The sequence below is a fragment of the Streptomyces sp. NPDC020731 genome (assembly GCF_044334705.1).
Lineage (GTDB): Bacteria > Actinomycetota > Actinomycetes > Streptomycetales > Streptomycetaceae > Streptomyces.
In genome coordinates this window covers 158769-215701 of sequence record NZ_JBIRTN010000010.1, presented here as the reverse complement: position 1 = coordinate 215701, position 56933 = coordinate 158769, and the positions used below count along the sequence as shown (strand labels likewise).

Here is a 56933-nt window from a genome sequence, read left to right as displayed (position 1 = left end):
CTTGGACTCGGTGTACCGCATGGCCGCCGCCGGGTCGTTGCCCGGCGAGCCGAAGTTGCCGTTGGAGTCGACGAGCGGCATCCGCATCGACCAGGGCTGGGCGAGGCGCACCAGGGCGTCGTAGATGGAGCTGTCGCCGTGCGGGTGGTAATTGCCCATGACGTCACCGACGACGCGGGCGCACTTGTAGAAGCCGCGCTCGGGCCGGTAGCCGCCGTCGTACATTGCGTACAGCACGCGGCGGTGCACGGGCTTGAGGCCGTCACGGACGTCCGGCAGCGCACGCGAGACGATGACGGACATCGCGTAGTCGAGATAGGAGCGCTGCATCTCCGTCTCGAGCCCGACGGGCTCGACACGCATGGCCAGGGCGTCACCCTCGGGCGTCGTCACAGGAGTGTTCTCGTCGGTCATTGCTGGTGAAGGTCCTTCCTGATGCGGTCAGCTGAGACCGACTCAGATGTCGAGGAAGCGGACGTCCTTGGCGTTGCGCTGGATGAACGCGCGGCGGGCTTCGACGTCCTCGCCCATGAGGACCGAGAACAGGTCGTCGGCCTGGGCGGCGTCGTCCAGGGTGACCTGTCCGAGGACCCGGTGCTCCTGGTCCATCGTGGTGATGCGCAGCTCCTCGGCGTTCATCTCACCGAGACCCTTGAAGCGCTGGACGGAGTCCTCGCGGATGCGCTTGCCGGCATTGCGGCCCATCTCGATCAGCGCGTCGCGTTCGCGGTCGGAGTACGCGTACTCGAAGTCGTCCCTGCCCCACTTGATCTTGTAGAGCGGCGGACGGGACAGGTAGACGTACCCGTGCTCCACCAGCGGCCGCATGAAGCGGAACAGGAAGGTCAGCAGCAGCGTGTTGATGTGCTGGCCGTCGACATCGGCGTCCGCCATCAGAATGATCTTGTGATAGCGGAGCTTCTCGACGTCGAAGTCCTCGTGCACGCCCGTGCCGAACGCGGAGATCATCGCCTGGATCTCCTGGTTCTGCAGGATCCGGTCGATGCGCGCCTTCTCGACGTTGAGGATCTTGCCGCGGATCGGGAGGATCGCCTGGTACTGCGGGTTCCGGCCGGACTTGGCCGAACCGCCGGCGGAGTCACCCTCGACGATGAAGATCTCGCACTTGGTCGGGTCGTTGGACTGGCAGTCGGACAGCTTGCCCGGCAGCGACGCCGACTCCAGCAGACCCTTGCGGCGGGTCAGGTCGCGCGCCTTGCGGGCCGCCACACGCGCGGTGGCCGCCGCGATGCCCTTGCGGATGATGTCCGCGGCCTCGTTGGGGTTGCGGTCCAGCCAGTCGTTGAGGTGCTCGTAGACGACCTTCTGCACGAAGGTCTTGACCTCGGTGTTGCCCAGCTTGGTCTTCGTCTGACCCTCGAACTGGGGCTCGCTCAGCTTCACCGAGATGATCGCGGTCAGACCCTCGCGGATGTCGTCACCCGTGAGGTTGTCGTCCTTCTCGCGCAGCAACTTCTTGTCACGCGCGTACTTGTTGATCAGCGAGGTCAGCGCGGCCCGGAAGCCCTCTTCGTGCGTACCGCCCTCGTGCGTGTGGATGATGTTGGCGAAGGAGTACACGCCCTCGCTGTAACCACCGTTCCACTGCATCGCGAGTTCGAGGGCCAGGCTCCTGTCCTTGTCCTCCGCCTCGAGGTCGATCACGGTGGGGTGCACCACCTCTCCCTTGCGGGAGTTGAGGTACTTCACGAAGTCGACGATGCCACCCTCGTAGTGGTACGAGACGGCCTTGACCTCGTACTTCTCGTCCTCGCCCGCCTCATCCGCCCCGGCTGTGGCCTTCGCCGACTCGCGCTCGTCGGTGAGGTTGATGCGCAGCCCCTTGTTGAGGAACGCCATCTCCTGGAAGCGCCGCGACAGCGTCTCGAAGGAGTAGTCGGTGGTCTCGAAGATGTCCGGGTCGGCCCAGAAGGTGACCGAGGTGCCGTGCTCGTCCGTGGCCTCGTGCTTGGCAAGCGGGGCCGTCGGGACGCCCAACTTGTAATCCTGCGTCCAGCGGTGGCCGTCGGTCCTGATCTCGACGGACACCTTGGTCGACAGGGCGTTCACGACGGAGACACCCACGCCGTGCAGACCGCCGGAGACCGCGTAGCCGCCGCCACCGAACTTTCCGCCCGCGTGCAGGACCGTCAGCACGACCTCCACGGCCGGCTTGCCCTCGGAGGGGACGATGCCGACCGGGATGCCACGTCCGTTGTCGACGACCCGCACGCCGCCGTCGGCGAGGATCGTGACGTCGATGGTGTCCGCGTGGCCGGCCAGCGCCTCGTCGACCGAGTTGTCGACGACCTCCTGCACCAGGTGGTGCAGTCCCCGCTCACCGGTGGAACCGATGTACATACCGGGTCGCTTGCGGACCGCGTCCAGACCCTCGAGGACGGTGATGGCACTGGCGTCGTACGAGGCGGTGACCTCGGTACCCGAGGTGCTCGCCGCGCTGTTCACGCCGGTGTCGGTGGACGGGATGTTCTCGTTGGGGTTGCCGGAATCGGCCACGAAGCGCCCTTTCTGGCACAGCACGAGCCGGGCTCGTCGGCAGGTTGCCGGAGCGGCTGCGGCATGTTGCGTTGGTAAGCCTTGATCAGCGTTGCTCAGCTTTTCCCGGGCGGTCCCCACGTTCGGGGCGGGATTGTCTTCCATTCTACCGGTAGCACTGACATCGATGGGGGTTTGCGGGCACCTGAGTCCGCATGTGCCGCCCTCAACCGGTCTCGTCCGACTCCCGATATGCGGATGGGGGCTCCAGGAGCCCCACGAGGGCACTCAGCGCTTCGGGCCGTCAACCCTTGGCTACTTAGGAGTCAGGTGACGATTCGCAACCGCGTGCGGTGCCACGAAGAAACGGGCACCGACGGCGGAACAGCACCGTCGAGACCCGCGCTGTGATGTCCATCACGTGTGACCGAAGGGCCCGAAACGGGCACCGGATCACCCGTACGTGTCCCCGGGACCCGTACTTCCGGGAGCGCGCAGAGGCCCGAAACGACGGGCCGGACCGACAGGGCCGACGACCTTGATCAACCGCACGGTGCCGTGCCCGAGGTCCTCGTTCAGGCGCGCGACCAGAGTCGGCGCGAGCAGCCGCAGATTCGTCGCCCACGCCGTGGAGTCGCAGCGCACGACCAGCACCCGCTCGTCCTCGTCGTACCGCTCCGGCTCACAGTGCTTGGCCACGTCCCCGCCGACGATCTCGGGCCAGCGCCCCATCACCCCACCCACCGCGGCCGGAGCCTCCCAGCCGCGCTCGGTGAGCAGCCGGCTGATCGCCGGGCCGAGCGCCATCGGATCGCGCCGGTCGGCGCGCGCACCGGAACGCAGGCCGCCGCGCCGCGCCTGCTTCCGCTGCTGCGCCGCGTCCCCACGCGCGCGTGCCGCCTCCTTGGCCGCACGCAACGCCACGCGCGCGAGGTCGACACCGGACGGCTCGGGGGCCTTCCCACCGTCACCCGAGGGCGTGTCCGGCCCGCTCATACGCGCTCCACCGTCCCCTCGGCCACGGCGAACCTCGCACCCGCCAGCACATGGGGCACGTCGTCGTCGACCGCCGCGGTCACCAGGACCTGCTCACCGGGCGCCACCAGCTCCGCCAGACGCTCGCGCCGCCGCGCGTCCAGCTCGGCGAAGACGTCGTCGAGCACCAGCACCGGCTCGTTGCCCTCCACCCGCAGCAGGTCGTAGGAGGCCAGACGCAACGCCAGCGCGTACGACCAGGACTCGCCGTGGGAGGCATAACCCTTGGCGGGCAACTGACCCAGCCTGAGCAGCAGGTCGTCGCGGTGTGGACCGACCAGGGTGACGCCCCGCTCGATCTCCGGCTTGCGCGCCTCCGCGAGGGCCGCCATCAGCTGCTCGAACAGGTCCTCGCGCGTATGGGCCTCACCGGGCGCGGACGGCTTGTACTCCAGGGCGACCGGCCCACCACCGGGCGCGAGCTGCTCGTACGCCTTGTCGGCCAGCGGCTGGAGCGCACCGATCAGATCCAGCCGCTGCGCCAGGAGCTCGGCGCCCGCACGCGCGAGGTGCTGGTCCCAGACGTCGAGCGTGGACAGGTCCAGGGTGCGGCCGCCGTGCCGGCGCGCCAGCGCGGCCGACTTCAGCAGGGTGTTGCGCTGCTTGAGCACCCGGTCGTAGTCCGAGCGGACACCGGCCATGCGCGGGGAGCGCGCGGTGATCAGCTCGTCCAGGAACCGGCGCCGTTCACCGGGGTCGCCCTTGACCAGGGCGAGGTCCTCGGGCGCGAACAGCACCGTGCGGACGATCCCCAGCACGTCCCGGGGCCTGACCTGCGAGGACCTGTTGATGCGGGCGCGGTTGGCACGGCCCGGGTTCAGCTCCAGCTCGACCAGCTGCTGCCGCTCGCCCTGACGCACCTGAGCCCGGATGATCGCGCGGTCGGCCCCCATGCGGACCAGTGGGGCGTCGGAGGAGACCCGGTGGCTGCCGAGGGTGGCCAGGTAGCCGACCGCCTCGACCAGGTTCGTCTTGCCCTGCCCGTTGGGCCCGACGAAGGCCGTCACCCCCGGGTCGAGCGGGACCTCGACCCGGGGATAGGACCGGAAGTCGGCCAGCGACAGATGCGTGACGTGCATGGTCGTTCCGCCGACCTCCCCCGACGTTGCGAACCGCGGAAACGGTCCTGTGGATACGGGACGTGCCCTGTGGACTACTTCTTCTCGACCGCGTGACCGCCGAACTGGTTCCGCAGCGCCGCGATCATCTTCATCTGCGGCGAGTCCTCCTGACGCGAGGCGAACCGCGCGAACAGCGAGGCGGTGATCGCCGGCAGCGGGACCGCGTTGTCGATGGCGGCCTCCACAGTCCAGCGTCCCTCACCGGAGTCCTGTGCAAAACCCCGGAGCTCGTCCAGGTGCTCGTCCTCGTCCAGGGCGTTCACCGCGAGGTCCAGCAGCCAGGAACGGATGACGGTGCCCTCCTGCCAGGAGCGGAACACCTCACGGACGTCGGTCACCGAGTCGACCTTCTCCAGCAGCTCCCAGCCCTCGGCGTAGGCCTGCATCATGGCGTACTCGATGCCGTTGTGGACCATCTTCGCGAAGTGGCCCGCGCCGACCTTGCCCGCGTGCACCGAACCGAAGTCGCCCTCCGGCTTGAGGGCGTCGAACACCGGCTGCACCTTGGCGACGTTCTCCTTGTCGCCCCCGTACATCAGCGCGTAGCCGTTCTCCAGGCCCCAGACGCCGCCCGAGACGCCGCAGTCGACGAAGCCGATGCCCTTGGCCGCCAGCTCCCCCGCGTGCTTCTCGTCGTCCGTCCAGCGGGAGTTTCCACCGTCCACGACGACGTCACCCGGCTCGAGAAGCTCGGCGAGCTCATCGATCGTGGACTGGGTCGGCCCGCCCGCCGGAACCATCACCCACACCACACGGGGGCCGCTGAGCTTGCCCACAAGCTCCTGCAGGCTGTGGACATCGGCGAGGTCCGGGTTGCGGTCGTATCCGAAGACGGTGTGACCCGCGCGGCGAATCCGCTCGCGCATGTTGCCGCCCATCTTGCCGAGGCCGACGAGACCGAGCTCCATCAGTTGTGATCCTTAGGTATGCGACGTGACGTGACGGCACCTACGTGCCGGCGTCCGAGCCTAAACCCGGACGCTCGCGCACATCTGTGGGCATACGCGCTCATACGCAGCCCCCACCTGCGGCTTTGCTCGGGACGGCGGTCAGCCACTGAGCCGCACCGGCATACTGCGATCTTGCGGGGGACAACCCCGCCCCCAGCAGTCGCTGCGGCGGGCACACCTCAGCCGCTGAGCCGCACCGGCATGATCAGGTACTTGTAGGCCTCGTCCGCCTCCGCGTCCACCGCCGGACGGCCGCTGAGCAGCGCCGGCTTGGTGGAGGTGGTGAAGGACAGCTGGGCCACCGGGGAGTCGATGGCGCTCAGGCCGTCCAGCAGGAACGTCGGGTTGAAGGCGATCGAGATGTCGTCGCCCTCCAGCTGGGCGTCGACCCTTTCCACAGCCTGTGCGTCGTCACTGGAACCGGCCTCCAGGATGAGCACGCCCTGCTCGAAGCTCAGCCGCACCGGGGTGTTGCGCTCGGCGACCAGGGCCACGCGCTTGACGGCCTCCACGAAGGGAGCGGTCTCGATCACGGCGACGCTGTTGAACTCGGTCGGGAACAGCGTGCGGTACTTCGGGAGGTCGCCCTCCAGCAGGCGCGTGGTGGTACGGCGGCCGGCGCCCTCGAAGCCGATCAGGCCCTCACCCGCACCCGAGCCGGACAGCGCCAGGATCACCTGGTCACCGCTGGTCAGCGCCTTGGCGGTGTCCTGGAGCGTCTTGGCGGGCACCAGGGCGACCGCGGAGATCTCCGGGTTCTCCGGCTTCCACAGGAACTCGCGGACCGCGAAGCGGTAGCGGTCGGTGGAGGCCAGTGTGACGGTGTCTCCCTCGATCTCGATGCGCACACCGGTGAGCACGGGCAGCGTGTCGTCACGGCCGGCCGCGATGGCGACCTGCTGCACGGCGGAGGCGAAGACCTCGCCGGGGACCGTGCCCGTCGCGTTCGGCATCTGCGGCAGGGCCGGGTACTCCTCCACAGGCAGTGTGTGGAGTGTGAACCGCGAGGAGCCGCACACCACCGTCGCCCGTACACCGTCTGTGGAGATCTCCACCGGCCGGTTGGGGAGGGCGCGGGAGATGTCGGCCAGCAGACGGCCCGAGACGAGGACCGTGCCCTCCTCCTCGACCTCCGCCTCCACCGACACCCGCGCGGAGACCTCGTAGTCGAAGCTGGACAGGCTCAGCTGGCCGTCCTCGGCCTTCAGGAGCAGGCCGGCGAGGACAGGGGCCGGCGGACGGGCCGGGAGGCTGCGCGCAGCCCAGGCCACTGCCTCCGCGAGTACGTCGCGTTCCACCCGGATCTTCACTGTTGCCGCCTCCTGCTGTTGCCGGCGCTTCTCGCCCTGCCTGGCTTTCGTCGTCTGACTCGGTGTCGTCGGTACCGGTGAGGTGAAGGACACCGGGGACCAGTCTGACGCACCGCACTGACAGTAGGTGCCCCTCGGGGTCAAGTCGTGACGAGTGGCAGTCGGGGCCGAGACAGCGAGTTGTGCACAGGGCCTCCTTCGAAACGGATTCCTCACTCTCTCTAGTTGGGAGTAGTAGTAGGGCCTGTGGATACCGTGGATAACCTTGTTTTCCCAGGTCAAGGTGGCAATTTTGTCCACGGGGCCTGTGGGTGGAGCCCGTGGACAACTGGGCCTCTCTGTGGAGAACAGAAAGTTCTGCACATCCCGTACACAGGGAAGGGCGAGTTCTCCCCAGCTCCGTCCCCAGGTTTTCGTGTCTTTCCCACAGGCCCCTGTGGCAGCTTGGTGTGACGCCTTTCACTCGCCCCGGTGAGAGGGCACGTCGTGTTGCCGAACAGTGGACAGTCATGTGGAGAACCGGGCGATCACTGGGGACAACCGCCTCCAGCCTGTGGGTTGCCCGTGGACAACCCGATGCGCAGGATGAGGGCCGCCGAGTTGTCCACAGCCTGTGGAGATCGTTCGTCCACGTATCCACAGGCCATTGACCTGGCCCGATGATCCTCCGACAAGCCTGCCTGTGGACAAGATCGGGACAACTTCCCGATCCCCAGGATGTGGACGGGAAAAAGTCACCGAATCTGTGGAGGAAGGCCGTAACCCGGCAGCGGAATCGAACAACCCCAGATCGCTCGTCACAGAGGTGAGGCGCCCGAGGCATGAGGAAGGGCGCCCCGGATCGTTCCGGGGCGCCCTTGGTGAAGCCGTCCGCCCTGTGGCCGCTCAGCCGGCCTTGATGCGGTTGGTGAGCTCGGTGACCTGGTTGTAGATGGAGCGCCGCTCGGCCATCAGATTGCGGATCTTCCGGTCGGCGTGCATCACCGTGGTGTGGTCGCGGCCGCCGAACAGCGCGCCGATCTTCGGCAGCGACAGGTCCGTCAGCTCACGGCACAGGTACATGGCGATCTGGCGGGCCGTCACCAGCTGGCGGCCCCGGGAGCTGCCGCACAGGTCCTCGACCGTGAGGCCGAAGTAGTCGGCCGTGGCGCCCATGATGGCCGTCGAGGTGATCTCCGGTGTCGAGTCGTCACCGCCGGGCATCAGGTCCTTGAGGACGACCTCCGTCAGGCCCAGGTCCACCGGCTGCCGGTTGAGCGAGGCGAACGCCGTCACCCGGATCAGCGCGCCCTCCAGCTCCCGGATGTTCCGCGAGATCCGGGAGGCGATGAACTCCAGCACCTCCGGCGGGGCGTTGAGCTGCTCCTGCACCGCCTTCTTGCGCAGGATCGCGATGCGCGTCTCCAGCTCCGGCGGCTGGACGTCGGTGATCAGTCCCCACTCGAAACGGTTCCGCAGCCGGTCCTCCAGCGTGACCAGCTGCTTGGGTGGCCGGTCGCTGGAGAGCACGATCTGCTTGTTGGCGTTGTGGAGCGTGTTGAAGGTGTGGAAGAACTCCTCCTGCGTCGACTCCTTGTCCGCCAGGAACTGGATGTCGTCGACGAGCAGGATGTCCATCTCGCGGTACCGCTTGCGGAAGCTGTCGCCCTTGCCGTCGCGGATGGAGTTGATGAACTCGTTGGTGAACTCCTCCGAGCTCACGTACCGCACGCGCGTGCCGGGATACAGGCTCCGTGCGTAGTGTCCGATCGCGTGCAGCAGGTGGGTCTTGCCGAGCCCGGACTCCCCGTAGATGAACAGCGGGTTGTAGGCCTTCGCCGGTGCCTCGGCGACGGCGACCGCGGCCGCGTGCGCGAAGCGGTTGGACGCGCCGATGACGAACGTGTCGAAGAGGTACTTCGGGTTCAGCCGCGCGGTCGGTTCACCGGGGCCGGCCGCCGGTGCCGGCTGTGCCGCCAGCGGGCCGGGCGCGCCGGTGGTGGGCAGGTTCGGGCCCACGGGGCCGCCGCGGTGGACGTGTCCGGAGCCGGAGGGGGGTTCGGGCCGTTCGCGGCGCATGGCGTCGCGCTGGTCGTAGTCACCGCGCGACGTGTCGTAGTCGGAGCGCTGCTGGTCGTAGGACGGCCGGTCCATGGGCTGCGGTCGGTAGTCCTGTACGGGCGGGCCGCCGCCGTAGCCGTCCTGTGAGCCGTACGAGTCCTGTGAGCCGTAGGTGTCCTGCGGGGGTGTGGCGTACGGGTCCCGTTCCGGGAAGCCGAGGCGCTGCTGCTGCCAGCCGTACTCCTCCTGCGCCGGCCGCGACCAGGCTCCGGGCTCCGGGCGCTGGTACTCCGACGGATAGGCGGGGCGGGCGGTGGGCAGCTGGTCGCCGGAGGGGCCCTGCTGCGGGTCGGTGCGCCGGCGGCCGTATCCCTCGTAGCTGTCGTACCCCTCGTACGGCTCGCGTTCCTGCCGTTCCTGCCGTTCCTGCCGGTCGGGGTGGTTGGGGCGGTCCTGGCGGACGGCCGGAAGCTCGGGCTCCTCGTAGCGCGGCTGGGGGCGGGGTGCCGGTGGGGGCGGGGGCTCGCCGACGGTGTCGTCGACGGTGATCGCGATGCGGATCGGGCGTCCGCACTCGCGGCTCAGGCTCTCGCTGACGACGGGGGCGAGGCGGCCCTCGAGCACGCCCTTCGCGAACTCGTTGGGTACGGCGAGCAGCGCGGTGTCGGCGACGAGTGCCAGCGGCTGGCAGCGCCGGATCCAGTGTTCGTCCTTGCCCTCGACTCCCTGTCCGCGGCCCTCCCCGAGGAGTTGCTCCAGTACGCGTGGCCACACTGCGGCAAGATCGGCAGGTACGTCAGCCACAGGGCACGCTCTCTCACAGGTCCTTCGATCGTGTGATGCGAAGGACGGGTCGGGATGTAAATCGGGTGGTGGAGGGTCAAGGGAACGAATAATCGGAGTCCAGCCACGGTAGTCAGCGCGGCCGGTACGGTTCAAGTTGTTGTCCCCAGGCTGTGGACAAGTGTCTCCCAGTCGTCGCCGGTTTGACCGAATGGCGCAGCCGCGCGTACCGTGACCAGGTCGAGTTGTCGATGGCTGCTGCCGCCTGCCTCCGATGGGCACAGATCATGCAAGGTGATCGGTCAGCGGTGCACTCGGGCGTGACGCGAGCTACTCGTGGGCGCACGGTGACAGCCAGGACGGCACCCCGCAAACACCGAGTCTTTCTGGAGCCCCCGAGTGAGCAAGCGCACCTTCCAGCCGAACAACCGTCGTCGCGCCAAGACCCACGGCTTCCGGCTGCGTATGCGTACCCGTGCCGGCCGCGCGATTCTCGCGTCCCGCCGTGGCAAGGGTCGCGCCCGTCTGTCCGCCTGATCCCGGTCAGGTCATGCCGTCGTGCTGCCCACCGAGAACCGGCTGAGGCGGCGCGAGGACTTCGCGACCGCGGTACGACGAGGGCGCCGGGCAGGAAACCGGCATCTCGTCGTCCATCTTCGTAGCGGTGCCACGGACCCGCATGCGCCTGGGGAGAGCGCTCCCCCGTCGCGTGCGGGTTTCGTCGTGAGCAAGGCCGTGGGTGGTGCGGTGGTGCGCAACAAGGTGAAGCGCAGGCTTCGCCATCTGATGCGCGAGCGAGTCGACCAGCTGCCCCCCGGTAGCCTGGTAGTCGTACGAGCGCTGCCCGGTGCGGGTGACGCCGACCATGCACAACTGGCCCGAGACCTGGATGCCGCCCTGCGGCGGCTGCTGGGAGGGGGCGCGCGATGAAGTACCCGCTGCTGGCTCTGATCAAGATCTACCAGTGGACGATCAGTCCGCTGCTGGGGCCGGTGTGCAAGTACTACCCGTCGTGTTCCCACTACGGCTACACGGCCATCGACCGGCACGGTGCCATCAAGGGCACAGCGCTCACGGCCTGGCGCATCCTCCGGTGCAATCCGTGGTCGCTGGGTGGTGTGGACCATGTCCCGCCGCGCAAACGTCCGCGGTGGCACGAAATGCTGCGTGACGCCTGGCGTGCACGCAGGGGCGGGACCTCCGCCGCCGAACCGGCCACCGAGGGGTGGACCTCTCCCACAGGTCCGACGAGTCCTTCGAGCCCGGCCGCAGAGACCTCGTCCCATGCCCAAGGAGCATGATTAGTGGACACGATTGCCAGCCTCTTCAGCTTCATCACGACACCTGTCTCCTGGGTCATCGTCCAGTTCCACAAGGTGTACGGCGCCGTCTTCGGCCCTGACACCGGGTGGGCCTGGGGCCTGTCGATCGTGTCCCTGGTGATTCTGATCCGTATCTGCCTGATCCCGCTCTTTGTGAAGCAGATCAAGGCGACGCGTGCGATGCAGACGCTCCAGCCGGAGATGAAGAAGATCCAGGAGCGTTACAAGAACGACCGGCAGCGCCAGTCCGAAGAGATGATGAAGCTGTACAAGGAGACGGGCACCAACCCGCTCTCCTCGTGCCTTCCCATCCTGGCGCAGTCGCCGTTCTTCTTCGCCCTCTATCACGTGCTCAACAGCATCGCGTCGAACGACACCATCGGTGTGATCAACGATCGTCTGCTGGAGAGTGCGCAGAAGGCCCACATCTTCGGTGCCCCGCTCGCGGCGAAGTTCACGGACAGCGCGGACAAGGTCGAGGCGCTCAACTCCTCGCTGACCGATGTCCGCGTCGTCACGGCCATCATGATCGTCATGATGTCGCTGTCGCAGTTCTACACGCAGCGCCAGCTGATGACGAAGAACGTCGACACCACGGTGAAGACGCCGTTCATGCAGCAGCAGAAGATGCTGATGTACGTCTTCCCCGTCATCTTCGCCGTCTTCGGCATCAACTTCCCGGTCGGTGTCCTCGTCTACTGGCTGACCACCAACGTGTGGACCATGGGCCAGCAGATGTACGTCATCCACAACAACCCCACGCCGGGTTCCAAGGCGCAGGCCTCCTATCTGGAGCGCCTCACCAAGCACGTCACCCGTCACGGCAAGACCCGCAACCGTCGTGAGCGAGCCATCGTCAAGGCCATCGTCGCGAAGGGCCGGGACCGCAACGAGTACGAGCGCAAGTTCGTCAACGGTCTGAACAAGGCGGGCCTCGCGGCTCAGGCCGACGGCACGGTGATCAAGGGCGAGAGCACGGCCGCCGACCAGGCCGAGGACGCGGCAACCCCCAAGCGGCAGCAGCCCAGGCGGCAGACCAAGTCCAAGCGTCAGTCCGGCACTGCCAAGGCGGCCGGTGAGCCCACCTCGCTGACCAAGTCGGAGGGGCCCGAGGACGCCGAGCCCGCCGCCCCTGCCAAGAAGGACACCGCCAAGCCCGCCGGCAGTACCCGCAGCAGGGCCCAGTCCGGGCAGCGCAAGGGTCCGCAGCGGCCCAAGTCCCCGTCCAAGAAGTAAGAAGGAGTCCATCCCGTGACGGAAGGCACCACCTCCGCCGCTGCCGAGGGCGCAGACACCCTGACCCGCCTGGAGCAGGAGGGCGAGATCGCGGCGGACTATCTGGAGGGTCTGCTCGACATCGCCGACCTCGACGGCGACATCGACATGGACGTCGAGGCCGACCGCGCCTCCGTCTCGATCATCAGCGACACGGGCAGTCGTGATCTGCAGAAGTTGGTGGGTCGTGACGGTGAGGTGCTGGAGGCGCTCCAGGAGCTCACGCGTCTGGCCGTGCACCGGGAGACCGGGGACCGCAGTCGTCTCATGCTCGACATCGGCGGCTACCGGGCGAAGAAGAGGACCGAGCTGTCCGAGCTGGGCGCCAAGGCCGCGGCTGAGGCCAGGAGCAGCGGCAAGGCCGTGAAGCTGGACCCGATGACGCCGTTCGAGCGCAAGGTCGTGCACGACGCGGTCAAGGCGGCCGGCCTGCGCAGCGAGTCCGAGGGCGAGGAGCCGCAGCGCTTCGTCGTCGTGCTTCCCGCCTGATCGGCTCTACGTTCCACCGGCCCCGTCTGTTGCGCAGACGGGGCCGAACTTTGTCAGCCTGATAGTTCTGTGGTTCTGGTGTCGGCGTCTGGTGCCGGCACGGTACGGAAGGACGGTCCCCCGTGACGGAGGCAGCGGAGCTTCCCCCCGCGCCCGAGCAGGCACGCGAGGTGTTCGGCGATCGCTTCGAGGATGCGGTCCGGTACGCGGAGCTGCTCGCCGAGGCGGGTGTGCAGCGCGGTTTGATCGGGCCGCGTGAGGTGCCCCGCCTGTGGGAGCGACATCTGCTGAACTGTGCGGTGCTCTCGGAGGTCGTGCCTGAGAGTGTGACGGTGTGCGATGTGGGCTCGGGTGCCGGTCTGCCGGGCATTCCTCTGGCGTTGGTCCGGGAGGATCTCAAGATCACTCTGCTGGAGCCGCTGCTCCGGCGTACCAACTTTCTGACCGAGGTCGTCGAGTTGCTCGGACTGGACCACGTGACGGTCGTGCGTGGCCGGGCCGAGGAGGTCATGGGAAAGCTGCCTCCGGTGCACGTGGTGACCGCTCGCGCCGTGGCTCCGCTCGACCGCCTCGCCACATGGGGCATTCCCCTGCTGCGGCCCTACGGCGAGATGCTGGCACTCAAGGGCGACACCGCCGAGGAGGAGCTGAAGAGCGCGGGGACGGCGCTGAGCAAGCTCGGTGCCGTGGAGACGTCCATCGTGCATGTGGGCGAGGGCGTCGTGGATCCGATGTCCACGGTGGTGCGGGTCGAGGTCGGGGAGAGCCCGGGCGGTGTGCGGTTCGCGGCGAAGCGTGCGAAGGCCGCCCGTACGGGACGGGTCCGGCGCCGACGTTGAGGGCGGGCGGGTCCGAACCGATGGTGACCGGTCCGTCGGGGTGTGGCCCGATGGGGTGTGGTCCGTCCTGAGGGCCGGACGTACTCCACACAAGCTGCCGAACCCATGTATGCCGGAGTGTCGCGGCAGTGCCGCCTCGGCGGCTGTGCATCGTGTTTCACGTGAAACATCGCTCACTGCTGCACGGCATCATCGGTCGGGGCCGCGCTGCGGCCGAACCCCGTGACCGGAAGCCTCTCGGTTCGCTCGGAGAGGCTTCTGTTCCTGACGAGACACCGGCCTCCTCAAGGGGTGTGGAGTTGTCCACAGAGGTGGTTTTCTCCACAGAACGTCAGGGCTCACTGGTTCACGACCCCGAAGGCATGGGAGGCTCTGTTCATAGCGAGCCTGAAGTCGAGGAGAGTGAATCCTTGCGGTCCGACGCCAACATCGCGGGACCGATGACCGATCCGGTCCCCGGTCCCCGTACCGAGTCGACGGGAGCGGATGTTTCACGTGAAACACCGCCTCCGATGGACGACACTCCCATCGGTCGTGCTGCCCAACTGGCGGTGGAGGCTCTGGGGCGAGCCGGTGAGGGCCTGCCACGGCCTGAGCAGACCCGAGTCGTCGTGGTCGCCAACCAGAAGGGTGGTGTCGGCAAGACGACGACCACCGTCAACCTTGCCGCGTCGCTTGCTCTGCACGGCAGCCGTGTCCTGGTGATCGACCTCGACCCCCAGGGCAATGCGTCCACAGCCCTGGGCATCGACCACCATGCCGAGGTCCCCTCCATCTATGACGTCTTGGTGGAGAGCAAGCCGCTCGCGGAGGTCGTCCAGCCGGTCCCCGATGTCGAAGGGCTCTTCTGCGCACCCGCCACGATCGATCTCGCCGGTGCGGAGATCGAGCTGGTGTCGCTGGTGGCGCGGGAAAGCCGGCTGCAGCGGGCGATCCAGGCGTATGAGCAGCCGCTGGACTACATCCTCATCGACTGCCCGCCCTCGCTCGGCCTGCTGACGGTCAATGCGATGGTGGCCGGCCAGGAGGTCCTGATCCCGATCCAGTGCGAGTACTACGCGCTGGAGGGACTGGGGCAACTGCTGCGCAATGTCGACCTGGTGCGGGGGCACCTCAACCCCGCCCTGCACGTATCGACGATCCTGCTCACCATGTACGACGGCCGGACGCGGCTCGCGTCGCAGGTCGCGGACGAGGTGCGCACCCACTTCGGCGACGAGGTACTGCGGACGAGCATTCCCCGCTCCGTCCGTATCTCGGAGGCGCCGAGCTATGGGCAGACGGTGCTGACTTACGATCCTGGATCAAGCGGTGCCCTCTCCTACTTCGAGGCGGCACGAGAGATTGCGTTGAGGGGTGTCGGCGTCAGCTATGACGCGTCGCAGGCTCACCTCGGCGTACAGCAGAACGATCCGAGCATGGTGGAGGGCGTCCAGTGAGCGAGCGACGGAGAGGGCTGGGCCGTGGTCTCGGCGCACTGATCCCTACTGCCCCGACGGAGAAGACGGTGACGCCGTCCGTGGTGGGTGGGGCTGCTTCCCCGTCTTCTGCGGTGTTGCCGATGCTGCCGAACGAGCGGGGGGTGGCTGCCGCGAACTTGGCCACGCTGACGACCGTTTCACGTGAAACGGAAGAGGATTCGGCTCACAGCGCCGCGGCTGTGCCCGCGCCGCCCATGGGTGCGCACTTCGCCGAGATCCCTCTCGACGCCATTACGCCGAACCCGCGGCAACCGCGTGAGGTGTTTGACGAGGACGCTCTGTCCGAGCTCATCACCTCCATCCAGGAGGTTGGTCTCCTCCAGCCGGTTGTCGTACGGCAGGTGGGTCCCGCGCGCTATGAGCTCATCATGGGTGAGCGGCGGTGGCGTGCCTGCCGTGAGGCGGGACTCGAGGTGATCCCTGCGGTCGTGCGGGCGACGGATGACGAGAAGCTCCTCCTGGACGCGCTGCTGGAGAACCTGCACCGCGCTCAGCTGAACCCGTTGGAAGAGGCCGCCGCCTACGACCAGTTGCTGAAGGACTTCAACTGCACGCAGGACCAGCTGGCGGACCGCATCGGCCGGTCCCGGCCGCAGGTGTCCAACACGCTGCGTCTGCTGAAGCTGCCGCCGGCCGTTCAGCGCCGGCTGGCCGCCGGTGTGCTGTCCGCCGGACACGCACGTGCGCTGCTGTCCGTCGAGGACGCCGAGGAGCAGGACCGGCTGGCCCACCGGATCGTGGCCGAAGGACTCTCGGTGCGGGCGGTCGAGGAGATCGTGACCCTGATGGGTTCACATACCCAGAAGGCTCAGCGGTCCAAGGGGCCGCGTGCGGGGGCTCTTGTCTCCCCGGCCCTGACGGACCTGGCGACGCGTCTCTCGGACCGCTTCGAGACGCGGGTGAAGGTCGACCTGGGGCAAAAGAAGGGCAAGATCACCGTGGAGTTCGCCTCCATGGAGGACCTCGAGCGCATCCTCGGCACTCTTGCTCCGGGCGAGGGGCCTGTTCTGCAGAAGAGCCTGGTCGACGACGACTCCGTGGAGACCGAGTCCTGACTCCTCGGTGGGTTCGGCCGACTGGGTGACCAGGGACGGACCGTGTCCGGTGTGTACCGGAACACGGTCCGTCCTTTGCTTTTTGGCGGTATCGATGGAATCGCTTCATGGATACGATGCGTTCGGACAGGGCGCATCCACCCGGCAGTACCTCTGAGAGCAAGGCAGGGGCCATGCGAATGACGAGCCGCACCGCACTGGTGAGCGCGGGGCTGGGGGTGGGCGCCGTCAGCGGCTTCATCGGCAGTCTGCTCAGGGAACGGAGCGCTCTGACAGCCGCCCGCGAGGCAGCGGGCGAAGGAAGCGAGGAACAGCCTTCATGGGCCGTCGGCTCGTACCGCTCACGCTGGACAACCTTCCGGATCTCCCCCAGCGCTGCCGCTCGTGCGTCTTCTGGGAACTCGACCCCGTCAGCGGCGAGGCAGCGGTAAAAGCGGGAACCTCCTCGGTCGAGAAGGAGTCGTGGATCTCGGCCGTCCTCCTGGACTGGGGATCCTGCGGAAGGATCGTCTACGTCGATGACGTTCCCGTGGGCTTCGTCCTCTACGCTCCACCCGCCTATGTGCCACGCTCCACGGCGTTTCCCACCAGCCCCGTGTCGCCCGATGCGGTGCAGCTGATGACCGCGTTCATCATGCCGGGATACCAGGGGCAGGGGCTGGGCCGGGTGATGGTGCAGACGGTGGCCAAGGACCTGCTGCGCCGGGGCTTCAAGGCGATCGAGGCGTTCGGCGACGCCCGCTGGAAGGAGCCGGCCTGTGTCCTGCCCGCCGATCATCTGCTGGCCGTGGGCTTCAAGACGGTCCGGCAGCACCCCACCCACCCTCGGCTGAGACTGGAGCTGAGGACGACGCTCTCCTGGAAGGAAGACGTCGAGATGGCGCTGGACCGGCTGCTCGGGGCGGTGCAGAAGGAACCGGCGCTGCGGCCCCTCTGATGCTCCTCACACGAATGGGCCGACCCGGGTGGGTCGGCCCATTCGTGTTTCACGTGAAACATGTGCCGCCGGCAAGGCGGTCAGCCGTCACTTGGTGACGGTGATGAACTCCTCGAGGTCACGGACGATCGCGGCCTTCGGCTTGGCGCCGACGATGGTCTTGGCGACCTCGCCACCCTGGTAGACGTTCAGGGTCGGGATGGACATGACGCCGTACTTGGCGGCCGTACCCGGGTTCTCGTCGATGTTCAGCTTGACGATCTCGATCTCGTCCCCGTACTCGGCGGCGATCGCCTCGAGGGACGGGGCGATCTGACGGCACGGACCGCACCAGGCGGCCCAGAAGTCCACCAGGACGGGCTTGTCGCTCTTGAGTACGTCCTGCTCGAAGGATTCGTCGGTCACATGCTTCAGGGTGCCGGCCACAGCGGGCTCCTTAACTGGTTGGTGCGTGGGGCGGGTGGGGGTCAGACAGCGGTCTTCTCGGGCTCGGCCTTCTCCTCGTCCGCGAGAGCGGCGAGGAAACGCTCGGCGTCGAGAGCGGCGGAACAGCCCGTACCGGCCGCGGTGATCGCCTGGCGGTAGGTGTGGTCGACCACGTCGCCGGCGCCGAAGACACCGGTGAGGTTCGTACGCGTCGAGGGCGCCTCGACCTTCAGGTAGCCCTCTTCGTCCAGTTCCAGCTGGCCCTTGAAGAGCTCGGTGCGCGGGTCGTGGCCGATCGCGATGAACAGGCCCGTCACCGCCAGGTCCGAGAGCTCGCCGGTCTTGACGTTGCGCAGCTTCAGGCCCGAGAGCTTCTGGTCCCCCTGGACCTCGGCGATCTCGCTGTCCCAGACGAACGAGATCTTCGGGTCGGCGAAGGCCCGCTCCTGCATCGCCTTGGAGGCGCGCAGGGTGTCACGGCGGTGGACGATCGTCACGGACTTGGCGAAGCGGGAGAGGAAGGTGGCCTCCTCCATCGCGGTGTCGCCACCGCCGATGACGGCGATGTCGTGGTCCTTGAAGAAGAACCCGTCACAGGTGGCACACCACGAGACACCGCGGCCGGAGAGGGCGTCCTCGTTGGGCAGTCCGAGCTTGCGGTGCTGTGAGCCGGTGGTGACGATAACGGCTTTCGCCTTGTGAACCGTGCCGGCGGTGTCCGTGACGGTCTTGATCTCACCGGTCAGATCGACGGTGACCACGTCGTCCGGGATGAGCTCGGCACCGAAGCGCTCCGCCTGGGCACGCATGTTGTCCATGAGCTCGGGGCCCATGATGCCGTCCTGGAAGCCAGGGAAGTTCTCGACCTCGGTGGTGTTCATCAGCGCGCCGCCGGCGGTGACAGCGCCCTCGAACACCAGGGGCTTCAGCGACGCACGGGCGGTGTAGAGCGCCGCCGTATAGCCGGCGGGCCCCGAACCGATGATGATCACGTTACGGACGTCGCTCACGGCTTGATTCCTCGTCTCTGGACTGCGTCGGTCGACCGGGGGGAGCTTCTTTCGGAACTCTCACCCCACCCAACGGATCCTAAGGGGCGCGCATTCCCGCCGTGTCCGGGCACACGGGCACGTCCCGCTGTCGGCACGGAGAGGCACACCGTACGGGATACCACGAAGGGCGGAGACCAGGCGCAGGTCGTCAGGGGAGTGTGGGCCGGACGTCAGGAGCGCGTGCGTCGCTCGTCAGGAGCGCGTGTAGGAATGCTTCAGCAGAACCTTCGCCGTGGTGGCCGCGGACGGGTTGTCCACACAGGTCGCCTCGACGATGTACGCGGTCACCCGGGTGTCGTCCGAGACGTCGGGAAGCACGACGAGCACCGCGTCCTTCCCCTTGTAGGTGCCCTTCTCGGTGGCGAGTGCGGCGTCGTTGCGGCCGATGCCGTCGCTGACGCACTTCGGCACCGAGGGCTCCTTGAGGACCCTGGGGTTGGCGGCGTCGGACTCCGACTGCGACCCGAGGGTGTGGACGGTTCCGGAGCCCTGCACCTTCCCTTGGCTCTGTGCGAGGAGATCGGTGACCTGCTTCTCCAGCTTCCCCTCGGAGAAGGTGTCCGAGACGGTTGTGCGGGGACCCTCGTCCTGGCCGGTGCCGTCGTTCATGGAGGACAACACCACCGACCCGAGTCCCAGAGCGGCGACCGTGAACACGGTCCCCAGGACGGCGACCCGGCGGCGCCCACCGCGCAGACGGCCCTTGCGTCCCGGTCCGGTCGTGGTGGAGCGGGGGCGCCCGGCCGGCCGGTCCTGGGACACCGATGTTTCACGTGAAACATGCACAGGCCCGTCGTCGGAGGACGAGGGAGAAGTACCGGCGGGCTCCTCGGCAGTCTCCGGCGCCGTGGCGTGCAGCAGGGCCTCCGCGGCCAGTGCGGCGTCGATGCGACCCGCCACCTCGGCGGGCATGCGGGGCGGGCCCGGCGCCGTGCCGAGCAGGCCCCGGATCTCCTCGAGCGAGGCATGGACGTCCGCGCAGAGCGTGCACTCGTCCAGGTGCCGGCGTACGTCGGTGCTCCGGGCGGACGGGAGGATCCCTTCGGCCAGGTCGGAGATCTCCGCGACGTCCGGGTGCTCCGCCATGTCTGTCGTCGACGTCACGCTCGCCCACCTCCGCCCTTCACTGCAGCCGGGTCGTTCGATCCTGGGTCCGGTGGATCCGCTTGCCGCGGACCCGCTGCGGGTGGGACGGACGTCCCCTGCGTCCGGTTCCGTCCCGCACCTTGTTTCTTGCTCCCACCGGGGCCGTCCGGCCGTAGGTGGGTGAGCAGGGGCAGGAGTCTGGCTCTGCCCCGCGCACAGCGGCTCTTCACCGTGCCGGTGGGCACATCGAGGATGCGGGCGGCTTCGGCGACCGGATAGCCCTGCATGTCCACGAGGACGAGCGCGGCCCGCTGATCGGGCGGGAGGGTGCCCATGGCTTCGATGAGCTGACGGTGCAGATCGTTGCGCTCCGCGGGCGCGGAGGCGGACTCGTGGGGTTCGAGCAGCTGCTCCAGGCGCTCCGTGTCGTCGACCGGAGAGGTCTTGCGGGAGGCCGCCTTGCGGGCACGGTCCAGGCAGGCGTTCACCGTGATCCGGTGCAGCCATGTCGTGACGGCCGACTGGCCGCGGAACGTGTGGGCGGCCCGGTAGGCGGAGACGAGGGCGTCCTGAACGGCGTCAGCGGCCTCCTCGCGGTCGCCGAGTGTCCGCAGGGCCACGGCCCAGAGCCGGTCACGATGCCGACGCACGAGCTCACCGAAGGCCTGGGGGTCGCCCTCCACATGGCGAGTGAGCAGTTCCTGGTCACTCGCCCCGTCATATGCGGAGCCGTCCGCCATCGGCCCTCCTCCCCTTGTCGCAGAAGGCCTAGCTACTCACCTTGACGTCCACGACACGGCCACGGAAATTGCCGTCACTGGTCTGCGGCAGTTCGGTCAGCCACACCAGAAGGTACCGGGACTCGACCGATTTCTTGGGCTTGAGGGTCACAGTGGAACCGGACCCCTCGGCGACCTTGGAGTAACCGTCGAAGGACGTGGGCTGCGTGTCCCCGGAGGCGGCACGCAACTCGACCGATGTGTCCCCCACGAAGGAGACGGTGACCTTTCCGACCTGCTGGACCTTGCCGAGGTCGAGGATCACACCGACGCCGGACTTGAGTCGGCCGAAGTCCGTGCTCAGGTAGTAGGCCGTCTGCCAGTACGTGCCGGGCGTGCTGTCGTACACCTTGCCCACGTCGCCCGGCTTCTCGGAGCCGTCGCTGCCGAACGGGTCGAAGTCCTGTACGCCCTGAATCCTTATCGGCTTGCTGACCGGCTTCTTCGGGCTCTTGTCGTCGCCGTCCGTCGTCTGGGTCTGATTGGTGTCGTCGGACTGTTTGTCCTGCTCCAGGAGCGCGTCCGCGAGCTGCCAGCTGCCCAGGCCGAGCGCGGCGATCAGCAGGGCCGAGACGGCCCACTTCAATGCCTTCCCCGTGCGGCTCTGCAGCGGAGGAGGCGGAGTCGGAACCGGCTGGGTGACGCCCGGGTGCGGCGCCGGGCGGCCGTAGGTTCCCTGCTGGTAAGTCGTGCGCTGGTACTCCGGCGGAGTGGTGAACGCGGGCTCCGGCGGGCGGATGCGGGGCATCTCGCCGATCGCCTTCACCAGCTCCTCGGGTGTGGTGCACGCCGCCTCGTGGCGCGAGGCCGTGGCGCCGTCGTTGGCGAGCGCACGCATGGCCAGCTCGGACAGCCCGCGGTGGACACCGGCGCGCACCTGGTCGGGCGGGATCAGCCCGATGTCCTTCGGCAGTCCGGACAGACCGTAGGCGTCACTCTCGTACGGCCAGCGCTGGGTGAGCGCCGCGTAGAGCAGGGCGCCGATGGACTCGGTGTCGGTACGCTGCGGAGTGTCGGAGCCGACGCCGCGCAGCGCGGCGTTCACCGCGAGGCCGCGGACGCGCCACTGGCCGGTCGAGGTGCGCAGGACCGCGTTGGGGTTCAGACGCAGATGGGCGAGACCCTCGCGGTGGGCCGCGGCCATGGCGGCGGAGATCTGACTGACCATCTGGTAGGCGTCGTACACCTCCAGCGGGCCGGCCGCCAGGAGCGCGGTCAGTTCGGTGGCGTCAGGGAGCCACTCGTGCACGACGTAGACGACGTCGTTCTCCTCGACGGCGTCCAGGACCTGGACGAAGCGAGGGTCGCCCAGCAGGGCGGAGGAACGGGCCGCGGCCAGGACGGACCGGGCGCGCGCGTGATCCGCGGGCAGGATGTGCACGCCGACGGCGCGGCGGAGCTTCTCGTCCACGGCACGCCAACTGCTGAACCCGTCCAGACGGGTGACGCACTCCTCGAGACGGTAGCGTCTGGCGAGTTTGTGACCGCTGTGCAGTTCGGGTGGCGAGGTCATCGCGGAACCGTCGGTCCCGGTGCTCTCCTGTGCCTCGTCGTTGTCCGTGTCCCGCTCCCGGTTCTTGGCCACCCCGTCGGCCGTGGACTGGTCCGCCTGTGCGGTCAGCGGCTGCTCGCCGCTGTTGTCTGCCACGTCGACGGCAGCTGTGCTCCGTTCGGCCACCGTCGTTCCCTGCCTCCCCATCCCATGCGCGTCGGCCGGCGTCCGTCGCGCGCCGTTCGACGCCGAGACCAATTGTGCCCACAGTCCGCCGCTATGCACGACACACAGTGGCTGACGATGGTTGTGCGCCTACCCCCTGCTTCAGCGTCCAAGGCGTCCGCGCACCATACCGACCAGCGAGTTGACTTCCTCGATCCGCATCCGGCGGGCGGCCACGAAGAAGACTCCGAACAGTACGGCCCCACCGGCCAGCAGTGCCGCGAACGATCCCAGGACGCCCTGGCCGAGCGTCTGCACGACCCCGTAGCAGGCCGCGCCGCTGAGCAGCGCGGCGGGAACGGAAGCGATGCACAGCCGGGCGTAGGTCCGCAGCACCCGGGCGCCGTCCAGGTCCCCGCCCAGCCGCTTGCGCAGCCGGCTCCAGGCGACGCCGACACCGATCACGTAGGCCAGGCCGTAGGAGGCGGACATGCCGACCACGGCCCAGCGGGCCGGGAGCACGAAGTAGCAGATGCCCGAGGCGATCGCGTTGCCCGCGGCCACGATGACCGTGTTGTAGAAGGGGGTTCGGGTGTCCTCGTACGCGTAGAAGGCGCGCAGGACGACGTACTGCACGGAGTAGGGGATCAGGCCGAGGCCGAAGGCCATCAGCATGTAGCCCATGTTGGTGGCCGCTCCGGTACCCGAGGAGCCGAACATCAGCGTGCACATCGGGATGCCGAGCGAGACGAAGCCGAAGGCGACCGGCACGATCGCGACGGCCGTGGTGCGCAGGCCCTGGGAGATGTCGTCGCGGACGGCACCGGCGTCGTCGTCGGCTGCCGAGCGTGAGATACGGGGCAGGAGGGCGGCCATCAAGGAGACGGTGATGATGGCCTGGGGCAGACCCCAGATCAGCTGGGCGTTGGAGTAGGCGCTGAAGCCCGTGCCGGCGATGTTCGTGTCCTTGACCGACGCGGTGGCCAACTGGGTGACCACCAGTGCGCCCGCCTGGTTGGCGAGGACGAACAGGATGGTCCACTTGGCGAGCATGGCCGCCTTGCCGAGCCCGTGGCCCTTCCAGTCGAAACGCAGGCGGATACGGAATCCGGTCTCGCGCAGGTACGGAATCATTGCCAGGGCCTGGACGACGAGTCCGAGCAGGACGCCGATGCCGAGCAGCCGCAGACCCTCCGGCGGGATGTTCGTGACCTTCATCTGTGAGTCCGCGGCGGTGCCGTAGACCCAGATGAATGTGCCGAGCGTGACGATGATGACGATGTTGTTCAGGACCGGGGTCCACATCATCGCGCCGAACCGGCCGCGTGCGTTGAGGATCTGACCCATCACCACGTGGACGCCCATGAAGAAGATCGAGGGCAGGAAGTAGCGGGTGAAGGTGACGGCGACGTCGTTGGCCGCGGGGTCGTCGGCGACCGGGACCGACAGGGCGCGCACCAGGAGGGGTGCGGCCAGCCACGCGAGGGCGGTGAGCGCGGCCAGGGCCACCATCACCAGCGTCAGCAGGCGGTTGGCGTACGCCTCGCCTCCGTCCTCGTCGTCCTTCATCGCCCGCACGAGTTGCGGCACGAAGACGGAGTTGAGGCCACCGCCGACGGTGAGGATGTAGATCATCGTCGGCAGCTGGTAGGCGATCTGGAACGACTCGCCCAGCAGGGCGAGGCCGAGCGCCGAGACGATCATCGCGGACCGGACGAACCCTGTGAGGCGGGACACCATCGTGCCCGCCGCCATCACGGCGCTCGACTTCAGCAGTCCCCCGGCCCGGCCGCCCTTCTTCGGGGCGGGAGCGGGAGCGGGAGTCGGTTCCGGTGGGGTGGCCTCCGCGACGGGCGGCGGAGTGGCGCCCGCGTAGTGGCCGGGCGTCGGGGACGCGGGACCCGGGACCGGTGCGGACGTGTAGGGCTGCCGGCCGCTCACCGGCGGGTGGCCCGGGTGTCCGCCACCGTGCTGCTGGGAGTACCCGCCACCCTGCTGCTGGTCGGGGAAGGCCCCGCTCTGCTGCTGATCGCGGAACAGATGGGCGAAGGCGTCCGGTTCGTGGCGCTGGTCCCCGGCCTGGCCGACCAGGTCGTCCACGCCCACGAACTGAGTGGTGCGTGGGTCGTCGCCGTACGGCAGGTACTGCGTCGGCCCGTCCGGCTCCGGCGCGGGGGGCCGGGCCCACACCCGCGGGTCGGGAGCGTACGGAGACTGGGGTGGCTGCCCGTACAGCGGCTGCTGAGGGGGGTGGGCGCCGGGAGGGGGCGGCGGGTGCGCGGCGCGGTCGTAGAGCGCCTCGGCGACCGGGTCCTGGGCGGTGAGGTCCTGCGCCCGGTAGGGATCCTGGTCGTAGGCGTCCTGGAGGTAGGGGTCGGCGGGCGGCTGCGGCACATGGTCGTGCCCGGGCGGCGGACCCTGCGGGGGGTCCGACTCGGGATAGCCCGAGTTGCCCGCGGCATGGCCGCGGTCACCGTCGTACGGCGCGTTCATGGTTACCCCACCTCATCGTCCCGGGCCCACCGGCCACGACATCCTCAACGGTCCACTCTCTCACCCGTGCCGGACGGGTCGGCGTTCTCCGGTGCGGTGTCCGGTGCCGGGTCACTCGGCTGCTCCGGGCCCTCCGCCCGCGCGTCCGCCCCGGACTCCTGGGTGAGACGCTCCCCGGCTGCTTCCGGGTTCTGCGGGTCATCGGTGTCCTCGCCCGCCTCGTGATCCCGCTCCTCCGACTCGCGGGCCGCGGCCCGCTTGCGCTGGGTGTACATCCGGAAACCGGCGAGGACGAGCAGCAGCACGCCGCCGCCGATGACCAGCATCACCGTGGCGGTGATCTCGGTGACCTTCACGTCGAACGTGACGGGCTCGCCGTACTTCTGACCGTCCTGCGTGTACAGCTGGGCGATCACCGTCGCCCGGCCGTTGGCGTTGGCGGACGTGGTGAACTTCACCGACTGGCTGTGGCCGCCGGAGACCGCGACGGGCTGCTCCTCGTAGGCGTCCCCGTCGATCTCGAGACGGGTCGGGTTGGTCGAGGTGAGCCGCAGCACCAGATGATCGACGCCCTGCACCAGGTTGTTCTGGACCGTCACGGGGATGGTGGCACTACGGCCGGAGAGTTTCGTCTCCGACTTGTCGATCAGTCTGACCTGGCTGATGAGCGTGTCGAGGTACGACTCGATGCCGCTCCGGTAGATCGCCGCCTCCGACTGCCGGCCCCTCCACGAGACGGACATCGCCCGGTTCAGGGCACGTCCGAACGGGGTCACCACCCGGGACTGGTCGGAGAGGACCACCTTGAACTTGTCGAGCTTGGCCTGTGTCCTCCCGATCTGCTCGAACGTCGCCCGCGGCAGCTCCTGCTTGCGCAACGAGGAGGGGTACGCGGACGCCGAGGGGACCTTGGTGGTGGCGGCGGTGTCCGGTTCGGCCTTGGCGGCCGCCTTGAGGTCCTGCGACTGGGACCAGGTTCCGTCCTGGAGAGCCGTGAGCGCCTCGGCCATCGTCTGGGCCTGGCTCGCCGACGGGGTGCGCTGCGGCGCGACGACGACGCTGCGCTGCTTACTCGTCTGCAGACCGAGGGTCAGGCTCTGGGCCAGGAACCGCTGCACCGCGAGGGTGGAGGTGGAGGCCTTGGTCATGTCGCCCTGGAACGCCGTGGACAGCCGCGCGTCCGCGACGACGGCGGTGGTGCCGCCGCCGATGGGCCGGGCCGCGGAGGGTGTGTACGACAGGCCGCCGGTCTCCTCGAAGGTGTCACTGCGGGCGATCACCTTGTCGGCTCCGGCGGATGTGGCGACCTTGATGATGGACGGGTCGACGGCGCCGTTGACGGGCCAGACGAAGTCCGTGGTGGGCTTGACGTGGAGGATCGCCTCCACGGTCCTGGAGGCGACGTCGGTGGCTTCCTTGAGGTGGCTCAGCGAGCCGGTGACGGACGTGCCGTTGTGTGCGAGGGAGGCCAGGTCGGGGTCGCCGAACGGCAGCGTGACGACCTCCTTGTCCGCCACGGCCCGCTGCACCTCGGTGAGCCATCGCTTGGCGACCGACTGGTGGCCGCCGACGACAGTGTCGTCACCCTCGCCGGTGACCTCGTAACGGTCGGTCATCGCCTCGACGGACGCCAGCAGGTCCGGATCGATCACCCAGGTGACGTCGAGATCCTTGCCGAGCGCCACCATCCGGTCCAGCCGTCCGCCCGGGGAGATCTCCTTGGCGAGGTCGTCGTCGTGGAAGAGCGGCGTCTGCTGCTCGTCCGAACCGGTCTCCGCCGTCATGTGGGCGGTGGAGACCAGGGGCCACATGAACGTCGTCCTGGTCTTCGTGGATGCCTCGTCGGGCTGCCAGGGCAGGAACGTCTGCTGGACGCCGAGGGTCTGCTCCCACGGTTGGGCGGAGGTCTGCCCGGAGAGCGCCACGGTCAGCTGGTAGACGCCGTCCTGCCCGAGGTCCAGCTTGTTCACCGGTACCGAGATGGTGAAGGGCTGTGAGACGCCGGGAGTGAGCTTGTCGAACTCCTCGGCGTACTTGTCGCCGACCTCCGGGCCGATGGCGCTCTGCACGTCGGTGCTGTTCTTGGCGACGCTGTCGATACCCGAGCGGGTGTTCAGCAGCGGACCCACACGCAGCCCCACATGGGCGTCGGTGACGTTCTGCTTGCCCTTGTTGGTCACCGTTCCGGACACGGTGACGGTGTCGCTGTCGGAGGGGGCGCCGGGGGTGAGAGTGTCGACCGAGACGGAGACCGAGCCCGCGCCGGAGGCGGCCTGCGACGCGTCCGCTCCGGCGGCGTCCGCGGGGGGCGCGGCGGGCAGCTGGACGAGCCCGGCCAGCAGGGGCACTCCGGTGAGCAGGGCTCCGGTGCGCCGCAGCCAGCGGCGGGCAGGTGAGGGACTCGTCCCCTGGAAGTCTGCCGCCTCGGCCACGCGCTCGCCCGTCCCTCGTCTTCGTCAGTGGTCGTCGGAATGTGCGTCCACGCATGGTAACGATGTGCGCTGGGAGGAAGTGCCGCGGACCGGTCCACAAGATCGGGGGCGCGGGCCTTGTCCGTGTATCGGCGGGGGTGTCCGCACGCACGTAATGAGGGCGCTCACGGCCGTTCGGGCCACGTACCCTCTTCTGTTGTGCCGAACGCCAACGAAGAAACCAGTGCCCTGAGCCAGGCGCAGGACCGCGCCGTGAGTGAACTGCTGCGGGTCGCCCCTGTCGCCGACGACCTCGCCCGCCGCTTCCAGGAGGCCGGGTTCTCACTCGCCCTGGTGGGCGGCTCGGTGCGGGACGCGCTGCTCGGCCGCCTCGGCAACGATCTGGACTTCACGACCGACGCCCGTCCGCAGGACGTACTGAAGATCATGCGTCCCTGGGCGGACGCCGTCTGGGACGTCGGGATCGCCTTCGGTACGGTCGGTGCGCAGAAGGAGGCCCGTGTCGGAGAAGCCGACCGAAGCTTTCAGATCGAGGTGACCACCTATCGCTCGGAAGCGTACGACCGCACCTCGCGCAAGCCGGAAGTGTCGTACGGCGACTCGATCGAGGAGGATCTGGTCCGCCGTGACTTCACGGTGAACGCGATGGCCGTCGCGCTCCCGGAGAAGCGGTTCATCGATCCGCACGGTGGTCGCGCCGACCTGGCCGCGCGGGTGCTGCGTACCCCGGGCACGCCCGAGGAGTCCTTCTCGGACGACCCGTTGCGGATGATGCGGGCCGCCCGTTTCGCCGCCCAGCTCGACTTCGAGGTGGAACCCGAGGTCGTCACGGCGATGAAGGAGATGGCCGGACGCATCGAGATCGTCTCCGCCGAGCGCGTACGGGACGAGCTGAACAAGCTGATCCTCTCCATGCACCCGCGCAAGGGCCTGTCCCTGCTCGTGGACACCGGGATCGCCGAGTACGTACTGCCCGAGCTGCCGGCCCTGCACCTGGAGCGGGACGAGCACCATCGGCACAAGGACGTCTACGACCACACGCTGATCGTCCTGGAGCAGGCGATGGCCCTGGAGGAGGACGGCCCCGATCTGACCCTTCGCCTGGCGGCCCTGCTGCACGACATCGGCAAGCCGCGCACACGGCGCTTCGAGAGCGACGGCCGCGTCTCGTTCCACCACCACGAAGTGGTCGGGGCGAAGATGACGAAGAAGCGCATGATGGCGCTCAAGTACTCCAACGAGCTGGTGAAGGACGTCTCACGTCTCGTCGAGCTCCATCTGCGCTTCCACGGTTACGGCATGGGAGAGTGGACGGACTCCGCTGTGCGTCGCTATGTCCGTGACGCCGGACCGCTTCTCGGCCGGCTTCACAAGCTGACCCGTTCGGACTGCACCACGCGTAACAGGCGCAAGGCCGCCACGCTCTCCCGTGCGTACGACGGCCTGGAGGCGCGCATCGCCCAGCTACAGGAGCAGGAGGAGCTGGATGCCATCCGCCCGGACCTCGACGGTAACCAGATCATGGAGATCCTCGGCGTCAAGCCGGGCCCGGCCGTCGGTCAGGCGTACAAGCACCTGCTGGAGCTCCGACTGGAGAACGGTCCGATGACGCATGACGCGGCGGTGGCGGCACTCAAGGAGTGGTGGGCCGGGCAGCAGGGCTGAGAGCGCGAAACGGGGCCATGTTTCACGTGAAACATGGCCCCGCGGATGCGCGTGAGGGGCGGCGTTTCACGTGAAACGCCGCCCCTCACCGTCTGTCCTACTTGTCCTTCAGGCAGAGGAGGAAGCTCTTGCTGCCGTTGGTCTCCGTGTACACGTACTCGAAGTCCTTGGCTGCCGCCTCGCACTTGTTCTGAGCCGTGAGGCCGGAGAAGTCGCCCTCGAGCTTGGCGAGCACCGTGTACTGCGCCTTCGCGTCACCGCAGTCGACGACCTCGAGGTCCGGGTTGCTGTCGTCCGTGCTGCCACGGTGCATGCAGTCCCCGACAGCAGCGGTGTTGGCGTCGTCCTGGCTGGTGATCCAGCCGCCGATGGCCACACCGGCGACGATCAGAACGATGACGATGTTCTTGATCGTCTTGAAGCTGAGCTTGCGACCCTGCTGCGGGGGAACCGGAGCACCCGGCGGAGGGAAGCCGGGCTGGCCCGCCTGCTGCGGGAAGGGGGCCTGGCCCTGGGGCTGGCCGTAGGGCTGCTGCTGGCCCTGTGCGAACGGGTTGCCCTGGGGCGGCGGAGTGGTCACTTGGGGTCCCCCTGGAACATGGGTGCGTGGCGCGAAAGACGCGTTGATAAGACGCACGTAAGCTACCGGCCCGCACTGACAACTCTGTAGTCCAATAAGGCTCTGTGGCTCTGATGTGACACTTACTGGCGTTCAAAACGGGCCATAGTCACAGCTACTGCCCCGTAGATAACGGCGATTGTTACCACCAGCGGGACCGATCGACCATCCGGCGGGAGCATCAGGGAGGCCACCCCCGCGGCGCCGACAAAGGCCACGTTGAACAGGACGTCGTACACGGAGAAGATCCGGCCGCGGAAGTCGTCGTCGACGCAGGCCTGGATGATGGTGTCCGTGGCGATCTTCGCACCCTGAGTGGTCAGACCCAGGACGAACGCCCCGGCCAGCAAAGGGCCGGTAGCGAAGGGCAGACCGAGCGCCGGCTCCAGCACGGCCGCCGCCGCGGCGCACACCACGATCCAGCGGCCGGGACCGAACCGTCCCGCGGCCCAGGGCGTGAGGACGGCAGCGGCGAAGAAGCCGGCGCCGGACACGGCCAACGCCAGCCCCAGCAAAGCGAGTCCCTCGTTGGTGGTCGACGTCAGGGCGTACCGGCAGAGCATCAGCAGCATGACGAGCATCGCGCCGTAGCAGAACCGCATGAGCGACATCGCCGTGAGCGCCCAGGCGGCCTCCCTGCGTCGGGGCGCCGCGAGGTGCCGTACGCCCGCCATCAGGTCACGAGCGGTTCCGGTGAGTGCCGTGGCCATTCGGGGGTGTACCAATGCCCGGTCCGGACCGAGCAGTTCCTTCGCCATCCGGAGCGATGCCACGGCCGCGCACAAGTACAGCGCGGCGCCCACGAGCACCACGGCGGCGTCGGAGTCGGCGATGACCAGACGGACGACGAAGGCGAGACCACCGCCCGCGGTCGCGGCGAGCGTTCCGGCGGTCGGGGAGAGGGAGTTGGCGACGACCAGTCGCCCGCCGTCCACCACGCGTGGCAGCGCGGCGGACAGCCCGGCGAGGACGAAGCGGTTGACGCCCGTGACGCACAGGGCGGCGACGAAGAGGAGCCAGTCGGGCACCCGGCCGAGGATCAGGAGGGCGGTCACCGAGGCCATCAGGGCGCGCAGCAGGTTGCCGTACAGGAAGACCTGGCGGCGGCGCCAGCGGTCCAGGAGGACTCCCGCGAAGGGGCCGACCACGGAGTACGGGAGGAGCAGAATCGCCATCGCGGAGGCGATCGCCGCGGCCGATGTCTGCTTCTCGGGGGAGAAGACCACGTAGGCGGCGAGCGCGACCTGGAAGACGCCGTCGGCGCCCTGGGAGAGCAGCCGGACGGCGAGCAGACGTCTGAAGCCCTGGAGGCGCAGCAGAACGCGCAGGTCACGGACGACGGCCATGGGGCACAGCCTCACATACGAAGGGGGTCCCCGGGCCATACGACCCGGAGACCCTCAACTGCCCACAACGGGGAGGTCCTAGCGCTCGACCTCGCCCTGGATGAACTTCTCGACGTTCACGCGGGCCTCGTCGTCGAAGTACTGCACCGGCGGGGACTTCATGAAGTACGAGGACGCCGAGAGGATCGGGCCGCCGATGCCCCGGTCCTTGGCGATCTTCGCGGCGCGCAGGGCGTCGATGATGACACCGGCGGAGTTCGGGGAGTCCCAGACCTCGAGCTTGTACTCCAGGTTCAGCGGGACGTCACCGAACGCGCGGCCCTCCAGGCGGACGTAGGCCCACTTGCGGTCGTCCAGCCAGGCCACGTAGTCGGACGGGCCGATGTGGACGTTCTTCTCGCCGAGGTCCCGGTCGGGGATCTGGGAGGTGACGGCCTGCGTCTTGGAGATCTTCTTGGACTCGAGGCGGTCACGCTCGAGCATGTTCTTGAAGTCCATGTTGCCGCCGACGTTCAGCTGCATCGTGCGGTCCAGGACGACGCCGCGGTCCTCGAACAGCTTCGCCATGACGCGGTGCGTGATGGTGGCGCCGACCTGGGACTTGATGTCGTCACCGACGATCGGGACGCCCGCCTCGGTGAACTTGTCCGCCCACTCCTTGGTGCCGGCGATGAAGACCGGGAGGGCGTTGACGAAGGCGACCTTGGCGTCGATGGCGCACTGGGCGTAGAACTTCGCCGCGTCCTCGGAGCCGACGGGCAGGTAGCAGACGAGGACGTCGACCTGCTTGTCCTTGAGGATCTGGACGATGTCGACCGGAGCCTCGGCGGACTCCTCGATGGTCTCCCGGTAGTACTTGCCGAGACCGTCGAGGGTGTGGCCGCGCTGGACCTGGACGCCGCTGTTCGGCACGTCGCAGATCTTGATGGTGTTGTTCTCGGAGGCGCCGATGGCGTCCGCGAGGTCCAGGCCGACCTTCTTGGCGTCCACGTCGAAGGCGGCGACGAACTCGATGTCACGGACGTGGTAGTCGCCGAACTGGACGTGCATCAGGCCCGGGACCTTGGACGCCGGGTCGGCGTCCTTGTAGTACTCGACGCCCTGCACCAGCGATGCGGCGCAGTTGCCCACGCCGACGATGGCTACGCGAACCGAACCCATTCCGGTTGCTCCCTGTGTGTACGAGTGAGGCCCTTCAACGGGTCTCACGTGGCGGTGTCGTCGGGCGTATCCGGCCGGGGGTCGTCCCCGGTCCGGGGCAGGCCGCCCGTCGCTCCAGATGTGGTGTCCTGCTGAGCGGGCCCCCCGGTGGCGGATCCCTTCAGGTCCCGCCCTGCCCGCTCGCTCTCGATGAGCTCGTTCAGCCAGCGCACTTCGCGCTCCACGGACTCCATTCCGTGGCGCTGGAGCTCGAGCGTGTAGTCGTCGAGGCGCTCCCGGGTCCGGGCCAGGGAGACGCGCATCTTCTCGAGGCGCTCCTCCAGCCGGCTGCGGCGGCCCTCGAGCACGCGCATGCGTACGTCGCGCGACGTCTGCCCGAAGAAGGCGAACCGTGCGGCGAAGGTCTCGTCCTCGTACGCGTCCGGCCCCGTCTGCGAGAGCAGCTGCTCGAAGTGCTCCTTACCCTCCGCCGTCAACCGGTAGACGATCTTGGCGCGGCGCCCCGCGAGCGGAGCGGCGAGGGCGTCCTCGCTGGTGTTCCCCGGTTCCTCGATCAACCAGCCGTTGGCCAGCAGCGTCTTGAGGCAGGGGTAGAGCGTCCCGTAGCTGAACGCACGGAACACACCCAGTGACGTATTGAGTCGTTTGCGCAGCTCGTAGCCGTGCATCGGAGATTCGCGGAGCAGGCCGAGTACGGCGAACTCGAGTATCCCGGAACGCCGGCTCATCGTCGCCTCCTCCCCTGCCGCGGTCATGCCGTGACGGTCTCGTGTGCGGCACTTCGCCGCCCTTATGCCGAGCTGATGTATCGACTCGATACATCACGACGATAGAACGGCCTTCCGGATGCGACAAGGGGGAAAAAAGTGAACGGGATCACATCACCGGTTCATGGTGAGCAAGTTGCCTGATTTGAGGTGAACTTCTGTGCTCAGCGGGTTTTGACGGTGCGTAGTCTGTGCGCCATGCACACCACCGGGAACCGAGTGACGCCCGGGGACGTCTTGGTCCCCGGTGCAGTACGGGTGAATGCGCGAAGCGCCGCATCCGTACTTCGGGGGGACCGGAAACCAGCCGCCGTTTCCAGGCGCGCAAGGGTGCGCCTGCCCGAGGAGTAGTCGTTCGATGAGCGAGCACCGTCGCAAACCGCCGCAGCCGCAGGGAGGCGGACGTGCCGCGGCCCGACGCGGCCAGTCCGGCTCGTCCTCCGGCCGCCGCGCGGCACCGCGAGGCGCCACCGGGTCTCCGTCCGATTCCTATGGGTCGGGCTCGGGGGATGAGGAACGCACGTACGGCAGCCGCGCCGAGGCGCGGCGTGCGACACAGAGGGGCGGGGGCCGCCGTGCCGGTGCCGCCGGTCCCGGTCGGGGCGGGGGGCGTGCGGCCCCCCCCGGAAAGAAGCGGATCATCGACTATCCGCGCTACGACAAGGACGGCTGGCACCGCTGGACGCCGTCCTGGAAGCTCGTGTCCGGGCTGTGCCTCGCGTTCTTCGGCAGCCTGGTCGCCGTGGCGGGGATCGGGTACGCCATGGTGAGCGTGCCCAGCGAGGAGAACGCCGCGGCGTTGTCCGAGAACAACGTCTACTACTGGGCCGACGGGGCACAGATGGTCGCCACCGGCAGCGGCCAGAACCGGCAGAACGTCACGATCGACCGCATTCCCGAGGCCATGCAGTGGGCGGTGATCTCGGCCGAGAACAAGAGCTTCTACGACGACTCGGGAATCGACCCCATGGGTATCGCCCGGGCGCTCGGCAACATGGCCACGGGTGGTGACACCCAGGGTGGCTCGACGATCACCCAGCAGTTCGTGAAGAACACCTACCTGAGCCAGGACCAGACGGTCTCCCGGAAGTTCAAGGAGATGTTCATCTCGATCAAGGTGGGCACGAAGCTCACCAAGCGCGAGATCCTCCAGGGGTACCTGAACACCTCGTACTACGGGCGCGGCGCCTACGGCATCCAGGCCGCCGCCCAGACCTATTACGGCAAGGACGCGGTCAAGCTCACGCCCAGCGAGTGCGCCTTCCTCGCCGCTCTGCTCAAGGGTCCGACGTACTACGACCCCGCGGGCAACCAGAACCTCGACCCCTCCGCCACTGAGAGCGCGAACCGTGAGCGTTCCGAGGATCGCTGGGGTTGGATCCTCGAGCAGATGCACGGCGACGATCACCTCTCGGACGCCGAGTACCAGGAGGCGACCAAGGAGTACCCCATGCCCCAGGGCCGCAAGGCGACCAAGGGCATGACCGGGCAGGTCAGCTATCTCGTCGACACGGCGAAGCGCTACGTGCTGAAGAACTCCGACATCACGGAGGCGCAGTTCGACCAGGGTGGCTACCAGATCTACACGACCTTCGAGAAGGACAAGGTCGACGCGCTGGCCAAGGCCGTGAAGAAGGTCGAGAAGGAGAAGATCGACCCGAAGAAGCGCGATGAGGACAATCACGTCCAGTTCGGCGCGGCGTCGGTGAAGCCCAACGACGGTGCGATCGTCGCGCTCTACGGCGGTGCCGGCTTCGAGAACGGCCACTTCAACAACAACGCGGACACCTCGGGTGTCCCCGTCGGTTCGACGTGGAAGCCGTTCGTGCTGGCCGCCGCGATGCAGCACGGCACGTACAAGACCAATGGCGAGGGTGTCTCACCGCTCAGCAAGTACAACGGCGACGACCACCTGAAGATCAGGAACAACGACGGCTCCTACGTCCTCAAGAAGGACAACACGCCCTTCTTCCAGGAGAACGAGAGCAACCACCCGTGGGGTTACATCACCCTGCGCAAGGCGATGGAGCAGTCCGTCAACACGCCCTTCGTGCAGCTCGGCATGGACGTGGGGATGAAGAACGTGGCGGATCTCGCCGAGAAGTCCGGCATCCTCGAGGACAGCTTCGCCGGACTGAACGCGTCGTTCGCCCTGGGTACGTCGACCCCCAGCGCGATCCGCATGGCCGACGCCTACGCGACCTTCGCGGCGTCCGGCAAGCAGGCCGACCCGTATTCGGTGACCGCCGTCAAGCACAAGGGATCGGAGCTCCCCGGTTTCGAGAAGCCGCGGGTCAAGCTGGCGATGCCCGAGAACGTGGCCAACAACGTCACCGACACCCTCGAGAACGTGATCGAGAACGGTACCGGTTACCACGCGCAGAAGCTGGGGCGTGCGGCCGCCGGCAAGACGGGTACGACGGACGAGAACAAGTCCGCCTGGTGGGTCGGCTACACCCAGCAGCTGTCGACCTCGATCGCGATGTTCCGCGAGGACCCCAAGAACCACAAACTGCTCTCCATGAACGGCACGGCGGGTGAGGACTCCATCCACGGTGGTGACGTTCCCACGCAGATCTGGACCGAGTACATGAAGGCCGCGCTGAAGGGCGAGGACGACCCCGGATTCCCCGAGGCCGAGAAGATCGGTGAGATCGCGGACGGGATCGGAGCGCCGTCGCCGACTCCGACCGTCACCGAGACGGAGGAGGCGGAAGAGGAGACCCCGTCGGCGCCTCCGTCGCCCACGCAGACCGAGACCACGCCGACACCGACGGACACCGCCACGTGCGGGCCCTTCGACTTCAACTGCGAGGACGAAGAGGAAACGGGCGGCACGGATACGGGTGGCACGGACAACGGTGGCACGGACGGAGGGGCGACCGGTTCGCCGGATCCCACGACCAGCAGTGACACCGGAAACAGCAGAGGCAACGGCAACGGAAGCGATGGCGGTCTCTTCGGAGGCCCGGCCGGTTAGTCGGCCTATCGCCCGGCTTGGGTGTTTCACGTGAAACATGGGCCGCCGTACCTCCGGGTACGGCGGCCCTCGGCGTATTCCCAGTCATGTACGGCAGGATGTGCGGCATGCCCAGTGGAGAATCGACGCAAGCGAGCGTCCACGAGCCGGAGCCGGTGCGGCCGACCGCGGAGGACCGGGTCGCCGCGGCCGGCAGCGAGCTGATCGGCGGTCCGCTCGGGCGGCGCGCTCTGACCGGGACCTCCTGGTGGTCCCCGGTGCGGGTGATCGCACTCGTGGCGATCGGCATGTTCACCCTCGGCCTGGTGCAGAAGGCACCCTGCTACAACGGCGCCTGGTTCTTCGGTGCCAGCTCCCAGTACACGCACGCGTGCTACTCGGACATCCCGCACCTCTACCAGGGGCGCGGTTTCGCCGACGGGCTGGTGCCGTACTTCGATCAGCTCCCCGGGGACATGCAGTACCTCGAGTACCCGGTGCTGACCGGCTTGTTCATGGAGGTCACCGCCTGGCTCACCCCCGGCAGCGGCAGCATCCAGGACCAGGAGCAGTGGTACTGGATGGTCAACGCCGGGATGCTCATGGCGTGCGCGGCCGTCATCGTCGTCTGCGTGACCCGTACGCACGCGAGGCGGCCCTGGGACGGCCTGCTGGTCGCGCTGGCACCGGCTTTGGCGCTGACCGCGACCATCAACTGGGACCTGCTGGCGGTCGCTCTGACGGCCGCCGCGATGCTGATGTGGTCGCGGGGACGCTCCCTCGCCTTCGGCGTCCTCCTCGGGCTCGCCACGGCCGCCAAGTTCTATCCCGTGCTGTTGCTCGGGCCGCTGCTGGTGCTGTGCTGGCGCGCGGGACGGTGGCGGGAGTACGGCACGGCCCTCGGCGGCACGGCCGTCGCCTGGCTCGTCGTGAACGGGCCCGTGATGCTCTTCGCCTTCGACGGCTGGTCGAAGTTCTACTCGTTCAGCCGGGAGCGACCCGTCGACTTCGGCTCCTTCTGGCTGATCCTGGCGCAGAACTCGGACGACCCGCTGAGCACCGACACGGTCAACACGCTCGCCATGGTGCTGGTGCTGCTGTGCTGCGTGGGCGTCGCTGCACTCGCGCTCACGGCTCCCCGCCGGCCGCGCTTCGCCCAGCTCGCCTTCCTGATCGTCGCGGCGTTCATCCTCACCAACAAGGTCTACTCGCCGCAGTACGTCCTGTGGCTGGTGCCGCTGGCGGCCCTGGCCCGGCCGAAGTGGCGGGACTTCCTCGTCTGGCAGGCCTGCGAGGTGGCGTACTTCCTGGGCATCTGGATGTACCTCGCCTACACGACCAGCGGTGACGCCCACAAGGGACTGCCCACCGACGGCTACCACTGGGCGATCGGCGTGCATCTGCTGGGGACGCTCTACCTGTGTGCCATGGTCCTGCGCGACATCCTGATGCCGGAGCGGGACCCGGTGCGCCGGTCCGGTGACGACGACCCCTCGGGCGGGGTGCTGGACGGGGCGGAGGACGTGTTCGTGCTCGGCCCCGCGGCTCGCCCGGCGCGACACGCGGCCCACTTCGAGGGGCCCCCGGTCGAATGGGGCAGAACGGAAGCCACCAGCGGTTCGCTCTGAGCGAACCGCCCGGAGGGTGACGTCCGCCCAGGGCACAGGAAAGGCCGTACACGGGAGAACCGTGTACGGCCTTCTCGCTCTCAGCGGTCGAGGAGCCGGTCGAACTGCGTGGTGGTGTGCCGGAGATGGGCCACCAGTTCCTCGCCCACCTGCGGTTCCGGCGCGTCCGCGGGCACGAACAGGATCGACACCTGCATGTGCGGCGGCTCGGCGAACCAGCGCTGCTTGCCGCCCCAGACGAACGGCGAAAGGTTCCGGTTGACCGTGGCGAGGCCGGCGCGGGCGACGCCCTTGGCACGCGGCATGACCCCGTGCAGGGCCTTGGGGGCCTCCAGGCCCACCCCGTGCGACGTACCGCCCGCCACGACCACCAGATAACCGTCGGAGGCGGCCTTCTGCTGCCGGTAGCCGAACCGGTCCCCCTTGGCGACGCGCGTGACGTCCAGGACCGCGCCCCGGTACTCGGTGGCCTCGTGGTCCCCCAGCCAGAGCCGGGTGCCGATCCGGGCGCGGAAGCGGGTCTGCGGGAACTGCTGCTGCAGCCGGGCGAGGTCGTCGGCCTTGAGATGGCTCACGAACATCGTGTGCAGCGGGAGACGGGCCGCCCGCAGGCGGTCCATCCAGCCGATGACCTCCTCGACGGCGTCCGAGCCGTCGGTGCGGTCCAGCGGCAGGTGGATGGCGAAGCCCTCCAGCCGGACGTTCTCTATCGCGGAGTGCAGCTGAGGCAGGTCCTGCTCACTGATGCCGTGCCGCTTCATCGAGGACATCACCTCGATGACCACCCGGGCGCCCACCAGTCCGTACACGCCGTCGATGGACGACACCGAGCGGATGACCCGGTCGGGCAGCGGCACCGGCTCCTCGCCGCGCCGGTACGGCGTCAGCACCAGCAGGTCACCGCCGAACCAGTCCTTGATCCGGGCGGCCTCGTACGTCGTGCCGACCGCGAGGACGTCCGAGCCCAGTCGGGTGGCCTCCTCGGCCAGCCGTTCGTGGCCGAAGCCGTAGCCGTTGCCCTTGCAGACCGGGACCAGCCCCGGGAACTGCTCCTGCACGTGCTTGTGATGCGCCCGCCAGCGCGCGGTGTCGACGTAGAGCGTGAGCGCCATGGCCGGACCTGGAACCTTTCTCGTGGCTGCGGTGTATCAGAGGTGGGGGAACGAATGGAGCCGTCGGAGCGGCGAAACGGAGGTCAGCGGCGCGACATGTAGATGTCGAGCGCCTTGTGGAGCAGCTTGTTCAGCGGGAAGTCCCACTCGCCGAGGTACTCGGCGGCCTGACCGCCGGTGCCGACCTTGAACTGGATCAGACCGAAGAGGTGGTCGGTCTCGTCCAGTGAGTCGGAGATGCCGCGCAGGTCGTAGACGGTCGCGCCGAGCGCGTAGGCGTCGCGCAGCATCCGCCATTGCATCGCGTTCGAGGGCCGGACCTCACGGCCGATGTTGTCGGAGGCGCCGTAGGAGTACCAGACGTGCCCGCCGACGATCAGCATCGTCGCCGCGGAGAGGTTCACGCCGTTGTGCCGGGCGAAATACAGCCGCATGCGGTTGGGGTCCTCGGTGTTGAGGGCCGACCACATGCGCTGGAAGTACGACAGCGGGCGGGGCCGGAAGTGGTCGCGCACGGCCGTGATCTCGTACAGCCGCTGCCACTCGGGCAGATCGTTGTAACCGCCCTGGACGACCTCGACACCGGCCTTCTCCGCCTTCTTGATGTTGCGGCGCCACAGCTGGTTGAAGTTCTTGTGGACATCTTCCAGGGCGCGGTTGGCCAGCGGCACCTGGTAGACGTAGCGGGGCTGGACGTCCCCGAAGCCGGCGCCGCCGTCCTCACCCTGCTGCCAGCCCATGCGGCGCAGCTTGTCGGCGACCTCGAAGGCGCGGGGCTCGATGAAATCGGCCTCCAGGTCGCGCAGGCGCTTCACGTCCTGGTCCTGGATGCCCTTCTTGATGGTCGGGGCCTCCCAGCGCCGGATGATCACCGGCGGGCCCATCTTCACCGAGAACGCGCCCTGCTGCTTCAGATGGGCGAGCATCGGCTCGATCCACTCCTGAAGATTCGGCGCGAACCAGTTGATGACCGGACCCTCGGGCAGATAGGCGAGGTAACGCTTGATCTTGGGCAGCTGCCGATAGAGGACGAGACCGGCACCGACCAGTTCACCGGTCCGGTCGTCGAACCAGCCGAGGCTCTCCGAGCGCCATTCCGCCTTGACATCAGCCCAGGCCGGGACCTGCATGTGACTCGCCGACGGCAGGCTCTGGATGTAGGCCAGATGCTGCTCTCGGCTGATGGTCCTCAGGGTCAGGCTCATTCGGGGCGCTCCTCGGGCTGGTGTGTCCCCATGGGTTCAGGGGCTCCGGCTCTCGCGCGAAGCCTACTGCGCCTCGGGGGCGCCCCGGTTGGGCGCACGGGACCTCCGCCCCGGCCCGTCGCCGGCCGGGGCGTTCGACGATGTTCGAAAGAAGGGTGTCCGACGTCAGTCGAAGAGGCCGCCGAAGAGGCCCCCGTGCGCCATGCCCAGGAAGAACCCGACCGCCGCGGCACCGAGGCCCAGGACGAGGCCGAAGCGCTCGCGGGTCGTCACCGAGATCCACTGGCCGTACGCGCCGGTGAGGATCCCCACCAGGCCGGTCCAGGAGCTGAGCAGGTGCAGATGGTGGAACATCGCCGTGATGAAGGACGTGAGGCCCAGCACCAGGGTCACCGCCAGCAGGGCGTGCTGGAGCGGATGGGGCTTGCCGTCCGTGGCGAAAAGGCCTCCGGCGGTGTTGGGTCGCAATGCCTGTGCCATGGGGCACCTCCTGCGAAAGGCGGCGGATCGTAGCGCCGTACACACCCGATGTGTACAGATTGACTGTCCCCACGGCCGGATTTCAACCGGAAGCCGCTGTGCGGGTACTCTGTAGCGTCTGCACCGGTGTCTGTCCGGACAGAGCCAGGCAAAGGCAGGGCAGGACCACGGTCCGTCCCGGCCGGTCTGGGAGATCGCCGCCCGACCTCGATTGTCAGTGGCGGCTGTTTTACTGACAGGCATCGTTGCGCAACGCATCACGACCCTCCTGCCACGGAACGACCGTGGCCGCTGAGTCCAAAGGAGGTGGGTTCCACATGCGTCACTACGAGGTGATGGTCATCCTCGACCCCGATCTCGAGGAGCGTGCTGTCTCCCCGCTGATCGAGAACTTCCTTTCTGTCGTCCGTGACGGCGGCGGAAAGGTCGAGAAGGTCGACACCTGGGGCCGTCGTCGTCTCTCGTACGAGATCAAGAAGAAGCCCGAGGGCATCTACTCGGTCATCGACCTGCAGGCCGAGCCTGCGGTCGTCAAGGAGCTCGACCGCCAGATGAACCTGAACGAGTCGGTCCTCCGGACCAAGGTCCTCCGTCCCGAGACCCACTGAGCTCTTCCGCTCAGCTGATCCCGGGATCCGAGTAGCAGCACCAGCAGCCAGCAGCAAACCCGCCGAGAGGTTCCCCATGGCAGGCGAGACCGTCATCACGGTCGTCGGCAATCTTGTCGACGACCCCGAGCTGCGCTTCACCCCGTCCGGTGCGGCCGTCGCGAAGTTCCGCGTCGCGTCGACTCCCCGCACCTTCGACCGTCAGACGAACGAGTGGAAGGACGGCGAGAGCCTGTTCCTGACCTGCTCGGTCTGGCGCCAGGCGGCGGAGAACGTCGCCGAGTCGCTCCAGCGAGGCATGCGCGTCATTGTGCAGGGCCGGCTGAAGCAGCGGTCCTACGAGGACCGTGAGGGCGTCAAGCGCACGGTCTACGAGCTGGACGTCGAGGAAGTCGGCGCCAGCCTGCGCAGCGCCACGGCCAAGGTCACCAAGACCACCGGCCGCGGTGGCCAGGGCGGCTATGGCGGCGGCGGTGGCGGCGGCCAGGGTGGCGGCGGCTGGGGCGGCGGCCCCGGCGGTGGCCAGCAGGGCGGCGGTGCTCCCGCCGACGACCCGTGGGCGACCGGTGCTCCCGCCGGTGGCCAGCAGGGTGGTGGTGGCGGCGGCTGGGGCGGTGGCTCCGGCAGCGGCGGCAACGGCGGCAGCGGCAGCGGCGGCGGCTACTCGGACGAGCCCCCCTTCTAGGCGGGCCGTACCCACACTTCTTGATCACACAGGAGAGACATCATGGCGAAGCCGCCTGTGCGCAAGCCTAAGAAGAAGGTCTGCGCATTCTGCAAGGACAAGGTCACGTACGTGGACTACAAGGACACGAACATGCTGCGGAAGTTCATTTCCGACCGCGGCAAGATCCGTGCCCGCCGCGTGACCGGCAACTGCACGCAGCACCAGCGTGACGTCGCCACGGCCATCAAGAACAGCCGTGAGGTGGCGCTGCTGCCCTACACCTCCACCGCGCGATAAGGGAAGGGTGACCGACTCATGAAGATCATCCTCACCCATGAGGTCTCCGGCCTCGGTGCCGCGGGCGACGTCGTCGACGTCAAGGACGGTTACGCTCGCAACTACCTGGTTCCGCGGAAGCTCGCGATCCGCTGGACCAAGGGCGGCGAGAAGGACGTCGAGCAGATCCGTCGTGCTCGCAAGATCCACGAGATTCAGACCATCGAGCAGGCCAACCAGGTGAAGGCCCAGCTCGAGGGCGTCAAGGTCCGCCTGGCCGTCCGCTCCGGCGACGCCGGTCGTCTCTTCGGTTCCGTCACCCCGGCCGACATCGCTTCGGCGATCAAGGCCGCCGGTGGTCCCGAGGTCGACAAGCGCCGTATCGAACTGGGCTCGCCGATCAAGACGCTGGGCGCCCATGAGACGTCCGTGCGTCTGCACCCCGAGGTGGCCGCCAAGGTCAGCCTCGAGGTCGTCGCCGGCTGAATGCCGCGCTCGCTGAAGCAGTGAGCATGGGGGCCGCACCCTTCGGGGTGCGGCCCCCATCGCCGTGTTTCACGTGAAACGGTCAGCGGGCGGCGCCCGTGACGATCCAGCGGCCGGAGCGGGTACGGAACCACAGGGTCACCATGCGCACGGTCATCATGAGCGTCATCGTGGCCCACAGCGCGGTGAGCCCGCCTCCGAGCGCGGGAACCAGCAGGGCGGCGGGAGTGAACACGGCGAGGGTCAGCAGCATCGCCCACGCCAGGTACGGTCCGTCGCCCGCGCCCATCAGGACCCCGTCCAGGACGAAGACGATGCCACAGATCGGCTGGGACAGCGCCACCAGTACCAGGGCGGGCAGTGCCGTGTCCGTGACCGTGGCGTCACTGGTGAACAGGGGCAGGAACACCGGCCGGGCGAGCACCACCAGTACGCCGAGGACGACACCGACGGCGATCCCCCACTCGACCATGCGGCGGCATGCCTCACGAGCACCCTGGGTGTCGCCGGCCCCCAGACAACGCCCGATGATGGCCTGCCCGGCGATGGCGATGGCGTCCAGGGCGAAGGCGAGCAGGCTCCACAGGGAGAGGATGATCTGGTGGGCCGCGATGTCGGAGTCGCCGAGACGGGCGGCGACGGCTGTCGCGATCATCAGGATCGCCCGGAGCGAGAGGGTCCGGACCAGCAGGGGAACGCCCGCCTGGGCGGACGCCCTGATCCCGGCGACGTCCGGGCGCAGCGACGCCCCGTGCCTGCGCGCCCCGCGCAGTACCACGGTCAGATAGACCGCGGCCATGCCGCACTGCGCGATAACGGTGCCCCAGGCGGAGCCCGCGATGCCGAAGCCGGCGCCATAGACCAGTGCGACATTGAGTACACCGTTGGCGACGAAGCCGGCGATGGCGACGTAGAGCGGTGTCCTGGTGTTCTGCAGTCCGCGGAGGACACCGGTCGCGGCGAGCACGACCAGCATGGCCGGTATGCCGAGTGTGGAGATCCGCAGATAGGTGGTCGCGTAGGGGGCCGCTGTGTCGGAGGCGCCGAAGAGGTTCACGAGGGCGGGTGCCGTGGGCAGGACGACGGCCATGACGGTGGCGCCGAGGAGCAGCGCCAGCCAGATTCCGTCCATGCCCTGGCGGATGGCCGACGGGAGGTCGTCGGCTCCGACGCGTCGGGCGACGGCGGCCGTGGTGGCGTAGGCCAGGAAGACGAAGACGCTCACGGCGGTCATCAGAAGGGCCGAGGCGACGCCGAGACCGGCGAGCTGCGCCGTGCCCAGGTGGCCGACGATGGCGCTGTCCGCCATGACGAAGAGCGGCTCGGCGACGAGGGCGCCGAAGGCGGGGACTGCCAGCATGACGATCTCGCGGTCATGCCGTCGTCGAGCGGCTCCGGGCCGCGCGGGGGCCTGTGTCATGTGCACCAATCTAATCGTCCACAGGTAAGAGATGCAAAGCCTTGGAGACCCTTACTTTGTGGCTCTGGGTGTGGGCTTGCGTACACCACATGAAGCGATCTTGATCCGACTGGGCAACTTTTTCTTCTGCACAGCCAGTGGATGATGAAATTGCAGGTCACAGCCTTGTTGATGGTAAAGGTGCGGGCTTGTTCACAGGGCTGTCCACCGGCTCGTGCACAGGTTTTGCGGAGTTCTCCACAACATTGGGCCAGTCGTCCACAGGGCCTGTGGATAACCAGATTGGCTGACGGTGCCGACGGGCCTACGGTGGTCCGGCGCTCGCTCCGTCCACCGGTTTCAGAAACACCACAAATCCGGCGTGCGACAACTGGAGTTGGGCCTCTTATTTGTCAGTGCCGTGCCGTAGAACAGAGAGGCACGGCGAGGTCCGTTCCGGCGGACGGGAGGAGGTGGCTCGGTGAGCATTTCCGAGCCCTTGGACGACCCGTGGGCCGAGAGCGGACCCAGTGATCGTCTGCCCGCCTCCCGCCGCCGTGAGGACCGGGGCAGGGGCCGCGACGAGCAGCACGACCGCGGCCGGGACAGCGGAGTGTGGGACGGCGGAGGCTCCGCGTTCGAAAGGGTGCCGCCGCAGGACCTCGAGGCCGAGCAGTCCGTGCTGGGCGGCATGCTGCTGTCCAAGGACGCCATCGCCGACGTCGTCGAGATCCTCAAGGGCCACGACTTCTACAAGCCGGCCCACGAGACCATCTACACGGCCGTCCTCGACATCTACGCCAAGGGGGAGCCGGCCGACCCCATCACCATCGCCGCGGAGCTGACCAAGCGCGGTGAGATCAACAAGGTCGGCGGGGCCTCGTATCTGCACACCCTCGTCCAGACGGTCCCCACGGCGGCCAACGCGGCCTACTACGCGGAGATCGTGCACGAGCGCGCCGTGCTGCGCCGCCTGGTCGAGGCCGGCACGCGCATCACGCAGATGGGATACGCGGGCGACGACGACGTCGACGAGATCGTCAACCGCGCGCAGGCGGAGATCTACGCGGTCACCGAGCAGCGCACCAGCGAGGACTACCTGCCGCTCGGCGACATCATGGAGGGCGCGCTCGACGAGATCGAGGCGATCGGATCGCGCAGCGGTGAGATGACCGGGGTGCCCACCGGGTTCACCGACTTCGACTCGCTCACCAACGGCCTGCACCCGGGTCAGATGATCGTCATCGCCGCGCGTCCCGCGATGGGCAAGTCGACGCTCGCCCTGGACTTCGCGCGGGCCGCGTCCATCAAGAACAACCTGCCGAGTGTCATCTTCTCGCTCGAGATGGGGCGCAACGAGATCGCGATGCGCCTGCTGTCCGCCGAGGCCCGGGTCGCCCTGCACCACATGCGCTCCGGCACGATGACCGACGAGGACTGGACACGCCTGGCACGCCGGATGCCGGACGTCTCGGCGGCACCGCTCTACATCGACGACTCCCCCAACCTGTCGATGATGGAGATCCGCGCCAAGTGCCGTCGCCTCAAGCAGCGCAACGACATCCGACTGGTCGTCATCGACTACCTCCAGCTGATGCAGTCCGGTGGTTCCAAACGCGCCGAGAGCCGTCAGCAAGAGGTCTCGGACATGTCCCGTAACCTCAAGCTGCTCGCCAAGGAGCTGGAGGTCCCGGTGATCGCGCTCTCCCAGCTCAACCGTGGCCCCGAGCAGCGCACGGACAAGAAGCCGATGGTCTCCGACCTGCGTGAGTCCGGCTCCATCGAGCAGGACGCCGACATGGTCATCCTGCTGCACCGCGAGGACGCCTACGAGAAGGAGTCCCCACGCGCGGGTGAGGCGGACCTGATCGTGGCGAAGCACCGAAACGGTCCGACGGCCACGATCACGGTCGCCTTCCAGGGGCACTACTCGCGCTTCGTGGACATGGCGCAGATCTGATCCGTTCCTGCTGAACTGAGGGCATGACGACACCTCATCAGGAAGAACTGCTGCCCGGTACGCGGCGGGCGTTGCTGCACAGGATCGCCGTAGCCCAGAGCGAAGGACGCGCGCCGTCGCTCGTCGCGGCCGTGGTGCGGGGCGGGACGACCGTGTGGACGGGGGCGCGGACCTCGGTGGAAGGACACGCTCCGGACGAGCACGTGCAGTACCGGATCGGTTCGATCACCAAGACCTTCACGGCCGTTCTGGTGCTTCGGCTGCGCGACGAGGGAGCGCTCGATCTCGCCGACCCGCTGGAGAAGCACCTGCCGGGTACGGGTGTGGGCGAGGTGACCGTCGCCGAACTGCTCGCACACAGCGCCGGGCTGGCCGCCGAGACGCCCGGGCCCTGGTGGGAGCGGACCCCCGGATCCCTGCGCCCCGGTCTCGCCGACGTGCTGGGCGAGCGGCCCCTGGTGCACCCCGTCGGCCGGCGGTTCCACTACTCGAATCCCGGATACGCGTTGCTCGGCGCCCTGGTCGAGAAGCTGCGCGGTGCCCCGTGGGAGGAGGTGCTTCGGCGCGAAGTGCTCGTGCCTCTGGGCCTGCGTCGCACGACTGCGCGCGCGGAAGCGCCGTACGCGGGTGGCTGGGCGGTGCATCCGTGGGCCGATGTGATGCTGCCCGAGCCGCCGGAGGATCTCGGGGTGATGGCGCCGGCAGGGCAACTGTGGTCCACCGCAGATGACTTGGCGCGCTTCGCGGCCTTCCTGGCCGAAGGTGACGAACAGGTGCTGAGCGCGGAGTCGTTGCGGGAGATGAGGACGCCGGCCGCACCGGTCGAGGCGGCGGACGTGGCGAGCGGTTACGCGTACTGCCTGGGCCTGGAGATCCGTCACCAGCACGGACGTGCTCTCGTCGGGCACACGGGTTCACTGCCGGGCTTCCTCGCCTGCCTCACGATCGGCGTGGCGGACGACGTGAGCGCGGTGGTCCTGACCAACTGCACGTCCGGGTCGGCGCCGTTCGCGGTCGCCGCCGACCTCGTCCGGATCGTCGCCGAGGCGGAACCACGTATCCCGGCTCCCTGGCAGCCGCTGCGAGAGGCAGACCCGGCGGCACTGGAGCTGGTGGGGCAGTGGTACTGGGGGACGTCCGCGTTCGCGCTCCGGCTCTCGGCCGACGGTCTCGTCTCGCTGGAGCCGTTGTCCGGCAACGGCCGGCGCTCGCGTTTCCGCCCGACGGAGGACGGTACCTGGGCGGGCCTGGAGGGCTACTACGCCGGAGAACTCCTGAAGCCCGTACGGCGGCCGGACGGGTCGCTGAGCCATCTCGACCTGGGCTCGTTCGTGTTCACGCGTCAGCCGTACGACCAGGGTGCTCCGGTGCCGGGCGGAGTGGACCCGGAAGGCTGGCGGGGTATCGGCTAGGGGGTGTCGTTTGGATCAGGCCGGCTTCAGGCGGCAACGCCGCAGATGTGCGTGCCGGACCCCGCGACCCCGGCAAGATCCAAACGACACCTCCTGGCCCCGGCCGCCAGGAAGTGGACGCGGGGTCCTGTTCCACGTGAAACAGGGCCCCGGCGCCTTCGTCACAGCGGCAGTTTGAAGCCCACGTGGGAAGCCGTGAAGCCGAGCCGCTCGTAGAAACGGTGGGCATCGGTCCTGGTGTTGTCGGAGGTCAGCTGGACCAGTTGGCAGCCCTCGCGGCGGGACGCGTCGATCGCCCACTCGACGAGTCGGCTCCCCAGGCCGCTGCCGCGCTCGTCCGCGTGGACGCGGACCGCTTCGATGACCGACCGGGTGGCACCGCGGCGGGAGAGTCCGGGAACGACCGTGAGTTGAAGCGTGCCGACGACGCGGCCTTCGCGGACCGCGACGACCAGGTGCTGGTTCGGGTCGGCGCTGAGCCGCTCCAGAGCGGTCAGGTACGGGCTGAGGTCGTCCGGCGACTCGCGCTGCGCGCCCAGGGGGTCGTCCGCGAGCATGCCGACGATCGCGGGAACGTCATCGGCGACCGCGGCCCGTATCTCCAGGTCTTCCATGCCGGCACCCTACGCGGGCACCGGCGCCTTCAGTGTTTCCACGGCCCGGACCAGGGGAGCGAGGTCGGGGTTCTCCGCCGCCGTGTCGAGGGCCTCGCGCAGGGCCGTGTCGTTGGTCGGCCGCGCCTCGTCCAGCAGCTTGAGACCGGCCTCGGTGACGTTGGTGTAGATGCCCCGGCGGTCGGTGGGGCACAGGTAGCGCTCCAGCAGTCCGCGGTCCTCGAGGCGGGTGACCAGGCGTGTGGTGGCGCTCTGGCTGAGCACGACCGCGTCGGCGACCTGCTTCATCTGCAGATGGCCCCCGTCGCCGTCGTGCTGCCGGCTCAGTACGTCGAGCAGGGAGTACTCCCGCACGCTCAGGTCGTGCCGGGCCTGAAGGGCGCGCTCGATGTGGGCCTCGATCCTCCCGTGCAGCAGGGAGAGCGCGCACCAGCCCTGAGCGAGGGCGGTGAGCGCGGGGTCCGTGGCTGTCATGGGCGTTTCCTCCGTCCAGGAGCTGCTGACACCAGGGTAGAGCAAGCCCGCAATAGACGGCGTTTGCAAATAACCCGCGTCTGCAATTATTGTCGGTGAACGCAAAGCGCCCCTGCAATCATCTGGGAAGGTCTGTCCCCATGCCTCTCGCGCTTCTGGCCCTCGCGATCGGGGCCTTCGGAATCGGAACCACGGAGTTCGTGATCATGGGCTTGCTGCCCGAGGTCGCGGGTGACTTCGGTGTCTCCATCCCCACCGCCGGCTATCTGGTGACCGGCTACGCGCTGGGTGTCCTGTTCGGCGCCCCGCTGATGACCGTGCTCGGCACCAAGATCTCCCGCAAGCGGATGCTGATGCTGCTGATGGGGTTGTTCATCGCGGGGAACCTGCTCTCCGCGCTGGCCCCGTCCTTCGGCCTCATGCTGGCCGGGCGGGTGATCGCCTCACTGGCCCACGGCGCCTTCTTCGGTATCGGCTCGGTGGTCGCGGCCGACCTGGTCGCCCCGGACAAGAAGGCCGGAGCCATCGCCCTGATGTTCACCGGACTGACCGTCGCCAATGTCGTCGGTGTTCCGCTGGGCACGCTCGTCGGCCAGTCCGTCGGCTGGCGGGTCACCTTCGGCATCGTCGCCACCCTCGGCGTCGTCGGCCTGGCCGGCATCGCCAAGCTCGTCCCCGACATGCCCAAGGCCGAGGGTGTGCGGTTGCGTCACGAACTGGCCGCCCTGAAGAACGTCCAGGTCCTGCTCGCCATGGCGATGACCGTCCTCGGGTTCGGCGGCGTCTTCGCGGCCGTCACCTACATCGCGCCGATGATGACGCACGTCGCCGGCTTCGCCGACGGCTCCGTGACCTGGCTGCTGGTCCTCTTCGGACTCGGCATGGTCGGCGGCAACCTCATCGGCGGCAGGTACGCGGACCGCGCCCTGATGCCCATGCTGTACCTCTCCCTGGGCGCCCTCGCCGTCGTCCTCGCGCTCTTCACCCTGACCGCGCACAACAAGATCACCGCCGCCGTCACCATCGCCCTCATCGGTGCCCTGGGATTCGCCACGGTTCCGCCCCTGCAGAAGCGGGTCCTCGACCAGGCGCACGGCGCCCCCACCCTGGCCTCGGCCCTGAACATCGGCGCCTTCAACCTCGGCAACGCGTTGTCCGCCTGGCTCGGCGGCCTTGTGATCGGGGTCGGCCTCGGCTACACCGCACCCAACTGGGTCGGTGCCGTTCTCGCCGCGAGTGCCCTGGTGCTGGCGTTCGTCTCGGCCGCTCTCGAGCGCCGCGACACCCCATCCGGCATCCTGCCCGCCGGCCCGGTGCCCACCGAGTGCCGGACCGCCGTCCCCCACTGACCCACAGGACCGGCGCACCCCCGCATCCACCGGTTCCCCACCCGGCACCACCGACATCACCGAGTACCATAAGGAGAATTCCCATGAGCACCACCGCCGTCGCCCCGCTCACCACCGCGGAAGCCGAAGCCCTGGTCGGCGCGGCACGCCAGGCCGCGGACGCGGCCGGTGTCACGGTCAGTGTCACCGTCCTCGACGCGGGTGGGCATCTGCTCGCCTTCCGCCGTGACGACCGCGCCGTGCTGATCTCCGGGGAGACCAGCACCCGCAAGGCGTACACCGCGCTCCAGATGAACACGCCGACCGCCGACCTCGTGGACGCCGTGCGGCCCGGAGGCCTCTTCCACACCCTGCCCACCGCACTCGACCGGCCGCTGCTGTTCATCGCCGGGGGCGTGCCCGTCGGGCGCGACGGCCGGCTGATCGGTGCGATCGGTGTCGGCGGTGGTGCCCCGGAGCAGGACCATGCCTTCGCCACGACCGCCGTGGAGGCCCTCGTCTGACGGCCTCAGGCCGCAGCGACCGTCAGCGGGGCGAACCGTCGGCTCCAGTTCCCGGGCAGCTCCGTGATCCCGTACGTCATGACGGCGTTCAACGCGACGGATGCCAGCCCGTGTGCCTTCGCCCAGCTCAGCAGCTCTTCGTGTCGCACATCGATGTCGGTGCGCAGCGGCCGGTCGGTGCGGGCGGCGAGCGAAGCGAGCAGTGCTTCGGCCGTCGCCGTGTCGCGGGCGATGAGCGGGCCCACGACATGGGTGTCCATGTTGGGCCAGGCAGCCGCGTAACCGATGATCCGTCCGTCCTCCTCGGCGACACGCAACTGATCGGCGAAGGCGGGCAGGCGGGTGACGATGTGCGTGCGGTCGACGCCGAACACCTGCTCGTCGAGCCGGACGATCGCCGGGAGATCCTCTGCGGTCGCGGCCCGGGTGACGGCCTCCGGCCGGTCACCCGTGGAGACGAAGTGTCCGCGCAACATCTCGGCATGGCCGGTGACCTTGAAACCGAGCTCCTCGTAGAGCGGACGGCCATAGGGGGTCGCGTGCAGGGTGAGGGGTGTGGTGCCCATCGCGGAGACGATGTGACGCATGAGTCGGCGTCCCACGCCCCGGCGGGCATGCCGTTCGGCGACCAGGACCATGCCGACGGCCGCGAGAGCGGGCTGTTCCTGCGGCCCGTACTCGGTGACGACGCAGGCGGCCACCAGGCCACCGTCGGGATCGTCGATGCCGTGACCCCTCCCGGCCGCAAGGAGGAGGCCCCACTTGTGCTCCTCCCGTGGCCACCCCCGGTCCTCGGACAAGTCGGCGCAGGCGGTGAGGTCACGGAGCGTCAGACGGCGGATGGGCAGAGAGGCAAGGGAAGGTGTCGGCACGCAGGTCAGGCTGTCCGACAGGGGGCTTCGGCGTCCACCCGTTTCGGGAGACTCGTGCGAGCTTTTGGCCACGCCGTGGTCGCGGACGGAGCGCGGACACGGGCACGGGACGTTTCACGTGAAACATACGAGAACGGCGTGCGGCCGATTCCTTCCATCGGGAGACGAAGGGAGCGGGGCCCGTTAACCTCGTCGCTCATGGCGAGGCTTCATCTCTTCGATCTCGACGGCACCCTGCTCCATGGCAGCTCGGCTCCCGTGGAGATCTCGCGGCAGTTGGGACTGGAAGCCGAGACGGTGGCCCTCGACCGGGCGATCTCCTCCGGCCTCATCGGGCCACCGGAGTACGCCATACAGGTGCACACGCTCTGGGCGGGCCTCACGGAGGCGCATGTGGCGGCGGCGTTCGAAGCGGCTCCGTGGCTGGCCCGTATCCGCGAGGTCTGGGCAGAGCTCACACGGAACGGTGACTACTGCGCCGTTGTCTCGCTGTCCCCGTCCTTCTTCGTGGAACGGCTCATCGACTGGGGTGCGCACGCGGCGTACGGCTCTCGATTCCCCGCCGTCCCCTTCACGAAGCCCGTGGACCCGGTCGGCGTCCTCAGCGCGGCGGCCAAGGTCCGGATCGCCGACCGTCTGTGCGCGGAGTTCGGGGTGACCCGTGCGGACTGCGTCGCCTATGGCGACTCGATGTCGGACAGGGACCTGTTCGGCGCGGTGCCGGTCTCCGTCGCGGTCAACGCGGACCGGCATCTGACCGGCCTCGCGACCCACTCCTACACGGGGCGGGACCTCTGGGAAGCCTACGAACTGGTGCGGGCCGCGTAAGGGGCGGGTGTCACCCCAGGTCGGGGGCGTGCATGGCGCGTACGCCCTCGATATTGCCGTCCAGGTAGTGCCGCAGCGACAGCGGTACCAGATGGACGGAGGCGATTCCGACGCGGGTGAAGGGTACGCGGACGATCTCGTACTCGCCGATGGGTTCGTCGACCTCCGGACCGTGACGCAGGGACGGGTCCATGGATTCCAGGCGGCATACGAAGAAGTGCTGCACCTTCACGCCGGTGGCGCCGTCGTCCTCGCCGATGTGTTCCACGGTGTCGACGAAGCAGGGCACCACATCGGTGATCTTCGCGCCGAGTTCCTCGTACACCTCCCGGTGCAGGGCGTCCACGACGGTGGAGTCCTCCGGTTCCACTCCGCCGCCTGGGGTGAGCCAGTAGGGATCCACGCCTGGTTTGGTGCGCTTGATCAGAATCAGGTTCTCGCCGTCCAGCAGAACGGCTCGGGCGGTGCGCTTGACCACGGGTCGGACGGTCATGGAAGGAATGTGGCCCGGCTGGTTCCACGTGAAACATCGCGGGAGGGCAGCGGCCGGCTTCCCGCGGTGAGACGCCGCCCCGGTAGGTCAGCACCAGCCGGTGGCCGCCCGCTCCAGCCACTCGTGGGCCCGCGCGATGTGCGGCATCGCCAGCGTGCCGGTGCGGACCACCAGGAAGTACGTGCGCAGCGGAGGCACCGTCGGTTCGTGCAGGGCCACCACCTCGCCCCGCCCGAGTGCACCCGCGCAGAGGTAGCGGGGCAGCACCGCCAGCCCCGCTCCCGCGGTGGCGCAGGCCAGTACCGCGCGTAGATCCGGGACGATGACGGTGCCCGGAGCGACGTGGCGGGAGTCGAAGACGGAGGTCCAGTAGCGGGTGACGAAGGGCAGCGACTCGTGCACCTCGACCACCGGGACGTGTTCCAGGACCGACGGACCCGTGCGGCGGAGCGTGCCGGAGCCGATCCGCTCGGCCCAGTGCGGGGCGGCGACCAGGACGTGCTCCTCGTCGCAGAGCGCAGTCGCCGAGAGCAGGGCGCCGCGTGGCCGGGCCGTGCTGATGGCCAGATCGTGATGTCCGGCGGCCAGCCCCTCGAGGACTTCCTCGGCGGTGCCGAAGGAGGCACGCAGGGCGAAGCTCTGGCCGTCCTCGCCGGTCAGCTCCGTGAGCGCGGGCAGTGCCCGTTCGGCGGTGAACTCCGGAGGACCGGCCAGATGCAGTGTCCGTAAGGAGGAGTCCTCCTCCAGTCCGGACTCGGCTATCTCCACCAGGGCGTCGAGATGTGGCGCCGCCTTGTGGGCGAGCTCGTCCCCGGTGGTCGTCGGTGTCACGCCGCGCGCCTGCCGAAGGAACAGGGGCCGCCCCAGCTGCCGTTCCAGCGTCCGTATCTGCGAGGTCACGGCCGGCTGGGAGAGGCCGAGCAGGGCGGCGGCACGGGTGAAGGAACCGGCCCGGTGCACGGTCACGAAGGTCCGCAGCAAGGCCAGATCCACGCCACACCCTCCTTCTCCGGCTCCGCTCCGGGGCCGGACGTCCAACTATAAATAAGTCGATAGGCCGCTGCCGTTACTGTGATTGGACACTGACACTAAGTCAACTAGCCTTGGTCACGCGGTTCTTCGCGCGCAGAACCGAGGACGGTCCGAGCCACGAGGGGGGAGGCTCGGACCGTCCGCCGCAGTGTGCCGGGTGCCTTACCGCCCGGCCGGAGCGGCCGGTCAGCCGGCTGATTCGTCCAGGGCGCGCAGTACGTCCGCGACCAGGTCCTCCGGGTCCTCGGCGCCCACGGAGAAGCGGATGAAACCCTCCGGCACCGCGTCCCCGCCCCAGCGCCCGCGCCGCTCCGCCGTGGACCGTACGCCGCCGAAGCTCGTCGCGTCGTCTACGAGCCGCAGCGCGTCGAGGAAACGGTCCGCACGCGCGCGCGTGGGCAGCGTGAAGGACACCACGCACCCGTAGCGCCGCATCTGCTGCGAGGCGATCCTGTGCGAGGGATCGTCGGGCAACCCCGGATAACGCAGCCCTGTGACCTCGGACCGCTCCCGCAGCGCCCGGGCGAGCGTCAGCGCGGTGGCGTTCTGCCGGTCGACGCGGAGCTGGAGCGTGGCGATCGAGCGGTGCGCGAGCCATGCCTCCATGGGCCCCGGAATGGCACCGACGATCTTGCGCCAGCGACGGACGGCGGCCATGGCCTCGGCGTTCCGGCCGGTGACGTATCCCAGGAGCACGTCGCCGTGCCCGGTGAGCTGCTTGGTACCGCTGGCCACCGCGAAGTCGGCGCCGAGCTCCAGCGGGCGCTGGCCGAGCGGCGTCGCGAGGGTGTTGTCGACGGCGACCAGGGCACCGCGCGCGTGTGCCGCCTCGGCGAGCCGTCGTACGTCGCACACGTCGAGCCCCGGATTCGAGGGCGTCTCGATCCACAGCAGCTTCGCGCCGTCGAGGACCTCGAGCTGCGCGTCGCCGCCCGTCGGCGCGGTCCGCACCTCGATGCCGTACGTCTCCAGCTGGGCCCGCACCAGGGGCAGGGCCTGGTAGCCGTCGTTCGGCAGGACGACCGCGTCCCCGGTGCGCAGCTGGGAGAAGATCACCGAGGAGATCGCGGCCATGCCCGAGGCGAACACCAGGGTTTCGGCGTCGTCCCGGCCGGGTGCCTCCAGCTCGCCGATGGCCCGTTCCAACAGCGTCCAGGTCGGGTTCTCGTCCCGGCCGTAGGTGTACGGGCCGGTGGGATCGCCCGGCAGATGGAAGTGGGCGGCGAACACCGGTCCGGGCAGGGTCGGTTCGTGCTTGACCGGCTCGGGCAGCCCGGCCCGCACCGCGCGGGTGCCCTCGCCCGCCCCGTCCGGCAGCGCCTGCCCGTGGCCCGCGCCCGTCGTCGAATCGTTCATGCCGTCTGTCCTTCCACCCGCTCACGTACCGCGGCGAGCAGTCCGGTGCTCGCCGCCTCCACCATCTCAAGACACTCGTTGAATCCGTCCGCACCCCCGTAGTAGGGGTCCGGTACGTCTGGATCGTCGCCGGCAGCGGGATCGTAGGAGCGCAGCAGACGCACCTTGTCGGCGTCCCGGTCCGTGGGCGCGAGGCGGCGCAGCGCCCTGAGGTGGCCGGAATCGAGTGCGATGACGAGATCGAGGCGGGCGAACCAGGACGGATCGAACCGCCGGGCCGTGTGGCCGGTGCCGTAACCGTTCTCCCGCAGCACGGTCACCGTGCGGGGATCGGCGCCCTCGCCCTCGTGCCAGCCGCCCGTACCGGCGCTGTCCACCTCGACCGGGCCGTCGAGTCCGGCCTCCGCCACCCGCGCGCGGAAGACGGACTCGGCCATCGGGGAGCGGCAGATGTTGCCGGTGCAGACGAAGCAGACGCGGTAGGTCATGGTGCTCAGTCCCCGTCGGGCAGGATGACGTTGAGCGCCCAGGAGACGACGGAGATGATCAGACCGCCCAGTACGGCCGTCCAGAAGCCCTCCACGTGGAAGCTCAGGTCGAACTGGTCGGCGAGCCAGGAGGTGAGCAGCAGCATCAGTGCGTTCACCACCAGGGTGAACAGCCCCAGCGTCAGGATGAGCAGGGGGAGACTCAGCAGCTTCACCACCGGCTTGACCAGGAAGTTCACCAGACCGAAGATCAGTGCGACCAGTATGAGGGTGCCGATCTCCTTGCCCGTGCTGTCACCGGTCAGGGTGATTTTGTCGAGCAGCCACACGGCGACCGCCAGGGCGCCCGCGTTGGCGATCGTCTTGACTAGGAAATTCATCATGTGTCTGATCGTGGCAGACACGATCGGACTCGGGCAGTGAGGCAGGGGCGGGACAAGGCGATGAAGGCATTCCGGCTGGACGAACTGGAGGCGGAGCGCGCCGCCAACGACGGGGCATATCTGCAGTTCCTGCGTGAACGGAACATGTCGGTCGGCCTCTACGCCCTGGACGCCGGCGCCCAGGATCCGCAGCAGCCGCACAGCCAGGACGAGGTGTACTTCGTCGTCAGCGGCCGCGCGGCGATCACCGTCGGCATGGAGACCACCCAGGTGGCACGCGGCAGCGTCGTGTACGTACCGGCCGGAGTGGCCCACAAGTTCCACCACATCAGCGAGGATCTGCGGGTTCTGGTGGTGTTCTCTCCCCCCGAGAGCTGAGGGGCGCTGTCGGGGTTCCCTAGGGGAACGGTCAGGGGAGGACAAGGGATCCGAGGCCCCCGCCGGAGCATCTGCCGCCCTAGCATCGGGTGCAGGACATCATCGACGCGACCCGGCACTCGGCGGGCGGAGAGGTAAGGACGAGGGCGATGCGAGAGATCTTCGCGGGACTGCCGTGGTGGGTGAAGTGGATCGCGGTGCCGGTCATCGCCCTGGTTGTGTTCGGCGGGCTGATAGCGAGCGTGGTCGGCTTCGTGATCGGACTGCTCTTCAAGGTGCTGGTCTTCGTGGCGCTGGTCGGCGGACTGATCTATGTCGTACGGAAGTTCACATCGAGCTCTTCGTCGCGCAGCGACTGGTGAGCCGAGGGGGACCGGTGAAGCGGTAACAGGAATCACCGGTTCCCTCGGGCGGGGGAAGTTTCTCCGGCGGGCCGTCCGCATGCGGTGACAGCCCGTTAGAGTCCGGAACTCGACGCGGGGACGATCCCCGCGAGCGGCGACCCCCACCCGTGTTCCCCGCACGGGCTGCCCCCTCGCGTTTCGGGAGTGACCCTTGGCCACGACTGGCACCGGCTCCGCGCAGCTGACCGCGGTCCCTCCGCAGCCCCGCTCGCCGGAGCCCACCGCGCCGCCGCCCACCGCGACCCTCATCAGCTCCGTCCAGCGAGCCATGCGCCTGCTGGAGACCGTCGCCGGGCACGACTACGGGGCTCCCGCCAAACAACTGGCCAGGGAGACCGGACTGGCGCTCCCCACCACGTACCACCTGCTGCGCACCCTGGTGCACGAGGGCTATCTGCGCCGCGACAAGGGGCTGTTCTTCCTGGGGGAGGCGGCAGAACGGCTGAGCAGCAGCGGGGCGGAGCAGAAACGTCGCAGCACGGTGGTCGACACCCTCGCCCGCTGGCGGGACGCGATCGGCGCCCCGGTGTACTACGCCGTGTACCGCGAGGGCGAGATCGACGTCGTCTGCGTCTCCGACACCCCTGCCAATCCCGCGGTCGAGGAGTGGGCCGATTTCCGGGAGACCGGACACGCCCACGCGGTCGGACAGTGCCTGCTCTCCCAGCTCGACGAGGAGGCGCGCCGCGACCACCTCGACCGCCATCCCGTGCGGCCCGTCACGCCGTACACCGTGCGCGACGACCACGGCCTGCTGAGGCGCCTGGAGCGGACCCGGCGGATGGAGCCGGTGATGGAGCGTCAGGAGTACGTCCTGGGGGCGGTGTGCGCGGCGATCCCCATCACCGTCGGCGGTACGGCCGCGGCGATGGCCATCTCGCTGCCCGCACACCAGGCCGACCGGCTCCTCCCCGCGGCGCAGCGACTGCAGACCGAGATGGGGCGTCTTGT

Annotated in this window: 54 protein-coding genes (2 of these 54 cut by a window edge); 24 read left to right on the top strand and 30 right to left on the bottom strand. The window is 68.5% G+C overall.

What is annotated here, in order from left to right; translation table 11 throughout:
- From gyrA to dnaA, 7 genes are all read right to left on the bottom strand, one after another.
- Window positions 1–414, bottom strand: the beginning of a protein-coding gene (gene gyrA, locus ACH4VX_RS17930; protein ID WP_398368340.1) for a DNA gyrase subunit A. It extends 2181 nt beyond the left edge of the window; only the first 414 of its 2595 coding nucleotides appear in the window; the start codon lies at window positions 412–414; its stop codon lies off the left edge, out of view.
- Window positions 415–456: 42 nt separating this feature from the next.
- On the bottom strand, window positions 457–2517 hold the full coding sequence (gyrB, locus tag ACH4VX_RS17925) for a DNA topoisomerase (ATP-hydrolyzing) subunit B (protein ID WP_398368339.1): 2061 nt from the start codon (window positions 2515–2517) through the stop codon (window positions 457–459).
- Between the two features lie 432 nt (window positions 2518–2949).
- Window positions 2950–3492, bottom strand: a complete 543-nt coding sequence (locus ACH4VX_RS17920) for a DUF721 domain-containing protein (RefSeq protein ID WP_398368338.1) — start codon at window positions 3490–3492, stop codon at window positions 2950–2952.
- Window positions 3489–4610 carry a DNA replication/repair protein RecF gene (gene recF, locus ACH4VX_RS17915; protein WP_398368337.1) on the bottom strand — a complete coding sequence of 374 codons (1122 nt, stop codon included), beginning with the start codon at window positions 4608–4610 and terminating at the stop codon, window positions 3489–3491. The genes ACH4VX_RS17920 and recF overlap by 4 nt, the downstream gene beginning before the upstream one ends.
- A gap of 74 nt (window positions 4611–4684) precedes the next feature.
- Window positions 4685–5560 carry a phosphogluconate dehydrogenase (NAD(+)-dependent, decarboxylating) gene (gene gnd / locus ACH4VX_RS17910; RefSeq protein ID WP_398368336.1) on the bottom strand — a complete coding sequence of 292 codons (876 nt, stop codon included), beginning with the start codon at window positions 5558–5560 and terminating at the stop codon, window positions 4685–4687.
- Window positions 5561–5781: 221 nt separating this feature from the next.
- On the bottom strand, window positions 5782–6912 hold the full coding sequence (gene dnaN, locus ACH4VX_RS17905) for a DNA polymerase III subunit beta (RefSeq protein ID WP_398368335.1): 1131 nt from the start codon (window positions 6910–6912) through the stop codon (window positions 5782–5784).
- Window positions 6913–7797: 885 nt separating this feature from the next.
- Window positions 7798–9756 (bottom strand): chromosomal replication initiator protein DnaA, encoded by a 1959-nt coding sequence (gene dnaA / locus ACH4VX_RS17900; RefSeq protein ID WP_398368334.1) that lies wholly within the window; start codon window positions 9754–9756, stop codon window positions 7798–7800.
- A 378-nt stretch (window positions 9757–10134) separates the two neighbouring features.
- Here dnaA and rpmH point away from each other — a divergent pair, with 378 nt between their 5' ends.
- The 9 genes from rpmH (at window position 10135) to ACH4VX_RS17855 (ending at window position 17133) form a co-directional block, all read left to right on the top strand.
- Window positions 10135–10272: a 50S ribosomal protein L34 gene (gene rpmH / locus ACH4VX_RS17895; protein ID WP_003949374.1), complete on the top strand. Its 138-nt coding sequence runs from the start codon at window positions 10135–10137 to the stop codon at window positions 10270–10272.
- Between the two features lie 21 nt (window positions 10273–10293).
- Entirely contained in the window at window positions 10294–10665 is a 372-nt protein-coding gene (gene rnpA / locus ACH4VX_RS17890) for a ribonuclease P protein component (protein WP_398368333.1), read from the top strand.
- Entirely contained in the window at window positions 10662–11036 is a 375-nt protein-coding gene (yidD, locus tag ACH4VX_RS17885; RefSeq protein ID WP_398368332.1) for a membrane protein insertion efficiency factor YidD, read from the top strand. The genes rnpA and yidD overlap by 4 nt, the downstream gene beginning before the upstream one ends.
- Window positions 11037–11039: 3 nt before the next feature.
- Window positions 11040–12293 carry a membrane protein insertase YidC gene (yidC, locus tag ACH4VX_RS17880; protein ID WP_398368331.1) on the top strand — a complete coding sequence of 418 codons (1254 nt, stop codon included), beginning with the start codon at window positions 11040–11042 and terminating at the stop codon, window positions 12291–12293.
- A 15-nt stretch (window positions 12294–12308) separates the two neighbouring features.
- Window positions 12309–12821, top strand: coding sequence for a protein jag (locus tag ACH4VX_RS17875; RefSeq protein ID WP_398368330.1), 513 nt, complete (start codon window positions 12309–12311; stop codon window positions 12819–12821).
- Window positions 12822–12943: 122 nt separating this feature from the next.
- Window positions 12944–13660, top strand: a complete 717-nt coding sequence (rsmG, locus tag ACH4VX_RS17870) for a 16S rRNA (guanine(527)-N(7))-methyltransferase RsmG (protein WP_398368329.1) — start codon at window positions 12944–12946, stop codon at window positions 13658–13660.
- A 362-nt stretch (window positions 13661–14022) separates the two neighbouring features.
- On the top strand, window positions 14023–15099 hold the full coding sequence (locus tag ACH4VX_RS17865) for a ParA family protein (protein ID WP_398368430.1): 1077 nt from the start codon (window positions 14023–14025) through the stop codon (window positions 15097–15099).
- Window positions 15096–16196 carry a ParB/RepB/Spo0J family partition protein gene (locus tag ACH4VX_RS17860; protein WP_398368328.1) on the top strand — a complete coding sequence of 367 codons (1101 nt, stop codon included), beginning with the start codon at window positions 15096–15098 and terminating at the stop codon, window positions 16194–16196. Before ACH4VX_RS17865 ends, ACH4VX_RS17860 begins: the two co-directional genes overlap by 4 nt.
- Before the next feature lie 319 nt (window positions 16197–16515).
- Window positions 16516–17133: a GNAT family N-acetyltransferase gene (locus tag ACH4VX_RS17855; RefSeq protein WP_398368327.1), complete on the top strand. Its 618-nt coding sequence runs from the start codon at window positions 16516–16518 to the stop codon at window positions 17131–17133.
- An 87-nt stretch (window positions 17134–17220) separates the two neighbouring features.
- Here ACH4VX_RS17855 and trxA read toward each other — a convergent pair whose 3' ends face one another.
- The 7 genes from trxA to ACH4VX_RS17820 all read right to left on the bottom strand — a co-directional run bounded on the left by trxA (window position 17221) and on the right by ACH4VX_RS17820 (window position 27058).
- Window positions 17221–17559, bottom strand: coding sequence for a thioredoxin (gene trxA, locus ACH4VX_RS17850; protein WP_398368326.1), 339 nt, complete (start codon window positions 17557–17559; stop codon window positions 17221–17223).
- Between the two features lie 41 nt (window positions 17560–17600).
- Window positions 17601–18569, bottom strand: a complete 969-nt coding sequence (gene trxB / locus ACH4VX_RS17845; RefSeq protein WP_398368325.1) for a thioredoxin-disulfide reductase — start codon at window positions 18567–18569, stop codon at window positions 17601–17603.
- Between the two features lie 234 nt (window positions 18570–18803).
- On the bottom strand, window positions 18804–19715 hold the full coding sequence (locus tag ACH4VX_RS17840) for an anti-sigma factor family protein (protein ID WP_398368324.1): 912 nt from the start codon (window positions 19713–19715) through the stop codon (window positions 18804–18806).
- Window positions 19712–20437: an RNA polymerase sigma factor SigM gene (sigM, locus tag ACH4VX_RS17835; RefSeq protein ID WP_398368323.1), complete on the bottom strand. Its 726-nt coding sequence runs from the start codon at window positions 20435–20437 to the stop codon at window positions 19712–19714. Before sigM ends, ACH4VX_RS17840 begins: the two co-directional genes overlap by 4 nt.
- Window positions 20438–20465: 28 nt before the next feature.
- Window positions 20466–22154, bottom strand: coding sequence for a protein kinase family protein (locus ACH4VX_RS17830; RefSeq protein WP_398368322.1), 1689 nt, complete (start codon window positions 22152–22154; stop codon window positions 20466–20468).
- A gap of 141 nt (window positions 22155–22295) precedes the next feature.
- Window positions 22296–24626 (bottom strand): murein biosynthesis integral membrane protein MurJ, encoded by a 2331-nt coding sequence (gene murJ / locus ACH4VX_RS17825; protein ID WP_398368321.1) that lies wholly within the window; start codon window positions 24624–24626, stop codon window positions 22296–22298.
- A gap of 44 nt (window positions 24627–24670) precedes the next feature.
- On the bottom strand, window positions 24671–27058 hold the full coding sequence (locus tag ACH4VX_RS17820) for a DUF6049 family protein (protein WP_398368320.1): 2388 nt from the start codon (window positions 27056–27058) through the stop codon (window positions 24671–24673).
- Window positions 27059–27256: 198 nt separating this feature from the next.
- Between ACH4VX_RS17820 and ACH4VX_RS17815 the strand changes: the two genes are divergently transcribed.
- Window positions 27257–28723, top strand: coding sequence for a CCA tRNA nucleotidyltransferase (locus ACH4VX_RS17815; RefSeq protein ID WP_398368319.1), 1467 nt, complete (start codon window positions 27257–27259; stop codon window positions 28721–28723).
- 97 nt (window positions 28724–28820) lie between these two features.
- Here the strand turns inward: ACH4VX_RS17815 and ACH4VX_RS17810 are convergent, their stop codons facing one another.
- From ACH4VX_RS17810 to ACH4VX_RS17795, 4 genes are all read right to left on the bottom strand, one after another.
- Window positions 28821–29303: a hypothetical protein gene (locus tag ACH4VX_RS17810; protein WP_398368318.1), complete on the bottom strand. Its 483-nt coding sequence runs from the start codon at window positions 29301–29303 to the stop codon at window positions 28821–28823.
- Between the two features lie 122 nt (window positions 29304–29425).
- The gene (locus ACH4VX_RS17805; RefSeq protein ID WP_398368317.1) at window positions 29426–30688 is read right to left on the bottom strand and encodes an MFS transporter; all 1263 of its coding nucleotides are present in this window, start codon (window positions 30686–30688) and stop codon (window positions 29426–29428) included.
- A 78-nt stretch (window positions 30689–30766) separates the two neighbouring features.
- Window positions 30767–31849 (bottom strand): inositol-3-phosphate synthase, encoded by a 1083-nt coding sequence (locus ACH4VX_RS17800; protein ID WP_398368316.1) that lies wholly within the window; start codon window positions 31847–31849, stop codon window positions 30767–30769.
- Window positions 31850–31893: 44 nt separating this feature from the next.
- Complete coding sequence (locus ACH4VX_RS17795) at window positions 31894–32577, bottom strand: helix-turn-helix transcriptional regulator (protein ID WP_398368429.1); 684 nt, start codon at window positions 32575–32577, stop codon at window positions 31894–31896.
- A gap of 397 nt (window positions 32578–32974) precedes the next feature.
- Here ACH4VX_RS17795 and ACH4VX_RS17790 point away from each other — a divergent pair, with 397 nt between their 5' ends.
- Window positions 32975–35596 carry a transglycosylase domain-containing protein gene (locus tag ACH4VX_RS17790; protein WP_398368315.1) on the top strand — a complete coding sequence of 874 codons (2622 nt, stop codon included), beginning with the start codon at window positions 32975–32977 and terminating at the stop codon, window positions 35594–35596.
- 98 nt (window positions 35597–35694) lie between these two features.
- Window positions 35695–37203, top strand: a complete 1509-nt coding sequence (locus ACH4VX_RS17785) for a glycosyltransferase family 87 protein (protein WP_398368428.1) — start codon at window positions 35695–35697, stop codon at window positions 37201–37203.
- 80 nt (window positions 37204–37283) lie between these two features.
- On the opposite strand, the gene ACH4VX_RS17780 is transcribed toward ACH4VX_RS17785, so the two are convergent.
- The 3 genes from ACH4VX_RS17780 to ACH4VX_RS17770 form a co-directional block, all read right to left on the bottom strand.
- Window positions 37284–38315: an alanine racemase gene (locus ACH4VX_RS17780; protein ID WP_398368314.1), complete on the bottom strand. Its 1032-nt coding sequence runs from the start codon at window positions 38313–38315 to the stop codon at window positions 37284–37286.
- A gap of 83 nt (window positions 38316–38398) precedes the next feature.
- Window positions 38399–39520 carry a peptidoglycan bridge formation glycyltransferase FemX gene (gene femX, locus ACH4VX_RS17775; protein ID WP_398368313.1) on the bottom strand — a complete coding sequence of 374 codons (1122 nt, stop codon included), beginning with the start codon at window positions 39518–39520 and terminating at the stop codon, window positions 38399–38401.
- A 165-nt stretch (window positions 39521–39685) separates the two neighbouring features.
- On the bottom strand, window positions 39686–40000 hold the full coding sequence (locus ACH4VX_RS17770) for a hypothetical protein (protein WP_398368312.1): 315 nt from the start codon (window positions 39998–40000) through the stop codon (window positions 39686–39688).
- 317 nt (window positions 40001–40317) lie between these two features.
- On the opposite strand from ACH4VX_RS17770, the gene rpsF reads away from it, so the two are divergent.
- From rpsF to rplI, 4 genes are all read left to right on the top strand, one after another.
- Complete coding sequence (rpsF, locus tag ACH4VX_RS17765; RefSeq protein WP_004985983.1) at window positions 40318–40608, top strand: 30S ribosomal protein S6; 291 nt, start codon at window positions 40318–40320, stop codon at window positions 40606–40608.
- Window positions 40609–40684: 76 nt separating this feature from the next.
- A complete protein-coding gene (locus ACH4VX_RS17760; protein WP_398368311.1) occupies window positions 40685–41293 on the top strand; it encodes a single-stranded DNA-binding protein in 609 nt (202 codons plus the stop codon).
- A 42-nt stretch (window positions 41294–41335) separates the two neighbouring features.
- Complete coding sequence (gene rpsR, locus ACH4VX_RS17755; protein ID WP_398368310.1) at window positions 41336–41572, top strand: 30S ribosomal protein S18; 237 nt, start codon at window positions 41336–41338, stop codon at window positions 41570–41572.
- 18 nt (window positions 41573–41590) lie between these two features.
- A complete protein-coding gene (gene rplI / locus ACH4VX_RS17750; RefSeq protein WP_398368309.1) occupies window positions 41591–42037 on the top strand; it encodes a 50S ribosomal protein L9 in 447 nt (148 codons plus the stop codon).
- An 82-nt stretch (window positions 42038–42119) separates the two neighbouring features.
- Here rplI and ACH4VX_RS17745 read toward each other — a convergent pair whose 3' ends face one another.
- On the bottom strand, window positions 42120–43457 hold the full coding sequence (locus ACH4VX_RS17745; protein WP_398368308.1) for an MATE family efflux transporter: 1338 nt from the start codon (window positions 43455–43457) through the stop codon (window positions 42120–42122).
- Window positions 43458–43917: 460 nt separating this feature from the next.
- Here ACH4VX_RS17745 and dnaB point away from each other — a divergent pair, with 460 nt between their 5' ends.
- Together dnaB and ACH4VX_RS17735 are read left to right on the top strand one after the other, a co-directional pair.
- Entirely contained in the window at window positions 43918–45396 is a 1479-nt protein-coding gene (gene dnaB, locus ACH4VX_RS17740; protein ID WP_398368307.1) for a replicative DNA helicase, read from the top strand.
- A 23-nt stretch (window positions 45397–45419) separates the two neighbouring features.
- The gene (locus tag ACH4VX_RS17735; protein WP_398368306.1) at window positions 45420–46808 is read left to right on the top strand and encodes a serine hydrolase domain-containing protein; all 1389 of its coding nucleotides are present in this window, start codon (window positions 45420–45422) and stop codon (window positions 46806–46808) included.
- Window positions 46809–46969: 161 nt separating this feature from the next.
- Here the strand turns inward: ACH4VX_RS17735 and ACH4VX_RS17730 are convergent, their stop codons facing one another.
- Together ACH4VX_RS17730 and ACH4VX_RS17725 are read right to left on the bottom strand one after the other, a co-directional pair.
- Entirely contained in the window at window positions 46970–47422 is a 453-nt protein-coding gene (locus ACH4VX_RS17730) for a GNAT family N-acetyltransferase (RefSeq protein ID WP_398368305.1), read from the bottom strand.
- A gap of 9 nt (window positions 47423–47431) precedes the next feature.
- A complete protein-coding gene (locus tag ACH4VX_RS17725; RefSeq protein ID WP_344569804.1) occupies window positions 47432–47896 on the bottom strand; it encodes a MarR family transcriptional regulator in 465 nt (154 codons plus the stop codon).
- Between the two features lie 140 nt (window positions 47897–48036).
- Between ACH4VX_RS17725 and ACH4VX_RS17720 the strand changes: the two genes are divergently transcribed.
- Window positions 48037–49245, top strand: a complete 1209-nt coding sequence (locus ACH4VX_RS17720) for an MFS transporter (protein ID WP_398368304.1) — start codon at window positions 48037–48039, stop codon at window positions 49243–49245.
- A gap of 83 nt (window positions 49246–49328) precedes the next feature.
- A complete protein-coding gene (locus ACH4VX_RS17715) occupies window positions 49329–49748 on the top strand; it encodes a heme-binding protein (RefSeq protein ID WP_398368303.1) in 420 nt (139 codons plus the stop codon).
- Between the two features lie 5 nt (window positions 49749–49753).
- On the opposite strand, the gene ACH4VX_RS17710 is transcribed toward ACH4VX_RS17715, so the two are convergent.
- Window positions 49754–50620, bottom strand: a complete 867-nt coding sequence (locus ACH4VX_RS17710) for a GNAT family N-acetyltransferase (protein WP_398368302.1) — start codon at window positions 50618–50620, stop codon at window positions 49754–49756.
- A gap of 198 nt (window positions 50621–50818) precedes the next feature.
- Between ACH4VX_RS17710 and ACH4VX_RS17705 the strand changes: the two genes are divergently transcribed.
- Window positions 50819–51448, top strand: coding sequence for an HAD family hydrolase (locus ACH4VX_RS17705; protein ID WP_398368301.1), 630 nt, complete (start codon window positions 50819–50821; stop codon window positions 51446–51448).
- Window positions 51449–51458: 10 nt separating this feature from the next.
- Here the strand turns inward: ACH4VX_RS17705 and ACH4VX_RS17700 are convergent, their stop codons facing one another.
- The 5 genes from ACH4VX_RS17700 to ACH4VX_RS17680 all read right to left on the bottom strand — a co-directional run bounded on the left by ACH4VX_RS17700 (window position 51459) and on the right by ACH4VX_RS17680 (window position 55200).
- Window positions 51459–51941 carry an NUDIX domain-containing protein gene (locus ACH4VX_RS17700; RefSeq protein WP_398368300.1) on the bottom strand — a complete coding sequence of 161 codons (483 nt, stop codon included), beginning with the start codon at window positions 51939–51941 and terminating at the stop codon, window positions 51459–51461.
- An 87-nt stretch (window positions 51942–52028) separates the two neighbouring features.
- Window positions 52029–52934 (bottom strand): LysR family transcriptional regulator, encoded by a 906-nt coding sequence (locus ACH4VX_RS17695; RefSeq protein ID WP_398368299.1) that lies wholly within the window; start codon window positions 52932–52934, stop codon window positions 52029–52031.
- Window positions 52935–53159: 225 nt separating this feature from the next.
- Complete coding sequence (locus ACH4VX_RS17690; protein ID WP_398368298.1) at window positions 53160–54329, bottom strand: cystathionine gamma-lyase; 1170 nt, start codon at window positions 54327–54329, stop codon at window positions 53160–53162.
- Entirely contained in the window at window positions 54326–54817 is a 492-nt protein-coding gene (locus tag ACH4VX_RS17685) for a low molecular weight protein-tyrosine-phosphatase (RefSeq protein WP_398368297.1), read from the bottom strand. The genes ACH4VX_RS17690 and ACH4VX_RS17685 overlap by 4 nt, the downstream gene beginning before the upstream one ends.
- Before the next feature lie 5 nt (window positions 54818–54822).
- Entirely contained in the window at window positions 54823–55200 is a 378-nt protein-coding gene (locus ACH4VX_RS17680) for a phage holin family protein (RefSeq protein WP_398368296.1), read from the bottom strand.
- 60 nt (window positions 55201–55260) lie between these two features.
- Here ACH4VX_RS17680 and ACH4VX_RS17675 point away from each other — a divergent pair, with 60 nt between their 5' ends.
- The 3 genes from ACH4VX_RS17675 to ACH4VX_RS17665 form a co-directional block, all read left to right on the top strand.
- Window positions 55261–55578, top strand: a complete 318-nt coding sequence (locus tag ACH4VX_RS17675) for a cupin domain-containing protein (RefSeq protein WP_004929283.1) — start codon at window positions 55261–55263, stop codon at window positions 55576–55578.
- A 149-nt stretch (window positions 55579–55727) separates the two neighbouring features.
- Window positions 55728–55940, top strand: a complete 213-nt coding sequence (locus tag ACH4VX_RS17670) for a DUF5326 family protein (RefSeq protein WP_030048440.1) — start codon at window positions 55728–55730, stop codon at window positions 55938–55940.
- Between the two features lie 310 nt (window positions 55941–56250).
- Window positions 56251–56933, top strand: the 5' portion of a protein-coding gene (locus ACH4VX_RS17665) for an IclR family transcriptional regulator (protein ID WP_398368427.1). The gene runs 31 nt beyond the window's last position; the window shows 683 of its 714 coding nt (coding positions 1–683); it begins with the start codon at window positions 56251–56253; its stop codon lies off the right edge, out of view.

Bases quoted from the DNA above. Each gene is read 5' to 3' on its own strand.
- ACH4VX_RS17725 (WP_344569804.1), bottom strand. From the start codon at position 47,896: ATGACAGCCACGGACCCCGCGCTCACCGCCCTCGCTCAGGGCTGGTGC.
- femX (WP_398368313.1), bottom strand. From the start codon at position 39,520: ATGAGCCTGACCCTGAGGACCATCAGCCGAGAGCAGCATCTGGCCTAC.
- ACH4VX_RS17705 (WP_398368301.1), top strand. From the start codon at position 50,819: ATGGCGAGGCTTCATCTCTTCGATCTCGACGGCACCCTGCTCCATGGC.
- ACH4VX_RS17730 (WP_398368305.1), bottom strand. From the start codon at position 47,422: ATGGAAGACCTGGAGATACGGGCCGCGGTCGCCGATGACGTTCCCGCG.
- recF (WP_398368337.1), bottom strand. From the start codon at position 4,610: ATGCACGTCACGCATCTGTCGCTGGCCGACTTCCGGTCCTATCCCCGG.
- ACH4VX_RS17790 (WP_398368315.1), top strand. From the start codon at position 32,975: ATGAGCGAGCACCGTCGCAAACCGCCGCAGCCGCAGGGAGGCGGACGT.
- ACH4VX_RS17715 (WP_398368303.1), top strand. From the start codon at position 49,329: ATGAGCACCACCGCCGTCGCCCCGCTCACCACCGCGGAAGCCGAAGCC.
- ACH4VX_RS17805 (WP_398368317.1), bottom strand. From the start codon at position 30,688: ATGGCCGTCGTCCGTGACCTGCGCGTTCTGCTGCGCCTCCAGGGCTTC.
- ACH4VX_RS17675 (WP_004929283.1), top strand. From the start codon at position 55,261: ATGAAGGCATTCCGGCTGGACGAACTGGAGGCGGAGCGCGCCGCCAAC.
- rpsF (WP_004985983.1), top strand. From the start codon at position 40,318: ATGCGTCACTACGAGGTGATGGTCATCCTCGACCCCGATCTCGAGGAG.
- ACH4VX_RS17720 (WP_398368304.1), top strand. From the start codon at position 48,037: ATGCCTCTCGCGCTTCTGGCCCTCGCGATCGGGGCCTTCGGAATCGGA.
- ACH4VX_RS17770 (WP_398368312.1), bottom strand. From the start codon at position 40,000: ATGGCACAGGCATTGCGACCCAACACCGCCGGAGGCCTTTTCGCCACG.
- ACH4VX_RS17735 (WP_398368306.1), top strand. From the start codon at position 45,420: ATGACGACACCTCATCAGGAAGAACTGCTGCCCGGTACGCGGCGGGCG.
- ACH4VX_RS17680 (WP_398368296.1), bottom strand. From the start codon at position 55,200: ATGATGAATTTCCTAGTCAAGACGATCGCCAACGCGGGCGCCCTGGCG.
- ACH4VX_RS17800 (WP_398368316.1), bottom strand. From the start codon at position 31,849: ATGGGTTCGGTTCGCGTAGCCATCGTCGGCGTGGGCAACTGCGCCGCA.
- ACH4VX_RS17795 (WP_398368429.1), bottom strand. From the start codon at position 32,577: ATGAGCCGGCGTTCCGGGATACTCGAGTTCGCCGTACTCGGCCTGCTC.
- yidD (WP_398368332.1), top strand. From the start codon at position 10,662: ATGAAGTACCCGCTGCTGGCTCTGATCAAGATCTACCAGTGGACGATC.
- ACH4VX_RS17920 (WP_398368338.1), bottom strand. From the start codon at position 3,492: ATGAGCGGGCCGGACACGCCCTCGGGTGACGGTGGGAAGGCCCCCGAG.
- ACH4VX_RS17760 (WP_398368311.1), top strand. From the start codon at position 40,685: ATGGCAGGCGAGACCGTCATCACGGTCGTCGGCAATCTTGTCGACGAC.
- ACH4VX_RS17685 (WP_398368297.1), bottom strand. From the start codon at position 54,817: ATGACCTACCGCGTCTGCTTCGTCTGCACCGGCAACATCTGCCGCTCC.
- ACH4VX_RS17785 (WP_398368428.1), top strand. From the start codon at position 35,695: ATGTGCGGCATGCCCAGTGGAGAATCGACGCAAGCGAGCGTCCACGAG.
- rpsR (WP_398368310.1), top strand. From the start codon at position 41,336: ATGGCGAAGCCGCCTGTGCGCAAGCCTAAGAAGAAGGTCTGCGCATTC.
- ACH4VX_RS17865 (WP_398368430.1), top strand. From the start codon at position 14,023: ATGGGAGGCTCTGTTCATAGCGAGCCTGAAGTCGAGGAGAGTGAATCC.
- rplI (WP_398368309.1), top strand. From the start codon at position 41,591: ATGAAGATCATCCTCACCCATGAGGTCTCCGGCCTCGGTGCCGCGGGC.
- gnd (WP_398368336.1), bottom strand. From the start codon at position 5,560: ATGGAGCTCGGTCTCGTCGGCCTCGGCAAGATGGGCGGCAACATGCGC.
- ACH4VX_RS17700 (WP_398368300.1), bottom strand. From the start codon at position 51,941: ATGACCGTCCGACCCGTGGTCAAGCGCACCGCCCGAGCCGTTCTGCTG.
- murJ (WP_398368321.1), bottom strand. From the start codon at position 24,626: ATGAACGCGCCGTACGACGGTGACCGCGGCCATGCCGCGGGCAACTCG.
- ACH4VX_RS17855 (WP_398368327.1), top strand. From the start codon at position 16,516: ATGGGCCGTCGGCTCGTACCGCTCACGCTGGACAACCTTCCGGATCTC.
- ACH4VX_RS17780 (WP_398368314.1), bottom strand. From the start codon at position 38,315: ATGGCGCTCACGCTCTACGTCGACACCGCGCGCTGGCGGGCGCATCAC.
- ACH4VX_RS17690 (WP_398368298.1), bottom strand. From the start codon at position 54,329: ATGAACGATTCGACGACGGGCGCGGGCCACGGGCAGGCGCTGCCGGAC.
- ACH4VX_RS17670 (WP_030048440.1), top strand. From the start codon at position 55,728: ATGCGAGAGATCTTCGCGGGACTGCCGTGGTGGGTGAAGTGGATCGCG.
- sigM (WP_398368323.1), bottom strand. From the start codon at position 20,437: ATGGCGGACGGCTCCGCATATGACGGGGCGAGTGACCAGGAACTGCTC.
- ACH4VX_RS17745 (WP_398368308.1), bottom strand. From the start codon at position 43,457: ATGACACAGGCCCCCGCGCGGCCCGGAGCCGCTCGACGACGGCATGAC.